Raw genomic sequence first — 54,727 nt, forward strand, 5'->3', positions numbered from 1 at the left:
CTGCCGCTGTGTACAGCCGGAACTGTGCCGTTGCCCGGCAGTGCGATGCCCAGCGCTTCGCATAGACAGTTCATGCTGTTTGCCGTATACATACCGGAGCAGGAACCGCAGCCCGGACAGGTATTCTGTTCAAATTCCAGCAGCCCTTCATCATCGATGATATCCGCTTTGCGAGCGCCGACTGCCTCAAACATCTTGGAAAGAGATGTCTCTACACCGCCTACAAGTCCGCTCATCATAGGACCTCCGGAGCAAACCACAGCTGGAATGTTCAGACGCAGTGCGCCCATCAGCATGCCTGGTACGATTTTGTCGCAGTTCGGAACCAAAACCAGACCATCAAACTGATGCGCATTTGCCATAGTTTCTACGCTGTCTGCAATCAGTTCCCGGCTTGCCAGAGAATATTTCATACCGATATGCCCCATAGCAATACCATCACAAACACCGATAGCAGGCACCATAATCGGTGTGCCACCTGCCATTCTGACACCAGCTTTTACTGCTTCGGTCACTTTATCTAAATGCATATGTCCGGGAACTATCTCACTGTGTGCAGAAACCACACCGATCAGCGGACGTTCCAGTTCTTCTTTCGTGTAACCCATAGCATAAAAAAGGCTTCGCATCGGAGCCTTTTCTACGCCTTTGGTTACGTTATCACTTCTTCTTGACATAATAACTGTAACCTTTCTTTATTTCTTTAACCAGCTCATCATAGCACGGAGTTCAGCGCCAACCTTGCACAGCAGGTGGGAAGCCTCCATCTTTCTGGTTGCAAGGAATCTCGCTTTTCCACCAGCGTTGAATTCCTGAATAAATTCACTTGCGAAAGTACCGTCCTGAATTTCTCTGAGAACGTTTTTCATTTCTTTTCTGGTTTCGTCTGTAATCAGTCTTCTGCCGGTTCTGTAATCACCGTATTCAGCAGTGTTGGAGATGGAATATCTCATCTTATCGAAACCACCTTCGTTAATCAGGTCAACAATCAGCTTCATTTCGTGGATACATTCAAAGTAAGCCATTTCCGGTTCATATCCTGCTTCTACCAAAGTGTCAAAGCCAGCCTTCATCAGCTCAGTTACACCGCCGCACAGAACTGCCTGTTCACCGAAGAGGTCAGTTTCAGTTTCTTCTTTAAATGTAGTTTCCAAAATACCTGCTCTGCCAGCACCGATACCGCTTGCATAAGCCAGCGCATAATCTTTCGCTTTGCCGGAAGCATCCTGATAAACAGCAATCAGAGAAGGAACGCCCTTGCCTTCTACATACTGACTTCTTACAGTGTGTCCAGGTCCTTTTGGCGCAATCATGATAACATCGATGTCCTTAGCAGGAACGATCTGGTTAAAATGAATATTAAAGCCGTGAGCAAATGCGAGTACATTGCCTTCTTTCATGTGCTTTTCAATCTGTTCTTTATAAATCTTTGCCTGCAATTCGTCCGGTGTCAGCATCATAACGATATCGCCTGCTTCTGCAGCTTCTTCGATGCCCAAAACTTTGATTCCAGCAGCTTCAGCCTTTGCAGCATGAGCGGAACCCGGTCTCAAACCTACTACTACGTTCACACCGCTTTCGGCAAGGTTCATTGCATGTGCATGGCCTTGGCTTCCGAATCCGATAATGGCAACAGTTTTGCCGTCTAACAAACCTAAGTTACAATCCTGGTCATAATACTTCGTAATCATTTTTATCTATCTCCTTTAAAATTAATTATCTTTTTTTGCGGTATTGCCTTCAATGCCGGTAATACCAGTTCTGCAGACTTCCAGCACATTGTATTCAGCAATAACCTTCATAAACCCGTCGATTTTCTCCGGTGTTCCGGTCAACTCGATAATCATACTGTCTCTGGAAAGATCTACAATCTTGCCTCTGTAAATATCTACGATTTCCTTGATTCCAGCACGCTGTGCCGGTGCTGCTTCAACTTTCAGCAGCAGCAGTTCTCTATAAAGGCTGTATTCCTGATCTAAAATATAGATTTCTTTTACTACCTCCAGCTTTTCAGTCTGGGTGATAATCTGCTGCATAGACTGTTCAGTCGCACTGAATACGATGGTAATTCTGGACAGGGTCGGATCATTGGTTGCAGACACTGTCAAAGAATCAATATTAAATCCTCTTCTGCCGAAAAGGCTGACAACTTTCGTCAATACGTTTGCCTGATTCAGGACAAGAACGCTGACGATTTCTCTCTTTAATGGTTTATGCATTGCGTTCCCTCCCTAGTCAATAATCATATCTTCAACGGTTTTACCGTTTGGAATCATCGGAAGCACTCTTTCCTCTCTGGAAATGGTGCAGTCAATCCAAACCGGGCCTTCTTCCTTCAGAGCCTGCTCCATTGCGGCCTTCAGTTCTTCTACAGAATCCGCACGGAATCCCTTTGCGCCAAAGGCTTCTGCCAGTTTTACAAAGTCGGTCTTCCTTTCCGGTGTGGTGTTGGAATAACGCTTATCATAGAATAGAGTCTGCCACTGGTAAACCATACCCAGCACCTTGTTGTTCATGATTATGGTGATAATTGGCAAGTTCTGACTTACTGCAGTACATGCCTCATTCAGGTTCATATGGAAAGAACCGTCGCCTGTAATATGTATCACTCTGTCATTTGGACAAGCCAGCTTTGCACCGATTGCTGCGCCATAGCCAAAGCCCATGGTGCCCAGTCCGCCGCTTGTTAGGAACTTCTTCGCCTTATTATGTCTGATATACTGCGCTGACCACATCTGATGCTGACCTACGTCAGTTACATAAATGGTGTTTTCATCGGTCATATCGCAGAGAGTATCGAAGATATCTTTCGGGTGCAGCTCGCATTCGCCGGATCTGACCACTTTTGCGGTATTTCTCCAAGTGAGAACCTCCTGGTGCCAGGACTCATGTTTCTGTGCCTTTACTTCAGGCAGTGCGCGAATCAAAAATTCCTTTACATCGCCGACACAGCACTTATCAATCATAACGTTCTTGTTGATTTCACTGCGGTCGATGTCAACCTGTACAATCTTTGCTCTGCGGCCGAATTTCTCTGGTGTCAAAGCTACACGGTCAGAGAATCTTGCTCCCAGTGTAATAACCAAATCAGCCTGGTCGATTGCTCTGTTTGCTGCTGCGGTTCCGTGCATACCTACAAGACCAAGATTCAGCTCATGGTCGTAGCCGATTACACCAGCCGCCATCAAGGTGTATGTCGCAGGAATATCTGCTTTCTCCAAAAATTCAACTACTTCCTTCTCTGCGCCTGAAGCAACTACACCGCCGCCAATATATGCAACCGGTCTTTCTGCCTCATTAACCATAGCAACAATTGCATCAATGTCTTCCTTGTCCATCTGCGGCACCGGTTTCAGCTGAAGCGGTGGTTTATTTGTATATTCAATGCTCGCAGCAGTTACGTCCTTCGTAATGTCCACGAGGACAGGACCCTTTCTCCCGCTGTTTGCAATCTTGAAAGCTTCTCGAAGTGCTGGTTCAAGATCTTCTATCCTGTTTACGAAGAAATTGTGCTTCGTAATAGGAAGCGTGACACCGGTAATACTGATTTCCTGGAATGCGTCTCTTCCGATTAAGGAATCGGCAACATTGGCTGTAATGGCAACCATTGGAATACTGTCCATAAATGCTGTCGCTATGCCGGTGACCAGATTGGTTGCCCCCGGTCCGCTAGTGGAAAAAACTACACCAGTTTTGCCTGTGGCTCTGGCATAGCCATCAGCCGCATGGGAAGCACCCTGTTCGTGGGCAGTGAGTACATGCTTAACCCTGTCGCTATACTTATAAAGTTCATCAAAGATATTCAGTGCAGTGCCGCCTGGATATCCAAATACAGTATCAACGCCATGATCGAGCAATACTTCTATCACCACTTGTGATCCTGTCAATTTCATACTCTCTCTCCTTTTCTTTAGAATCTTATGGGCATTCTTTCGCCCTTATATTATTATAGCCGCAAGTATGTAAATGTCAACACTTTTTTTCAATATTTTTTGTTGTAATCCAACAAAAAATATTTTCAATTATTTTGTGAAAACACAAATTTTACTGTTGACAATTATGACTTTATCCTTTATATTATTAAATAGCTGAAATTTACGTCTGCCAAGACGGGAATAAGCTATAATGTTGGTTTTGCAGAGAGCGGCGTTTGGTGAAAGTCCGTAAACCTTTTATAGTGTCTCACCCCCGAGCAGCGTTCAAAGAGTGGGCGCGCACTTTTCTACATTATATATAGAAAAAGCGTGTCAAAAAGAGTGGTACCGCGGAAACAAGGTTCTTACATCAATGTAACAAGTTTTCGTCTCTTTTGCGGTTTGGAAAAATCGTCAAAAGAGACGATTTTTTATGCCCTAACCGCTAAGCTACTTTCCTACACTGATATACAAACGGAGGTATTACAACATGAAAAACTTTGAAAAGTACAGACCCGGCTACTTTACGCCGCCGATGGACATTTCTCAGATGGAATGGCCGAAAAAAGATCACATTGAAAAAGCGCCGATGTGGTGCAGCGTTGACCTACGCGATGGAAACCAGGCGCTGGTCGTTCCCATGAGCCTGGAAGAAAAATTGGATTTTTTCCAGTATTTGGTTTCCCTCGGCTTTAAAGAAATCGAAATTGGCTTCCCTGCCGCGTCCGAAACTGAATATGAATTCACCCGTACTCTGATTGAAAAGAATTTGATTCCCGACGACGTGACCGTACAGGTGCTGACTCAGTCCAGAAAGCACATCATCGACAAAACCTTTGAAGCCCTCCGCGGCGCAAAGAAAGCGATTGTACATTTATATAACTCCACTTCCTTTGCCCAAAGGCAGCAGGTGTTCCGGGCTTCCGAAGAAGAGATTATTCAAATTGCCAAAGATGGTGCAGTGCTGATGAATGAATACGCGACAAAATTCCCAGAGACGAAATTCCAATTCGAGTATTCTCCGGAAAGTTTTACAGGAACGGAAATTGAGTTCGCAGAACGAATCTGCAACGAAGTCATCGACATCTGGCAGCCGACAGCGGATAATAAAGTCATCATCAACCTGCCAGCTACTGTGCAGATGTCTATGCCGCACGTTTATGCGAACCAGATTGAATACATGAGCAAACATTTACATAACAGAGAAAACGTTCTCATCTCCCTGCACCCACACAACGACAGAGGCACCGGCGTTGCCGATGCTGAACTGGGGCTTTTGGCAGGCGGTGACAGAATTGAGGGTACCCTCTTCGGAAACGGTGAACGCACCGGCAATGTAGATATTATCACCATTGCCATGAATATGTTTACCCACGGTATCGATCCTTGTCTGGACTTTTCCAATATGCCAGAAGTTGTAGAGAAGTACGAAGAATATACCGGCATGCACGTTGATCCGCGTCAGCCTTACGGCGGCGAACTGGTCTTCGCGGCGTTCTCCGGCTCTCACCAGGATGCGATTTCCAAGGGCATGAAATGGAGAGAAGAAACAGATCCAAACAGATGGACGGTACCTTATCTGCCAATTGACCCCCATGATGTAGGCAGAGCTTATGACGGTGATGTGATAAGAATCAACAGCCAGTCCGGCAAAGGCGGCGTTGCCTATATTCTGGAACATAACTTTGGTTATGCGATTCCAAAGAATATGATGAGCGAAGTCGGCTACATGATGAAGGATATTTCCGACAAAAGCCACGAAGAACTTTCACCCGAAGAAATCTTTGAAGCGTTCAAGGCAGAATACATCAATGACTTTTCGCCGATCGACATTACAGATGCATCCTTCAGCCACTTCTCCTCTACTAAGGATGACAATGAAGTGTACGGCGTAAGAATGCGTGCTGTGATCGACGGACAAAGCTACAATCTGGAAGCAGAAGGAAACGGTCGTCTGGACGCGGTGAGCAATGCGCTTCGAAAGACCGAATATCACTTTGACTATAAGTTCATCACCTATTCAGAACATGCCATCAGCGCGGATTCCAATTCCAAAGCAGCTGCCTATGTCTGCATCGCTGATGAAAAAGACAACTACTACTGGGGCGTCGGTACCCATGCCGATATCATTCTCGCTTCCGTCAATGCACTGGTCAGCGCACTGAACCGAATGAACAAGCGAATTCATTTCGTGAAGTAATGAACAAGCGATGCAGCTCTTGTAGTTGTGCAGATTTGCGAAATACAAGCCATTTTGCACAACTATGAGGCTTACAAAGTTTCAAAAGTTGTGCATATCCCGCAAAATCAGAGCTATCTGCACAACCCAGACGAATCAAAACCCTCAAAAGTTGTGCATTTCATGCAAATACAAGCCATTTTGCACAACTATAAGGCTTACAAAGTTTCAAAAGTTGTGCATATCCCGCAAAATCAGAGCTATCTGCACAACCCAAACGAATCAAAACGCTCAAAGGTTGTGCATTTCATGCAAATATAAGGCATTTTGCACAACGCAGCAAGAACCTGCACTTCACATCCGAAACCCCAACCCCATCAATTCCACAGGAGGTAATCAGAACAATGGGAATGACAATGACACAGAAAATTTTAGCAGCCCATGCCGGTCTCGACACTGTCGCGGCCGGTCAGCTGATCGAATGTAATCTGGACGTGGTAATGGCAAACGACATTACCGGTCCTATGGCGCTGCCGATCTTCCGGCAAATGGCGGATAAAGTCTTCGACAAGGACAAAGTCGTACTGGTTCCAGACCATTTCACGCCGAACAAAGATATCAAGTCCGCACAGAACGCCAGAGATATTCAGGACTTTTCCAGAGAACAAGGTCTCACCCACCACATGGTTCAGGGAAAATGCGGCGTAGAACACGGTATTCTGCCTGAACAGGGTATCGTTTATGCCGGTCAATGTATTATTGGCGCTGACTCTCACACCTGCACCTACGGCGCGCTAGGCGCATTCGGCACCGGCGTCGGCACCACCGACATCGCAAGAGGTATGGCGACCGGTCAGGCATGGTTCAAAGTGCCTACCGCGATCAAATTCGTACTGAAAAATAAACCATCCCGCTATGTAACAGGCAAAGACATCATCCTGTACATCATCGGAAAAATCGGCGTAGACGGCGCTTTATATCAATCCATGGAATTTGTCGGCGACGGCACCTGCTACTTAACCATGGATGATCGTTTCACCATCTGCAACATGGCAATCGAAGCCGGCGCTAAAAACGGTATTTTCCCTGTTGACGACCAAACTATCGCTTACATGGAAGAACACGCACCGGGAAAAGACTACCAGATTTTCACAGCAGATGACGACGCTGTCTATGAACAAACCATCGAAATCGACCTTGCTGAGATCAGACCAACCGTAGCATTTCCGCATCTGCCGGGCAACGCGCACACCATCGATGAGATTGAAGCCAGCGAAAAAATCATGATTGACCAGGTTGTCATCGGCTCCTGCACCAACGGTCGCATGAGCGATATGCGAAAAGCGGCGGCAATTCTGAAAGGAAAAACCGTGCACCCGGAAGTCCGCGTCATGGTCATCCCTGCTACTCAGAAAATCTTCCTGCAGTGTATGGAAGAAGGACTTGCGAAAATTTTCGTAGAAGCAGGATGCGCCTTCAACACTCCTAGCTGCGGCGCCTGCATGGGCGGTCACATGGGTGTCATGTGCAAAGGCGAAAAATGCGTATCCACATCCAACAGAAACTTTGTGGGTCGTATGGGCGATGTGGAATCCCTGATTTACCTGGCTTCCCCAGAAGTTGCTGCAGCCAGCGCTCTGGCAGGCTATATCGCAAATCCTGAAAAGATTGGAGGAGAAAAATAATGGACGCAAAAGGCAAAGTTTTGAAATATGGTGATAACGTAGACACTGACGTCATCATTCCCGCAAGATACTTAAATTCCTTTGACGCAAAGGAACTGGCAACCCACGCGATGGTCGACATCGATCCAACCTTTGTGGAACGACTGGAACCTGGCGACATCATGGTCGCCGGTAAAAACTTCGGCTGCGGTTCTTCCAGAGAGCACGCCCCACTGGTACTAAAAACGGCGGGCGTCAGCTGCTTAATCGCAGAGAGTTTTGCAAGAATTTTCTATAGAAACGCCATCAATATCGGCTTTCCAATTCTGGAATGTGAAGAAGCCGCCAAAGACATCGCGGAAGGCGACGCCGTGGAAGTAGATTTTCAGACCGGCGTCATCTATAACCGGACCAAAGGCGCTGAGTATCAGTCACAGCCATTCCCGGAATTTTTGCAGAAAATGATTGGCGCAGGTGGTCTGGTTAATTATGTCAATTCCAACAAATAACAAGGAGAAAGATCAATGAATTATAAAATTGCTGTAGTCAAAGGCGACGGCATCGGACCTGAAGTCATCGCCGAGACGATAAAAGTATTAGATAAAATCGGAGAAAAGTTCGGGCACACCTTTGAATACACTTACGTCCTTGCCGGCGGAAACGCCATCGACGAAGCGGGTCAGTGCCTGCCTCCGGAGACCATTGAAATCTGCAAAAAATCTGACGCCGTCCTGCTGGGCGCTGTAGGCGGTCCTAAATGGGATCACCTGCCGGGTGACGAACGCCCGGAGCGGGCGCTTTTGGGACTTCGCAAAGCCCTGGGACTTTTCGCTAACCTGCGCCCTGCCATGGTCTTTGATGAACTGGCTGACGCTTCCCCGCTGAAACCGGAACTTTTAGCAGGCGGTCTTGATATCGCTGTAGTTAGAGAGTTGACCGGCGGCATTTACTTCGGCAAAAAAGGTACCATCGCAGAAACTGACCTGGGTCCTGCCGCCTACGACGTGGAACAGTACGCAGAAGAAGAAGTACGCCGCATCGCGAAAGTCGCTTTTGATATGGCGATGAAGCGGGACAAAAAGGTAACCAGCGTCGACAAAGCCAACGTTCTAGAAAGCTCTCGCCTCTGGAGACGGATTGTAGGTGAAGTCGCAAAAGAATATCCGGAAGTAGAACTGGAAAATTTCTATGTAGACAATGCCGCTATGCAGCTCGTGCGAAATCCGAAGCAGTTTGACGTCATCGTCACCAGCAACATCTTCGGCGATATTCTCTCCGACGAGGCAAGCCAGATCACCGGCTCCATCGGTATGCTGCCGTCGGCAAGTCTGGCGGAAGGCAATTTCGGCATGTACGAACCAGTCCACGGCTCTGCACCTGACATCGCAGGACAGAATCTGGCAAACCCGATTGCCACGATTCTCTCTGCCGCCATGATGCTGCGTTATACCTTCGGACTGACTGCCGAATCAGACACCATTGAAAACGCTGTCAAAAAATTCTTAGCCAAAGGATACAGAACACCGGACATTGCGGCAGGCGGTTCTTCTATCGGCACAAAAGAAGCCGGGGATTTGATTGCGCAACTGCTCTAGTTCACCCTTTTCGAAACTATCTATTTCTAAAAAGTCTCCTGGTGCAAGTCCCGCACTGCGGGACTTTTTTTTTCGTTTCACCAGGCTTAAGAATTATTAAGAAAAAATCCAACAAATTCCTATTGATTTTCCCTCCGGTTTTGCTATCATTATATATACATCTAATAATAAGGGGACTACACATCATGACAAAAGAAAAGAAAACAAATAGCAAAAAATTTTTGATTTTTATCATAGTCTTACTCCTTTTGGTAAGCCTATTTTTTATGCAATATTTTAAAAGCAACGAAAACGCTGCATACAGCGAAAAGAAAATCAGGACAAATATCTCTACCATTGCAACCTTTGATTATTCCAAGGTTACGACCATCGAGGCACAGATTAAAAATCTGGAAATTACAGAAGCCCACGGTACTTTTGATGTAACGGAAACACTTTCCAAAGACCAGTATAGAAAAATCTTCTCCACAAGCGCCATTCTCGGCGATTCTATCACTGAGGGGCTTGCTGACTACGGCTGGCTAGGAAATGAGCAGGTTTTCTGTAAAATCGGCGCGTCCATTATCAGCGGCGACGACCTATTCACGTCTGCCGCAAATACTTATCCAGGATTTGCATTCTGCTCTTTCGGCATGAATGACATGGGAAATTATAACGGCAATGCGGATGCATTTATTGAGAAATATACCACTCTGATTCAGGAATTTAAAAAAATCTCTCCAAATACAATCATTCTGGTTAATGGGATTACACCGCCGACCAAAAACGCAATTGCCTCTAATCCAATCCTGGGCAATTACAAGAAATTTAACAACGCTCTGAAACAGATGTGCAAGGATTTAAAATTAACCTATATTGACAATACTTATATCATAGAAGAACATCCTGAGTTTTATGCCGGCGACGGTATCCATGTCACAGCCGATTACTACCCGCTCTGGATGAACAATATGATTCTGAAGGCAGGCATATAATGATTAAAAAAGCAGTTTTCGTCCTAATTTTGATTTTATTTCTTGCCGGTGTCTATGAGAGCGCCGGTGCAAACGATATTCCCATGGAGGATATTGAAACACAACTGACCACAGCATGCGATATGACCCACATGACAAAGTGTGATAACCGAAATCTGATGCAGTTTTTTGGTCTGGATTATGAACAGTACGATTCTCACCTCTACTATAAAGGAAAAGAGGCGCTCAGCGTCGATGAAGTACTGATTGTAAAAGCCCATGAAAAATCTGATTTAGATGGGGTCAAAGATGCCGTCGAAAAACGCATCGCATCGCAAACCGCAACCTTTGATGGATACGGTCCTGCGCAGGTTGCGCTGCTTTCAGATGCCGTGATTATCACAAAAGGAAATTATTTATTTTACTGCACTGATCAACATGCAGAAAAATTTGGGGAGGTGTTCTGCGATGCTGTTCAGTAGTATCCTGTTTTTATTTTACTTTCTGCCGGTGACGTTGTTCATCTACACCATCGTCCCCCGCAGACTAAAAAATCCGGTTCTGCTCATTGCCAGCATTTTCTTCTATAGCTGGGGAGAGCCGATTTATGTGATCCTGATGCTGTTCAGCGCTGTCTTCAATTATCTTATGGCAATCGATATCAGGCGTGAACAGATTCATAACAAAACCGGAAAAAGCACACTGATTTTTACAGTTATCGTCAATCTGTTTATCCTGTGCTTTTTTAAATACTACGGCTTCCTCATGGACACCATAAACGACCTGCTTGGTACTGAAATCAAATATACAGCGCTAGCACTGCCCATCGGTATTTCTTTTTATACCTTTCAGGCACTTTCCTATATTTTCGATGTATACAGAGGCAACGTGCACGTACAGCGAAACCTGCTGCATTTTGCACTCTATCTTGCCCTCTTCCCGCAGCTGATTGCAGGTCCTATTGTCAAATACAAAGACATCGCACTACAGCTCAAGGAAAGAACCCTCACATTGGAAAAATTTGGAGAAGGTACACGCCGCTTTCTGATCGGACTTGGCAAAAAAGTCATTCTCGCCAATAATCTGGGGGCAATTCACGCTGCTGTGACTGCACTGCCCGACCAGCAAGTTTCTGTACTCACCTATTGGATCGGCATCATCTGTTATACTCTGCAGATTTACTTCGATTTCAGCGGCTATTCCGATATGGCAATCGGTCTTGGCAAAATGTTCGGATTTGAATTCTTAGAAAACTTCAATTACCCGTATATTTCCAAAACCGTTACCGAATTCTGGCGCAGATGGCATATGTCCCTATCGACCTGGTTCAGAGAGTATGTCTATATCCCGCTGGGCGGCAATCGTGTTTCCACAAAGCGGCATATTCTCAACTTGCTGATTGTATGGTCATTGACTGGACTCTGGCACGGCGCCAGCTGGAATTTCGTTGCATGGGGTCTTTACTATGGCATCCTGCTGATTCTTGAGAAATATTTCCTGGGAAATCATTTAGAAAAATGTCCCGCCTCTGTCCAGCATATCTATACGATGCTCATCGTCGCCATCGGCTGGGTCTTCTTCAGCAGTGAAACCTTAACCGGCGCACTGCAGTATCTGCAAGTGCTCTTCTGCGCAGGCGGCGTTCCCCTTGCAGATACTATGACGCTATACCTGCTGCGCACCAACTGGGTATTCCTGCTGCTTGGAATTCTCATTGCAACCCCAGAACCAATGAAGCAGTTTGAAATCCTGCGCAAACGAAATGGACTGCTCAGTACCCTGCTATTACTGGGACTCCTTGCCCTGTGCACTGCTTACCTAGTATTCAGCAGCTATAACCCGTTTCTGTATTTTAGGTTCTAATGGTTCCGTCCCAAGAGGACGAGCAATGGCGAAGTTCGATTGGTCTGACGGACCTTATGCTTTAAATCCCCAAGAAAGCAAGCCCACGGCGAAGCTTGATTGGCAGGATTTAGTCGTATAATGGTTCCGTCCCAAGAGGACGAGCAAACTGCCAAACGGTAATATAAATTGCAAAAAAAAAGGATTATCAATTATGAACAAAAAATTAACCGATACAATATTAGGGCTTTGTTTCATCGCTGTTCTTGCGGGGGTCTTCCTCTGCAATCTGTTCAGCAGTGATCAAAGTTTTTCAGAAGAAGAAAACAGAGTACTACAGGATAAACCGACATTCACCTTTTCTTCTTATGTGGAAGGTCGCTATGAAAAAAAACTGGAATCCTATGTCAACGACCAATTTCCTGCCAGAAATACGTTCATAAAAATCAAAACAGCATCTGACGTGACCTGCGGCAAGCTGGAATCAGGCGGCGTCTACCGCTGCAAAGATAACTACCTGATGGAATCTATCACGGAACCTTCAGAGCACTGGATGAAATCCACCCTCTCCAGTCTGACTCAGTTCAAACGCCAGTACAAAAAACTGAACATGTACTTTATGCTGGCGCCAAATGCCGCCAATATTCTGTGCGACAAATTGCCTGCAACCGTAATCACTGCAGATCAAAACCAATCCATTAATCAGTTTTATAAAGGAGTCGAAGAGTGCGGCATCAAGCCTATTGATGTGCGTTCCATCTTAACCAAAAACGCAAAGCAAAATACACAGCTCTACTATAGAACCGACCATCACTGGACCACCGACGGTGCGTTTCTCGCATATAAAGAAGCTGTTTCCATTATGAAACTGACCGATAATGTAAGCTATAAACGCTATGTCGTAAAAAACGATTTTCGCGGCACCCTGGCTTCCAAAAGCGGTTTCACCAACGGTCAAAATGACCCGCTAACCATTTACTTGCCAAATAAAGACAAAGATTACCATAATTCCGTCATTTACTATGCGGATACCAAAACGAAGACAACGGAGTTTTACCAGCTTGACAATCTGGATACCAAAGACGCTTATACCGTATTCGGCGGCAGCAACCATCCGATGTACACCATCAAAACCCCTACTGCCTCCGAAAAAAAATTACTGCTGGTCAAGGATTCTTACGCTAACAGCATGATTCCGTTCCTTGCACAGAATTTCCGCGAAATCGTCGTCGTCGATCCTCGCTATTTCTTTGATGATATCAACGATATCATTAAATCAGAAGGCATCACGGATGTACTATTCCTCTACAATGCCAATACCTTCTTTGCAGACAACTCGCTGGAAATGATGCTGACAGCGTAAATACGATAAATAAAAAGAACGCCCTGCATGTATGAACCACAGGGCGTTCTTTTTGTTTATGATATAGCGCGATAAGTCACCTTCCCGCCTGTCATGGTTAGAACAACTTTTGCTCCGGAAATTTCCTCTACAGGAATTTCAAACAGATTTCTGTCAAGCACGGTCAAATCCGCATATTTGCCGACAGAAATCGTACCCCGTACATCCTCACTAAACCCTGCATACGCCCCTTCATAAGTAAACGCCTGCAGCGCTTCTTCTAAGGTCAACCCGTACTGGGGATACCAGGTCTTGCCGGAAACCGGGTCTTTACGGGTTACCGCATACTGCAGATTGGGCAGGATATCAAATTTTTCTACCGGGCAGTCGGAGCCTGCACACTGATGCACGCCCAGCTCAGCAAACCTTCGCCAGTTATAGCTGGTAGCCTCCAGTTCCTCTCCTACGCAGTCTTCTACGATATGCATATCATAGCGGACAAAAATCGGCTGAATATATGCCAGCAGATTCAGTTTCTGAAACCAGTCCTGCTGCTTTTCGCTCATAATCTGGCAATGGACGATCCCGTGGCGAAGATTCGCCTTTGGATTCTCATAATGCGCCCTGCGCAGCGCATTCAGCGTCTGTTCCAGTGCACCGTCGCCGATACAATGAATCGCCATCTGCATTCCGTACTCCTGCGCCAAGGATATCATCTCCTGCAGTTTCTCATCGGTATAATTCAGCACGCCACAGGTTTCCGGCGCGTTGCAATACGGCGCAAGCATAGCCGCCGTATGGGCGCCGAGAGATCCGTCTGTAATAATCTTCAGCGGTCCGATTCTGAAAAAACCGTAATCATCGCCGGTTCTGTGCCCTGCTGCAAGAAATTGTTTCAGCTCCGGCAGGGTTTCCAGATTGCACTGTTCATAAATCCGCACATCCAGCTTTCCTGCTTCGGAAAGCTCTCTGTACGCCTGTAAAATCAGCTTCCCGCAGGTGCCCGGCAGCACCGTAAAATCATCGGTATGAACTTCCGTAATACCGGCTCTTGCGGCAGCGCGCGCTGCATCCTGAATCAGTTCCTTCAGTTCATCTAAATCCGGCAGCGGCTCCGCCTCGGAAATGGCGTTTTGCATCTGTTCTCTGACAATGCCGTCCGGACAGCTTTCCAAAAGTCCCGAAAGCGCAAGTGCTTTTGTATTGCAAACGGAAATATGCAGGCAAGCTCTCTGCAATACCACCGGCACCTCTTCTGAAATCGCATCTAGATCCGTCCTGGTAGGCATGGTTTTTTCTATCCAGTCGTCCTGGTTGAAACCGCCTGCCAGGAGCCATCCACCCTTCTCGCTGATTTCAGAAACTCTGCCGCGGCAAAGCTCCATCGCTTCTGACAGTGACTTAGTCTCTGACAGATCGATGGTTCTCCGAACCATGGCGTCGTAAATAAAATGCAGGTGACTGTCGATAAATCCCGGCACCACGAATCTTCCGGCAAGGTCAATCCGCTCCGTCCTGCTGCTTGCCAGCGCCAGCATCTCCTGGTCACTACCCAGCGCTGCAATCACGCCGTTTTTCACTGCTATAGCGCTGCATGCAGGATATGCCTGATCCTGCGTATAAATTGTTCCGTTGTAGAAAATGGTATCCATAAATGCAATCTCCTTCTGTGATAATACATTTATTATATCAGCTTCCTTTTCCCACTGTAAACAATAAATTCCAGCAAAATCAGCACAATTTATTTACCACTTCTTCGACGGAAAGTCCGGTTTCCGTTTCTCATAGAAGGCTGCCAATCCTTCTTTTGCGTCTTCACTGGTAAAGGCTTTATACCCCAGCAGCGCCTCCGTCTCAAAAGCCTGTTCCGCCGGCATTTCTCTCAGCTTCAGCACAGATTCCTTTGCCGTCTGCACTGCCCTCGTGCTGCAGGCGCAGAGCTTCTTTGCCATCTCCATGGCTTTTTCCATCACCTGTTCAGGCGGTACCACCGCATTTAAAAGTCCATAGTCTAACGCCTTTTGCGCCTCGATCCTCTCGCCGCTTAAAATCAGTTCCATTGCTCTGACATAAGGAATCTGTCTTGCCAATCTTACCAGCGTGCCGCCGGCAGGCACGATTCCCAGAGAAACTTCCGGAAGGGCAAATACTGCCTGACTGGAAGCCACTCTGATGTCCGACGCCAGCATAATTTCAAAACCGCCGCCCATGCAAAGTCCATTAACTGCGCAAATAAGCGGTTTAAATAGCCTGCTGTGCTTTAAATGTGCTGCGTCCCACTCGTCGATATAATGTCCTTGTCCTAAATATGGAATAGACTCCGTCAAATCCGCCCCGACACAGAATGCCTTCTCACCTGTTCCTGTCAAAATACAAACTGCTACATGGTCATCCTTCTGCGCTTTTTCAAAAGCCTCTCCTAAATCCTGATACATCTGCAGCGTCAGGGTATTCAGCTTTTCCGGTCTGTTAAAGCGAATCACTGCAATCCCATCTTTCACCTCATAAGAAATATGCCCCATTACAAAACTCCTTCCTCTGAAAGCACACGGATTTCTTCTTCCGAATATCCCAAAAACTCTTGATAAATTCGGGCGTTGCCTTCTCCGATCTCCGGCGCGCGGCCCGAAGTATCACACGGCGTTTCACTCAATTTAATCGGTGTTCCGAACAGCTTGCCGTGAGCATTTCCGTAAGCATAGTCGATAAACATGTCCCTGTGATTCAGCTGCGGATCTAAAAGCACCTGATCTATCGTATGAATGGCTGTCAGTGGCAATTTTTCCGCCAGCGCGTCCTGCAGCTCCTGACAGGTATACGCAGAAAACCACTGATTGATTTTCGGCAAAATTCTCCTATTGTAAACTTCTTCGTCAAAGCGCTTTGCCATGGTATCAATTTCAGGATCCTGCAAAAGCTCCGGTTCGCCAAAGAACTCGCAGGTCGTCTTCCAAAAACGATCTGTATAGCCGCCGAAAAAGACTTCGCCATCCTTTGCTCTGAATTTACCATAAGGTCTGCAAAGGGGATGATCATTTCCAAGAGGCTGCTGCACCTGGTCTCCCACCGTATAATTGGAAACGGCATTTTCTGTCAGCGCCAGAGAGGCGTCCAGCTGCGCCACGTCCACCAGCTGTCCCTGTCCCGTTTTCTGCGCGTGAATGTACGCAGAAAGAGTTCCAATCGCGCCGAAAAAAGTTGCCGCCAAATCCCCGATAATCGTACCGATTCTGGTCGGTTCACCGGGCATACCGTTCATGGACCAAAGCCCGCTGAGCGCCTGCCCGCTGTTATCATATGCAGGCCATGTCGAATACGGTCCCGTCTGTCCAAATCCCGAAATTGCCGTATAAACCAGCTTCGGATTGTACGTTTTCAAATTTTCATAACCAACACCCAGCTTATCCATTACGCCGGCGCGATAATTTTCCACAACAATATCCGCTTTTTGAACCATCTGCCGGAAAATATCCTTTGCCCGCGGCTCTTTCAAGTTCAACGTGATTGCCTCTTTATTCCTGTTATACTGGGCGAAGAAAGCGCTCTGCCGCTTATCTCCATCTACAAGATATGGCTCAAAATCCCGTGTATAGTCCGGATCACCGGGATTTTCAATCTTAATCACTCTAGCGCCAAGATCGGCTAATATCATCGTTGCATAAGGTCCTGCAACAACTCTTGTTAAATCCAGTATCGTTACACCTTCAAGTGGTTTCATTTTCTTTTTCCTCCAAAAACTCATACCGGAAAGCCTGACTTTTCAGTGACTTTCCGGTATGGATCCAAAACAAGACAGGTCTTTATTTTACAGAATTCATTTCACTTGTGTTATAATCGTTATTTCGTTTCTTTCTTGGCTCTCTTTGCTTCCATATCAGCAAGATAATATTTACCCGGTGTATGGAAGAATTCATCCTGCAGTTTTACAACCTGTGGTACAAGCCAGATAATCGCGATCATATTTGGTATGATGAACAAAGCATTGACAAAATCGTTGAGCTGATATACAACCGTCAGTTCCATACCGAAGGTTACGATGATCATGGTCGCAATGGCGATAAATCTCCATGCAACGCCCGCCTTCGGCGTTTTAAACAGGAACTCCGCCTGTCTTTCATCGTAGAAAATCACTACGGTAATCGTCGTAATGACAAACAGCAGTACGCAGATTGCCACAAAGTAATCTCCTGCCGCGCCAAATACTGTATGGAACGCCGCCTGCCCCAACGCGCCGGCATCTACACCCGGCTGCTTCCATACACCGGTTGTCAGTACAGAAAGCGCCGTCGCCGTGCAGACTAAAATCGTATCTACGCCTACTTCAAAGACACCCCACATCGCTTGCCGAATCGGATGGTCAACATCAGCTGCCGCATGGGCTGACGGTGCAGAACCAAAGCCTGCTTCGTTGGAATATACACCTCTTGCGGAACCCCAGCGCAGCGCCAGCGCAACGGTAGAACCGGCAAAGCCGCCAACTGCGGCGTGCGGTGTAAACGCATAGACAAAGATACTGCCCAGGGAAGGAAGAATCTCACCAGCGTTGCACACTAAAATGATGATAACGCCCAGCAAATAGATCGCTGCCATGATTGGCACTGCCTTTTCCATAACACTGGCAATTCTCTTAATACCGCCGAAGACAATCAGCGCAACAATCGCCGCAACAATGATACCGAATACCGTACCATTAATGCCAAATACCGCAACCTGTGCGCTGGCGGACAGCGTCTGTGAAGCCACCGACGGAATTCCCGCGATCATGGTAAAAAACGCACAGAAAATCGCAATGGCGCGTCCTGCCTTTTTCCCGCCGAACAGTTCCTTGACATAGCTGAAAGCGCCGCCGACCCATTCGCCGTTTTCATTTTTCGTTCTGTATTTCATACAAAGAGCAATTTCAACATACTTGGTACAGCAGCCAACAATGGCGATAATCCACATCCAGAAGATTGCCCCCGGTCCGCCCAGCGCAATGGCTACCGGAACGCCCACGATATTGGACGCGCCGATGGAAGATCCCAGTGCAGAGCATGTTGCTGCAAAAGGAGAAATTTTCCCAGCTTCCGCTTTCACAAACATCTTGCCAAAGGTCTGGGAACAGATGTAACGGAGCTTCGTAATCTGTGGAAAGCCTAGTCTAAGGCTCATATATAATCCGCCGCCAACGATTAAAATCAGAATGGGAAGTCCCCAAAACCAGTTGGCGCACGCAATACAAAAATTCATAATAGCTAGCATCGTTTTTTCCTTTCTATGTTTCTATGTTTGGAAAAGATATTCTGTAAGGATAAAAATCAGATCTGTACTTTACTGATCCTTTGTCCTGTCATACACACATTCGCCGTCCATATAGGTTTGCTCTACCCGAATTTCAGGAAAGCGTTCTGGCGGTACATGCAGAATATCCTCTGACAATACCGCAAAATTAGCCCGAAAGCCTTCTGCCAGCTGACCGATATCAGAAAATCCCGCAATTTCAGCGCCCTCTTTCGTATAGAGTCTGATCGCTGTTTCGATATCGATGCTGCCTTTCTCACCGCAGTCCGTTCCATCGTACGCCGTTCTTGATACCGCGCACTTGAGATTTGGAAACGGATCGGACGGATGCGCCCAGGAGGTTGCCGGAGCGTCCGTTGACAGCGCCACTTTCACGCCGCAGTCCAGCATATGGGAAATGGGATAGGTCTCCTTAATCCAGTCCATACCCAAATTGTTTCGATAACTCTCAATTTCAGCATACAGGAAAATCATCTGCGTTGCAAAGGCAATTTTTCCTGCTGCCGCCTTTTCAATGGCATTCTGGGACGGGTCTGTAATATGCTCCATGCGAACAGACGGCATATCACAAAGCCACGGTCCGGTCTGATATGCAAGATCCACAATCCGGTCGATTGCCCGTTTTCCCATAGTGTGTACAGCCAGCTGGCACTGATGTTTCTGACAAAATTCCATGGCGCTTTCGATTTCCTCGTCGCTGCACACAGAAATGCCACATTCGTCACAGGACCCCAAATAGGGTCTGTCCATCCATGCCGTTCTGCCGCCGATACTGCCGTCTGCAATCAGCTTAATTCCATTTCTGTGAATCTGCCTGGATTTGTCTGCTCTCTCAGCGTCCCACCGGAAATCAGGATTTTTACGAATCAAATCCCAAATATAGTACATGCCTACATCCTGCCGGAATCCTTTTTCTGCCGCTTCCTGATAATAATCGAAATAATCCACTGCATCCAGGTTTCCCATATCCGTCACCGCTACAATCCCCTGAGAAAGCAGCAGCTTTCCCAGATCCACTAGACCATCCACGATAACCTCTCTGGATTTGTCCGGCAAAACCGCGCCGACCAGATGGCGGGCATTTTCTTTGAGAATCCCCGTCGGCACGCCTTCCGCATCCCGTTCAATTTCTCCGCCCGGCGGATCAGGGGTATCCTTCGTAATCCCTGCAAGTTCCAGCGCTTTGCTGTTGACACTCCGAATATGAGAGCAGGAACGAAGCAGTTCGATAGGATGATCTGCTGACGCCTTGTCCAGATCGTACCGGTTTGGCGCGCGGTGTTCCGCAAACTTTTCTTCATCATAGCCCCAGCCGCAAATCCATTCTCCCGGTTCTTTCTCTAACGCTACGAGGTGAATTTCCTCCTGCAGTTCCTCGATGGAGTGAACCACCGGTGGCAGGCAGGATATCTTCGCCGCGCAGTCTGCCAAAATGACCGGGTGCATATGGGTATCCACAAAGCCGGGAATGACGCGCTTTCCTTTCAAATCCACAGTTTCACAGTCATATTCCGGCAAATCGTTTCTGTCTCCAATAAAAGTAATTCTTCCGTCCTCCACTACAAAGCACTCCACATAGGCTTGCTTCGGATTTGAGGTGAATATCTTACCATTGATAAATACTTTCTGTTTCAATTCAGCCTTCATCTCCTTGCTTTTTATACTGTTCGAAAAGCGCAGCCGCATATTCTATGCGTACGTTTTTCTCTGCCACCATCTGTTTCACGATTTTCTCCAGCATTTCACCCTTTGCACCTACAGTGCTGGCCAAATTTCTCGCATGCAGAGACATATGCCCCCGCTGGATGCCCTCTGTCGCAAGCGCTTTCATCGCCGCCAGATTGTTTGCAAGACCGGCAGACGCGATGATCTGTCCCAGCTCCGCAGCAGTTTTTACATCTAAAATTTTCACGGCTGTTTGTGCCGCCGGATGGATTTTGGTAGCGCCGCCCACAAGTCCGACCGCCATAGGCATCTCAATACAGCCGACTAAATCTCCCTCTGCATTCTTTTCCCATGTGGTCAGCGATGTATATCTTCCGTTTCTTGCCGCATAAGCATGGGCGCCGGACTCAATGGCTCTGGTATCATTTCCCGTTGCCAGCACCACCGGAATAATTCCGTTCATAATCCCTTTGTTGTGAGTTGCTGCCCGATAAGGGTCTGCCGCCGCAAAGGCATAAGCGCTGAGAATTTTTTCCACCACCTCGACGCCGCCGACTGCTTCCTTTTTCCAGGTTGCTCTTGCCCGCACCACACGCCTGTCCGCCAGATTGGACAAAATCCGCAGCTCCGCAATGCCGCCGGTCAGCTCCTCTATGTAAGGGGAAACCGTTTCTGCCATGGTGTTTACCGCATTTGCGCCCATGGCGTCCAGGGTATCCACCAGAAGATGCACAATCACCATAGGGCCTTCCGCCGAATCTATGATTCTGACCTCCACATCCTTTGCACCTCCGCCAAAGCTGACCAAAACTGGATCTTTTTCGTTACAGATTCGCAAAATTTCCTCTTTTTTCTCTAAAATCATACTCTTTGCTGCAAAAGGCGCAGGTACGCGCAGCATCTGAATCTGCGCAATCATGATATTGCCGGAGGTACTTGCTGTAAAGCCGCCTGCCGCTCTTGCCATCTTTGCCGCATTGCTGCATGCCGCAATGACAGACGGTTCTTCTGTCACCATGGGAATTACCACGTCTTTACCGTTTATGATAAAGTTAATGGCAACACCCATCGGCAGCGCGAATCTGCCGATTACATTTTCTACCATGTGATCCGCCTTGTCCATGTCCAAAGAATCCGCGCTTCTGAGAACTTCCTGTTCTGCGATAGAAAGTCCCGCGAATTCGGCAACCTCCCGCATTCTTGCCTCTGTATCCAGCTTGAAAAAGCCGGAATAGCTACTTGTTTTCATCTTATCATCTCCTCTGTTATTTGATTGCTGCTGTAAAGGAATGCAGCGTGCGTCCTAAAATTCGTTCCATCATCTGCGTAATAACGCCGCATTTTTTCTCATCGATTCCGGTATCAATCCCCATGGCATTTACCATGGAGACAAAGTCGCAGGTTTCCACCAGCCCGGTTCTCTCCGTATCAAAGTAATATGCGCCGATCCCCTTGACAGGTACGCTGTCGACAATATTCGCAACTTGTCCGCCAATGCCGCCCAGGCTGCAGTCAAAGGTTCTGACACCTGCCTCCATCGCTGCACAGTAAGATGCCATCCCCATGCCGCGTATATCATGGACATGGAAGGAATGCATCGATGCATCTGGATACTTCTGTAGGACATGCGAAAAATAGCGGTATACGGTTTCCGGATCTGCGATGCCGTCAGGATCAGAATGTTCAATCTCGTCAAATCCAATGTCAAAAGCCCGATCTACAAATTCGTAAGCCTTTTCGATTGGTATTTCTCCCTGGATCGGACATCCGAAAATCGTTCCAATATTGCCGAAAACCTTCTTGATGCCCAGACTGTGAAGAAATTTTATATTTTTTTCTGCTTCATTAAAAAGTTCTTCATGGGTTCTGTTCATATTCTTGCGGGCATACGCCTCGCTGGTTGCTAGCTGTCCGCACAGTACGCGGTCAATCTGAATGCCTTCTTCAAGGGCTGCAGCCACACGTTCGCAGGCTTTCGTGTTGAGCGCAAGGACGGTATACTCTACGTCCTCTCTTTTCGGAAGTCCTTTCAATACCTCCAGGATATCCTTAAACTGGGGTACATATTTGATATGACTGAACGTGCCGACCTCAATGCGCCGAAATCCTGCTTCCATCAGCCGCTCTGCAATCCAGAGCTTCGCCTCTGTGGGCACGAACATTTCCTCGTGCTGAAATCCATCCCGCAGGGTCACGTCGATGATGTCCACTTTGCCCGGTAATGGTCTTTTCAAATTCTTTCACTCCCTCCTTCAGTCTTTGCACTATACTATCGCAAAGGGCGTGCCAATCCGTTCATTTGAAAAAGGGCAACAAAAAAACGCCTGAATTTCAAGCGTTTTCAGTATTAGATTAAAATTGCAGCCGCACTTTTTTCGATGAAAAATTCTTTATTTATAAAAATATTTTTATTTATTCAAAATTTTTTATTAGTGATCCCCAGCTTCTTCAGTCTGTACTGCAGCTTCTGCGGAGAGATGGAAAGCCTCCTGGCAACATCAATTAACTTGGTTTCCTGCTCCATCACAGTCTGAATCACCTGACGCTCATAGGCTGCCAGCATCTGTTCCAAATCAATATGCATTCCCGGCTCTATCTCTGCTGCTTCAGAAAGTAAATCTGCCCGCTGTGATACATTCCGTTCTTCTCTGCTGACCGTCTTTACAAGCTGTGTTCTTCGGAACAGCGCGTCCACACTTTCCAAGCTAATATATTCCTTCTTTTCTATATTAAACGCGCTTTCGATGATATTGCGAAGTTCCCTCACATTGCCGGGCCAGTCCCACTTTACAAAGACCTGCTCCGTCAAAGGGCTGATCCCCTTGATATTTCGCTGCATGCGTTCATTATAATAGCGAATGAAGTGTTCCGTCAAAAGCAGAATGTCGTCGACACGTTCTCGAAGCGGTGGAATTTCGATCTGTAAAACACAAATTCTATAGTACAAATCCTCCCGAATTCGCTTTTCGGAAAGCAGCTTTTCAAGGGGTTCGTTGGTCGCGCAAATCAGACGTACATCAAAATGAATATCCTGATTACCGCCGATTCGGCGTATTTTCTGTTCTTCAATTGCCTTCAGAAGCTTCGCCTGCATCCCTAAATCCATCGAATTGATTTCATCCAGAAAGAGGGTGCCTCCATTAGCCATTTCAAAAAGACCCTCTCTGGATTCCGCACCGGTAAAGCCTCCCTTTTCTGTACCAAAAAACATGCTTTCAAGAAGATGGGATGGAATTGCTGCACAGTTCTGTGTAATAAAATTTCCGGTACGCCGCTTTCCCTCTGCATGAATTGATTCCGCAACCAGCTCTTTCCCTGTTCCTGTTTCGCCATAAATCAGCACCGGCGAATCACTGTTGCTGACCTCCAGTATCATCGCTTTCATTTCCAGCATTTTCCTGTTCTGCGTGATGATATCATCTGTGACATAAAGCTTCTGTTTCAGATATTCTGAGGTCTTCAAATTCTGTAGATACAAGAGCTGCGCAACATTGGCCGCGCCCAAAATCACCCCACTCTCCACAATGGGATACGTGATGCCGCGCAGTACCATCTGATAGTTTTTCCAGGTCAGCTTCTGCGGTTCGTCGATGGACATCTTTCCTGTCTTTAGTGTTTGAAAAACAGTACTGTTTTCCTCTGACAGATCCTCATAAAAATTCGTCAGATGCTCTCCGACAATCGATCTGGTCCAGTCCGGAATGACTGCATTAGACATTCTGCCAAACCACGTGCTGTACTCCACAATGCCATGTTTATTTACAATCAGTACACCATCATATTTGGTATTGTCGATTTGCATAATCTGGTTCAGTTTATCAATCAATCCACTCATTGCACAAAGGTTCCTCCTGCAGAACTAAAGCATGCTTTGTTCTGCCGCTTCCACGACATGTTTCATCAAAAGACTGGTTGTCACACTGCCCACACCGCCCGGTACCGGGGTCAGCCACACCTGGGCGTCCTCACAGACCGACACATCGCCGATCATTTTTCCTTCCTCATTAAAGTTGATGCCCACATCCACAATCACCTGACCTGGACTAATCATCTCATCTGTCAAAGTCCCTGCAGCGCCGGCGGCTGCTACAATCACATCCGCCTCTTTGCAAAGATTCCGTAAATCCTCCGGTCTGGTCTTTGTGTGGCAGACGGTTACCGTCGCGTTTTCCTTCAGAAGCATCAGACTGACGGGCTTTCCGATGACCATGCTCCTGCCGATGACCACCGCCCGCTTTCCGCGTAAATCTACATCGTAATGTTTCAAAATTTCAATGCAACTTTCCGCTGTGCACGGCGCGAAAGCGCTGTCCCCAGTAAAAAATCTGCCCAGCGCGCCATCCGAAACGCAGTCCATATCCTTTTCCGACGCGATGGCATTTCGTACCTTCTCGCTGTCGATGTGCCTTGGCAAAGGCTGCAGCAGCAGCACACCATGAATTTCCGGATTCTGATTGATGGATTCTATGACCGCAATGAGATCCGCTTCCTCTATCTTCCCATCACAGATGAATTTTTCTGTCTGTACGCCGATCTTCTTTGCCTTTTTCACAGCGCCGTTTTCATAGGCGATATCGCTGCCGTTTTCCCCCACACGAACGATTGCAAGGGTCGGCACCACGCCTTTCTCATAAAATACGGGCATCTTTGCAATCAACCCTTCGTCAATGGCGTCCGCCACTGGCTTTCCTTTTAGTAATTTTTCCATCTTGTCCCCCTATTTCTTTAGCTGACTGTACACTTTCGCGTACACCTCATCGGCGGCTACTGTATATTCCATCAGCATCTTCTCAGCTTTCTCATTGAGCGTTTCGGCGTATGCTCTGTCCTGCATCGAGCCTGTATTAATAAAGACGTTCAGTGACGCGCCCTGCAGGGCTGCTTTGGCAAAAATTACGCCGACACCGGCATCACTGACTGCAAGAACGCTGCCCTTTTCCGCAAATTCCCTGTGCAGATCAATCGCCTGGCAACATTTTTCCATAATTTCCAGAGGTACGCTGCATGCATCCTTCAGCACAAGCTCCATGACTCGCGCCTTCTCCGCCTTTTCTTCCTTCGTTTCTTTCGGCATGCCATAAGCCGCCGCAAGGGGCGCGAAAACCTCCGCGTCCTTTTCCACAAGGGCAAGCAGCTCTGCCTGCAGAACTTCCGCCTGTTTCATCAGACCTTTGATATCTTCCTCTACGGCTGCATACTTTTTCTTGCCTACGGTCAGCGATCCGACCATACTTCCCAGTGCTGTTCCCAGTGCGCCCACCAGCGCCGACGCGCCGCCGCCGCCCGGCACAGGCGCTTTGCTCGCCAGCACTTCTGTAAATGCTCTCAAGCTTTGATCAATCCATTGCATAGGTTGTACCTCTCTTTTCTTTTTAAACTGGTATTAGTATAGCACGGGTGCCGCTATTTTTGCAAGCCGCACCCTTTTCTTTCGCGCGGCAAACGCGTGAAAAAGCGATACCCTTTTACACTGCTGACAAAACTGACAATTTCTCAGATTTTTGTCAGTCTTGTCGGTGTTTTATGTAAAAATCCTGACAAAACAGACAGAATCGAAAAAAATTGTCAGTTTTGTCAGAATTTCAGGGGCATACGATGTGATTTCGACACGATTTACTGACAAAATCTTTCAAAATCCAGAATTTTGTCAGTACTATCGTCGAAGACTCCTTTCATGGGTTTGCCATGTTTTCTTTCACTCTCACCTTTTCTTTGATTTACCAGAACACGCAGCCTTTTATTCTTTTGTGCCGCGCGCTTTGAAACAGCCTTCTTCATGAGAATCAATGACGCCAACCGCCTGCAAGTACGAATAAATAATCACCGTTCCGACAAACTTCATTCCTCGTTTTTGCAAATCCTTTGAGATTTGATCGGAAAGTGGAGAACTTACCACATCTGTTTCGTGCAAAACAGTTTCGCAGGTCCAATGCCAGAGATAGTTGGAAAAACTTCCGTATTCCTTTTGGATTTCGCGAAAAATCCGCGCATTATTTACTGCCGCTCGAATTTTCAATTTGTTGCGGATGATGCCTGGATTTTCGCGAAGTGCTGCCATTTTTTCCTCGTCATAATCACAGACTTTGGCAAGATCAAACCCATCAAAAGCAGCTCGAAAGGCTTCTCTCTTATTGAGCACGCACTCCCAGGACAAACCCGCCTGAAAGCTTTCCAAAATCAGCATTTCGAAAAGCTGATGATCGTCATGCACCGGCACACCCCATTCTTCGTCATGATAACGCAGATAGATTTCATTCTTGGGATTCACCCACCTGCACCGTTTTTTTCCATCTTTCCATTCCATTCCGTTTCTCCTTTTCAAACATAAAACGGCAAAAGCGTGCACATTTCTATACGCACGCATTTCGTCTCTCACAATTTCTTATTGTGTGCATAGGAGCTTTAGCTCCGTCATGCACACTTTTTTTACTGAAACGCCTCGATCTTTTCAATTCGGTCAAAAGCCTCCTTCAGGGTATCCACATTGACAGTACAAGCGATACGCACATAGCCTTCTCCGCAGGCTCCAAAGGCATCACCCTGCAGCATCAGCACATGTGCCTCCTTTAGGATCAGTTCCGCCGCCTCAGCACTGGTCAGCCCACTTTCCTTAATGTTCATAAACAGATAGAAGCTGCCCTTAGGCGGATCAATCACAGAAAGCTTTGGAATCTTGTTAATTCTCTCCGCTGCATAGAACATTCTCTTCCTGTATTCGGAAATCATCGGCGGCTGAATCTCCGCTCTGTGGCGAAGTGCATAGATTGCAGCACGCTGAGATACTGACGGCGCAGTAAAGACCACATTTTCGTTAATCTGCTGAATCACCTTAATGATGTAGTCTGGTGCGATAATGTTACCCACTCTCCATCCCGTCATGGTAAAGTTCTTGGAGAATGAATTGAGAATAATCGTTCTTTCTTTCATACCCGGAAGTGTCGCAAACGGCACAAACGGATTCTGGTAACTGAACGAGGTATAAATATCATCAGAAATTACAATTAAATCATACTTTACAGCGATTTCTGCGATTTTTTCCATAGTCTCTACAGTCAGGCAGTTTCCGGTCGGATTGCTCGGCGAGTTGATGACCAGCGCCTTTGTACGCTCTGTAATCAGAGATTCCAGACGTTCAATGTTAATCTGAAAATCTTCTTCTTCGTAAGTCGGCAGTTCCACAGGAATCCCTCTTGCCAGCTCCACCTGCTGTGGATACGGGGTAAAGTACGGCGCCTGTAAAATAACTTCATCTCCATCGTCTACGATGGCTTCCAGAGCCAGATACATGCCCAGGCATGCAGATGCACAGACAAAAACTTCTTCATCAGCCACATCCATCTGATACTCTTCCTTGTAGTACTTGCAGATTTCCGTTCTAAGCTCCGGATCTCCTCTGAAGTCCGTGTACTTGGTATGTCCGGCTTTTGCATCTGCAAAGGCATTGTCGATAATAATATCATGAGTGATTAAATCCGGGTCCCCCAAACTCAGGTTAATCACGTCATTGAAAGACTTTGCCATTACATCGGACTGTCCCATAGCGGTACTCTGGTCTTTCCAGTACCGCTTTGCAATAAACTTGTGCTTCATTTTTTCTACCTCTCTATACATTAAGTTCTTTTAATCTGCGATACAACGTAGCTTTGCTGATGCCCAGCACCTCCGCTGCTTTCAGCTTGCCTGAAAGTGTATCGCCATAAATTCTGATGGCCTCTAAAATATATTCATCTTCCACATCTCTAAGCGGTTTCAAACAAATTCCGCTTTCAGAAGGTGGTTCCGTGGCGTTGCCCAAAATTCTTTGCGGCAAATCTTCAACCGTAATATAGGAACCAGAAGAAATATTGACTGCATACTCGATGGCATTCTGCAGCTGTCTGATGTTGCCCGGCCACGCATACTCGTACAGCCTGTCCATGGCCGCCTTGTCTATGCCAAAAATATCTTTGTGCAGCGCCTTTGCATAAATCCTGAGAAAATGCTCTGCCAATTCTCCAATATCACTTCGTCGCTGTCTTAGCGGCGGTAATGTAATAGGGATGACACTGAGGCGATAATACAAATCCTCCCGAAACTGTCCGTTGCGCGAAAGCTCCTCTAAATCCTGATTGGTGGCTGCGATAATCCGTACCGACACCTCTATCTCCTTGCTGCCGCCTACTCGCTGAATTTTTTTCTCCTGAAGGGCTCGCAAAAGTTTCGCCTGCAGATGGATTGGAAATTCACCGATTTCATCGAGAAACAAAGTACCGTGATTGGCAAGCTCAAACTTTCCCAGCTTTCCGCCCTTCAACGCACCGGTAAATGCCCCCTCCTCATAGCCGAACAGCTCGCTTTCGATTAAGTTCTCCGGTAGCGCCGCACAGTTAATGGCAACAAAAGGACCATCCGCATTTCTGCTGGCGGTATGAATGGCTCTAGCAAAAACCTCCTTGCCAGTTCCACTTTCTCCTTGGATCAGAATCCCTGAATTCCCCTGTGCAAAACGCCTCGCCTCTTCTTTTACCTTCCGAAACGCGGGACTGCTTCCTACAATGTCTTCAAAAGGCAAATTGCAACTGTTATTTTTCAACTGCTTGACAGTTTCTTTTAATTTCTTCGTTTCAGAAGTCTCTTTTAGTTTCATCACCAAAAGTTCTGACATTCTGTGAATAAACTCCAGAAAATCCTTGTTCTTTTCCATCAGTCTCTTTACATCTTCTTTTCCATGGGCATAAAGACCAATGGCGCCGTAAATATCCTCTCCATCGATAATTGGAATGGAAATCATTGCGTTAACGTCGCACGCATTCTTCTCCGGACAATTTTTGCATCCTGCAAAATCCTTCTTGCTGTCTTCGATCACCATCATTTTTCGTAGGCGAACGGTCTCCACCAGCATGGAATTACCGGTCAACTTATTCAGCGCCCGCTGATTGGTGATGCCGTCTTTGCTGTCCCCAATAATCTGAAACTGCATATCACAGACCAACACCTGCATGTCCGCTACTGTGCTGATAATTTCTGTGGTCTTCTGTGCATATTCTCTGATACTACCTAAATTCATAATTACCTCTGGGAACGAATCACAGCGCAAAGGCTGCCAGTGGCAGCCTCTACTTCACGTATATTTTCATTTTAACAGAAGATTGCACTTATGTCAATACTTTCATTTTCTGTGTCTATTTATCATAGGTTCTGAAAGCAAATACCGGCAGGCTGTCGTCTTCTGCAAAATAATCTTTGTACAGCTGTCCCGCTGTGCCAATGTCGGTGGAACCCATACCGATAATACTTGCACAGATGATTTCATCATCGTTTTCTCTTCCGCTCTTACGCCCCACTACGATATCCGGCATTTCAGCATGGATGTTTTCTTCTGTGATTCTTCCGTCATGAACCAGTTTCAAAAGTTCACCCCTGTGGGCGTTCTGTGCCCAGCTGTCGACAATCAGCTTGTCACAGTGAAGCGGAATGTTTTCATCCAATTCCTGGAAGGAACCCAGAGACATCACAGTACAGCCCTTTTTCAGCCACGCACCCATTACCAGCGGCTCATTGGCGATGGTTACCGTAATGATCAGGTCAGAGCCTTCACAGCATTCCTGATTGGTCTTTACCGGCGTCACCTTTACCGCAAGTTCCTGATTGAGTTCTTCTGCACATTTTACCGCTGCTTCCCAGTATAAGTCAGAAATCTTGATTTCTTCCAGATTTTCACAGGATTCTGCGATGGCTCTTGCATTCATTCTGCCCTGCACACCTGCGCCGATGATGCCGGCAACCTTGGCATCTTTGCGAACCAGATACTTAGAAGCAACGCCAGCAGAAGCGCCGGTTCTGATGTCCGTAATAAAGCTGCCATCCATGATAGCAAGGATTTCACCAGTTCTGGCTTCGTTTAAAATAATTACGCCGCCGATGTATGGAATACCCTTCTTTGCATTATCATTGAATCCCCATACCCATTTGATACCGGAGATATCCACGTCTTGTCCGATATATGCAGGCATTGCATTGTAGGAGCCGCCATATGGCGGCCAGTCGTTGCTTTCGCCGGTATCCAGCGTAATTTTTGCCGGCATATTCACTTCGTTGTGTCCATGGGCTTCATATACCTTTTCAACAAGTTCGATGGATTTTTTCATGTCCAGCACTTTCTGTACATCTGCCTTTGAGATCATCTTTACATTATTCATTTTCATTTCCTCCTATTTTTAGGTTCCTTAAAATGGACCGTAATTTGTCAAAACTGCTGCCGCAAGGATAATGCAAACCCATGCGGACCATTTCATTACCAGTGAGAATGCAAACTTAAACCACTGCTTAAAAGATACGCCTGCAAGTCCCAGTGACGCCATCAGAATCGGATGTACCGGCGTAATCATATTCCAGAATCCATCGCCGCTTTGAAATGCTAATACTGCGGTCTGTCGAGTAATACCAAGCACGTCAGCTAGTGAACTCATAATCGGCATCACCACAACCGCTTGTCCCGAAGACGACGGAATCAGGAAGTTGACAACCCCCTGTGACAAGTACATGCCCCATGCTGCTACCACGCTTGGAAGTTTCGCAAGCGGTACAGAAGTCGCATAGACGATGGTATCCAAAATATTTCCGTCCTGCAAAACAATCAAAATCGCTCTGCCAAGACATACCAGAATGACCGCTGTCGCAATATCTCTGCAGCCAATCATAAACTCGTTGATCGTGTCGTTAAAGCTGCCCTTAAAGTGAATCAGTCCTACGATGATTCCCATAAGGAAAAACAGCGCAGCCATTTCGCCCAGGTACCAGTCAAATTTGATAATGCCGTATACCAGTACCGCAACAGTCAGAACCAGAACCAGCAAAATCACCTTGTCTCTGCCGTTAAATTCGCGTTCCTCTACAGTCTGCAGGTTTTCCGGCAGTTCGTTTAAGTTCACCACCTGACCGCTGTCCTTGAACTTCTTTCCGTGGCGAATGGTGTGATGAATCGCAATGAGAAGTGCACCTACGCCCAGCGCAATGCGAAGTCCTATACCGGAAAACATCGGCAGGTCGCAGATGCCCTGTGCCACGCCGGTGTTAAAGGGATTCAGCGCACCTGCTGAATATCCGCTGTAAAGTCCCACAATTGCCATAGATACGCCTACAATCGGGTCAAATCCCATCTTAATTGCAATTGGCACTAAAATTGCTACCAGTGGAATGACCTCTTCGCCCATGCCATAGGACATGCCGCCAAGGAAAAATGCGCTCATGATGATAATCACCAGCAGACTTTCCTTTCCTTCATATTTGCGAATCAATTTGTTCAGTCCTGCCGCAATAGCGCCCGACTTGGTTACAATGCCAAAGGCGCCACCTATGACAAAGATAAACCAGGCAATATCAGAAGCGTCCACCATACCGTTATAAATAGACATGATAAGCTGCATAAAGGTCGTCGGATTGGACTCTGCGCTGGCATAGGTACCCGCTACTACCAATGTTCTTCCTGTCGCCTCATCCAGCTGCCGCTCAAAGAGTCCTGCGGGAACGATATACGTTAAAATTGCAGATAAAACCACTAAAATAATCAAAAGAGTTCCCGTATCCGGAAAGCGCAGTTTGAACTTCTTTTCTTCTAATTTCGGTTCCATGATATTTCCTCCTATATTTTTTCTGCTGTTATATAAAGCATAAAACGTGCCAACTTAATTTCCATTGAAATTTAAACAATTTCTTGATTCAATGCAATGAAGCTTCTCAAAATGAGAACCTTCGACTGCTATTTGTTCTCATTTTGAGATTTTCTCTTTGATTGCCTCCGCTGACAGACCACCAAGTCCCATCTTTTTAAGCGTTCGTCCGCTCTCAAAATAGTTATCTTCATTATATGCCGATGCTAGCGTTATGCAAGCAAGAATAATCGGCGTATCAACACCGCAAAGTTTTGCCAGTTCATAGCACGGCACCAACACATAAGGCACATCTTCACTGATATATCTGGCTTTCGAGCTATCTGGTGCACCGTTGATTTTTCCGTGTGAAACAGATTTTCTGTTAAAGTCATAAACGCTTTCTTCCTCCATACCATACAGCGCATTCATCGCCTCAAGTTCCGTCCGTAGTGAAAAGCCCAAAGCACTGCCCACCGCCAGCCGCTCTAAGTCCATCTTAGCGGCCGCTCTTGCTGTTGCCGGACTGCAGCAGTCCTTATAGTAATTAAACGCCCCGTTAAAATTCTCCAAAAGTCCTATGTTAATGGTTGTCATCAGTGGATGTCCGCCAAAGTTGATATTCTCAAGGCCTGCAACCAGCGGATTATTCAGAATCTCCACCGGAATCGGTAGCAAATCTCTCACCGCATCCTCTACCTTGCCGCTTTCATCTGACGGATAGATGGACAGCGGCAGGAACTTCTTAATTCCCATGATTCCAGTTACACCCGGCGATAGCAGTCTGCATGCCCAAGGAATGCTGATTGTATCTGCAAAATGTACATCAAGGTCAATTTTTCCCGCATTTTTCAGCATTTCAGTAAATACAAGACTTGCGTAATTTGCCGGCATAGTCACTATAATACTGCCATCCTTTAAATGCGGTATCATCTGTGCAAAGAAAATCTCCTGTGCAAAGGACGGACATAGAATCACATACAGCTGACAGAACTCCATCGCTTCCTTGATATCGCAGGTGGCAAGCTCTATCGGCTCAAATCCTTCCAGGATCATAGAGCAGCCGTGTGTCTCTCCCGCCGCACTGATTCCTCCGCGTTCTGCAATATTTTCTATCTGCGTAGGAAACTGCGAAAAATCGCAGATGCAAACCTGATATCCTGCTCTTGCAAAGTGATAAGCTGCAGTAACACCACCGTTTCCTGCACCAAATACAGTAACTCTTTTCATAAAATTAACCTCCTTTGGTATCTTTTTCTTGCCTGTATAAATCGCATAAATCATGCCAACGTAGAAACACTGCAATTGCAAGGATACAAAAACAGCATTTCTCAAATTGAGAAATGCTGTGCCTTATGTTAAGGTTCTTCTTATGCATCGAATTTTGGTTAGTCGCTACATAGGCAAATGGCTGGGTGGTCGCAACGGAAAATAGCAGCAGTCATTCTAAAAACATAAAGAAAAACCAGGACCCACACGCCCTGGCTTTTCTTCACGGTAAATACCATAAATTTAACTTCTTGTTTTCTGTCGGGCATTATACAATCTCCAGCATCGATTGTCAATGTCAATCTTAGAATAGTCCTGTAATCTTTCCTGTGTTATCTACATCTATTCTTTCTGCTGCAGGTACTTTCGGCAATCCCGGCATCGTCATAATATTGCCGGTCTTTGCAACGATAAAGCCTGCGCCCGCATCGATTTTCAAATCTGTTACTGTAATGTTGAACCCTCTCGGTGCGCCAAGGAGCGCCGGATTATCAGAGAAGCTGAACTGAGTTTTCGCCATACACACAGGCACATCATTAAAGCCCAGTGATTCCAACTGCGCCATCTGCTTCTTAGCGTTGCCCTCAAAGATAACGCCGTCAGCTCTGTAAATCTTCTTTGCAATCATTTCAATTTTTTCCGCAATGGAAACATTCAGCGGATATACAAACTGGAAGTGATTTTCCTGTTCGCACAGACGCAAAACTTCGTCAGCCAGCGCCAGACCGCCTTCACCGCCCTTTGCCCATACCTGAGAAAGCACTACGTTTACGCCCAGCTCTTTGCACTTATCCTCTACCATTTTCAGCTCAGCAGCAGTATCTGTCGGAAATTCGTTGATAGCAACTACAGCTGGAAGACCGAAGTTCTTTGTTACGTTTTCTACATGCTGTAAAAGGTTTGGAAGACCTTTTTCCAGTGCTTTTAGATTTTCAGCAGCAAGGTCTGCTTTTGCAACGCCGCCGTGGTATTTTAGAGCCTTTACGGTTGCTACGATAACACATGCAGACGGAGTTAATCCAGCCTTTCGGCACTTGATATCTACAAACTTCTCTGCACCCAGGTCAGCCGCAAAACCAGCTTCGGTTACGACATAATCGGCAAGCTTCAGCGCCATCTTAGTTGCCATAATGGAGTTGCAGCCGTGAGCAATATTTGCAAATGGTCCGCAGTGTACAAATGCCGGCGTCTTTTCCAGCGTCTGTACCAGGTTTGGCTTCAGAGCATCCTTCAGAAGGGCTGCAGCAGCGCCCTGTGCCTTGATATCTCTAACGGTAACCGGTTTGTCATCATAGGTGTAGCCTACGATAATGCTTGCCAGTTTTTCTTTCAGGTCGTCGATATCCTTTGCCAGACACATGATCGCCATAACCTCGCTGGCTACAGTGATTTCAAAGCCGTCTTCTCTTGGCACGCCGTTGACCTTGCCGCCCATACCATCTAAGATATAGCGCAGCTGTCTGTCGTTCATATCTACAGCTCTCTTCCAGGTAATTCTTCTAGGATCAATTCCCAGCGCATTACCCTGCTGAATGTGATTATCAAGCATAGCGGCGATCAGATTGTTTGCTGCGCCGATTGCATGGAAATCGCCTGTGAAGTGAAGGTTGATATCTTCCATCGGTACAACCTGCGCATAGCCGCCGCCGGCAGCACCGCCTTTTACGCCGAAAACAGGTCCAAGAGATGGTTCTCTCAACGCTGCCATAACGTTAACGCCTTTTTTGTGCAGCGCATCGGCAAGACCTACAGAAGTAGTAGTCTTACCTTCTCCTGCCGGGGTCGGTGAAATTGCAGTTACTAAAATCAATTTACCATCCGGCGTATCCTGCTTTTCCTGTAAAAGATTATAATCAATCTTTGCCTTGTAGTTTCCATACTGCTCAACATACTTTTCATCAATTCCAGCGGATTTAGCAATCTCTTTTATATTTGCCATTTCCACTTCCTGTGCAATCTGAATATCACTTTTGATTTCCATAGGTCCTTCTCCTTTTCATACGCTTTATATAAAATTCTTTAAAAAACTTTTTCTGTGTATCGGTGTCATACCGCATCGGGTAAGGCCTTCGTAGTGGGCTTTAGTGCCGTAGCCTTTGTTTTTCTCAAAAGCATAATCCGGATATGTCTTGCTCCATTCCGCCATCTGCCTGTCACGGGTTACTTTTGCTATAATCGAAGCCGCCGCAATAGACACACTCTTTGCATCACCTTTAATCAGGGACATCTGGGGCTTTTCCACAGCGTCGATTTTCATAGCGTCAAAGATCACGTAATCAATGTCCGCACCGAAGCGCTCTCTGAGCATGATCTCCGCATTTTCGATGGCCTGCGCCATAGCAAGTTTGGTTGCCTCCAAAATATTGATTTCATCTATAACCTGATTGTCTCTGCTGCCGATTCCCACCGCCAGCGCCTTCTCCAAAATCACCTCATAAAGCTGCTCCCGCTTTTTTTCTGATAGCTTTTTAGAGTCGTCTACGCCAATGACGTCAAAGTCTTCAGGCAACACCACCGCTGCAGCAACTACAGGTCCCGCAAGAGGCCCTCTTCCCACTTCGTCAACGCCTGCAATATATCTGTAACCTTCCCCGTAAAGCTGCCGCTCGTAGCTCAGCATTTCCTCCAGCCTGGCTTTCAGATATGCTTCTCGTTCTGCTTTTTTCATATTTGCTCCAATGTAATATTTCCAATTTTTCCGCTTCTAAATTCATCTAACACGGTCCTTGCGCACCGCTCATAGTCGATTCGCTTGCCAGGCAGGATAAAGCCCCGCTTTCTTGCGATTTCTTCCATGGTTTCAAGAGGCATGTCGCACACCGCATCCAACTTATAACGCTCTGCCAATAAGTCCGGATAGGCGTCCTGCAGCACAGTAATCAATTCCAGTGCAAGGTCTGCCACATCCAAAATTTCATCTTTGATAGAGCCGCAAAACGCCAGATTCAAACCTGCCTTGGGATCCTCAAACTTAGGCCACAAAATTCCTGGCGTATCCAAAAGCTGCATGCCATTTTTTAATGAAAGCCACTGTTTGCCTCGGGTTACCCCCGGTCTGTCACCGGTCTGAGCGCTTTTGCGTCCTGTCATTCTGTTAATTAGAGAGGATTTGCCTACGTTAGGCACACCTACAATCATCATGCGGAGAGGCTTGTTTCGCATCTGCCCTGCGTTCTTTGCCGCCTGTTCCTTGTCCAGCATTTTAAAAAGCTGGTTTACACCGCCGCCGCTCATGCAGTTCATAGCAAGGGTCAAATTGCCCTCTGCCGCAAAATGCGCTGCCCACTTGTCGTTCTCCCTTCGATCTGAAAGATCACTCTTGTTCAAAACGATAATCCGCTTCTTGTCCTTTACCAACTCATCGATAATGGGATTTCGGCTAGATATAGGAATCCTAGCATCAATGACTTCTATAACCAGATCCACAAGCTTCAGATTTTCCTGAATCAGTTCTCTGGTCTTCTTCATATGTCCGGGATACCAGTTTATATTTTCAATCATGTTTTACCTCATCTGTGTGTATTTACGCATATACAAATAGTATATCATTTCTTAGCCGTCCCGTCCACACTTTCATTTGCTAAAGAAAAAAAGGGAACCTAACGGTTCCCTTAGAAAGTTTATCTTTCTTTGCTCTTGATTTTAGCAGCTTTACCGGTTCTACCACGCATGTAGTGCAGTCTGGCTCTTCTAACATCACCTTTTCTAATCACTTCGATTTTTTCAACCCATGGTGAATGTACAGGGAATGTCTTCTCAACGCCAACGCCGGAAGCAATTCTTCTAACGGTAAAAGTCTCAGCAATTCCGCCGTTCTGTCTCTTCAGTACAAAACCTTCGAAAATCTGGATTCTTTCTCTGTTACCTTCTTTAATTTTAACGTGAACCTTTACAGTATCTCCCACGTTAAATGCAGGGACTTCTTTCTTTAAGTAATCCTGTGCAACTGAATCTAAAATATTCATTGTATAGTATCCTCCTTCCCTCCAAGACGTTCTTGTCGCTCATTTTCCTTGCGTACAGAGGACCGCCCGTAATTACAACATGAGCATTATACCATATGGGACATGGAATTGCAAGCAATTTTTGTCTATTATTAATCCACAATTCTAAAAAACACATCAAGACCATTATCCGGGTGATATGACCAGCTCACCTCAATATCTCCATAAGTTTTCGTCTGTCTCCCCATCAGCGCCGTTGTAGAACACATTTCCGTAAATAATGTATCTGGAAGTTCAAGTTCAGTGATAATAGATAAAATATCTACAGCGGCATCAACATCATATTGATCTTTTGAATCTACATTGATACTTGTCCCATCAGAAGACAATACAGCTTTTCCTGATATACATGCTGTATCTGCGGCTTTAAAGCGAAGTTTTAATTCTTTCAATTCTTTTAAGTGTTCATATTTTTCTATCCTCTCAACAGAATCCTTATATCCATCCAGCTCAGTCAAAATATCTATAGCCTCCTCATAATTTTCCTCTGACGCCAAATCAATTGCTTGATTATACTTTTGATTCGGCTGAATGACAGTAATAAACACTATCACTAAGGCTATTATTGCTACCGCAATAATGCCGCCGATAATCATTTTTTTAGAATTCCCCTTTTTAGGTTCCTGCAGTACCGTGCCGCCTGCTGCCTTTCCGCAATTTGGGCAAAACTTTTCGCCATGCAGTTCATATCCGCAACCTCCGCAAAATGACTGTGAATTAGGTACTAATTCTATTTCGCCTGCGAAATCTAGCGGTTCTTCTTCATTTGGAACTTGCTCCTCCAAACTTTGTGCCTCATTATCTTCCATAGTGGTTGGCTCAGTTTCACTTGAAACTTCTGCATCTGTTCCTGTAATTGTATCTTTTTCTAATTCCTCTTTCATTTCAAATATCCTTTCTTAAATATATTGTGAATTTATTTATTATATCATTTTCATTTAATAAAGCCCATATAGCACTTCGATTTTTACGCCCTCGGGTGGGTTTTGTCATACACATCTTTAATCCGATTCTTCGTCACCGACAGATAAATTCTAGTCGCCATGATATCCTCATGACCCATCAGTTCCTGCAGGGATTTCAGATCTGCACCGTTTTGCACCATATGTACTGCAAAAGAAGTTCTTAGAATATGTGGTGTCAGCCTGTCCTCAAGACCTACCTGCCTGCCGTACTGTTTCATCAGTTTCCAAAACCCTTGTCTGGAAAAAGCTTCACCTAAATAGTTGACAAAGAGAACGCTTTCCGGATCATCGGGCGTACCGTCTTTCATCAGAGCCGGACGACTGCTCAAAATGTAATGATCCAACGCTCTTCTTGCCATCGAACCCATAGGTACAATTCTGGCTCTGCCATGTGCACCGTTTAAAGTCAAAAAACCCATGCGCAGGTTAATATCCTTTAACCTAAGCTCAATGATTTCGCTGACTCTGATTCCAGTCGCATAAAGCACCTCCAAAATCGCCCGGTCGCGTATGCCTTTAATCGATTCGTCCGGCGCGAGCAGCAAAGTCTCCACTTCCTCAATAGTCAGATAATCAAGTTCCCTGCGCTCTATTCTCGGCGACTTAATGTCCTCGGTCGGATTTTCCTTCATCATCCCCTTTTTAATCAAGAACTTATAGTACGTTCTGATGGAAGAAAGCTTTCGATTGATGGTCGCCTTGGACTTTCCAGAATTCTTCAGTTCCATCATGTAAGCGGCCACGTCATTGCTTCCTGCTTTTTCAAGGGCTACGATACCTCTCCTCTGTAAAAATTCCCCAAAGGCCTTGATATCGCGCATATAAGCCTCACAGGTATTGTCAGAACTCTTTTTTTCTTCTTTCAGGTATATAATAAAGCCATAAAGTTCCATATATCTTTCTCCATCTTTCTATCTCATTTTCTTATCATACTTCTTCACATGCAGCATAAATTGAATTATAAAGGAGGCTCGTCTATGCAAAAGAAAATGTTTATCATTCCGCTGATGATACTGATAATCAGTTTTTCTGCCGGGATTTTTACCCAGATTGTCATTCCCATAGAGGGAACTTCTCTCACCCAGGATCTGCCCTCGGTAGGTACCGGTATTCTGGATTATCTAAAAAACGATATGATTACCGTCTGCGCTGCACTGCTTTTTTCCTGCAGTGTGTTTCTTTTGCCGCTGGTACCCTGCATTGTCGTTGGAAAAACATTTTCCCTCGGCTTTTCTGCGGCCTATCTTCTTGCGTCCTCTGCAAAAAACGCTTTCGTTCTGACCTCCTGCGTGCTGCTGCCCAGAGGTCTGTTTAAAATACCTGTCTACGTTGCACTTACAGTTATTTCAATAGAAACAGCTGTCTTTGTAAAAAAGAACTATCAGAATCCATCTGCCTTAAAGCACGGCATGCCCAGATTCCTGCTTCAGTTTCTATGCTGTCTCATCTGTCTCATCTGCTCTAGCGTACTGGAAGCCGTCCTTCTTCTAGGAGTCCTTTCACCATAAGAATGGCAACCTGCGACTTGCCGTCCTCGATTTTTCCTTCCATCACCATGCGGTATAGTGTGTCAATGGAATATTCCTCGATGTCGATAGCCTCATTCTCGTCAAAATCTGGTTCTCCCGCCGTAAGGCCTGTGCAAAGATAGATATATAAAGTTTCCTCGGAATAACCAACCGAAGGGTACATTCTGGTCAGAAGGCGAATGGACGAGGCTCTATAGCCAGTCTCTTCCCGAAGTTCCCGCAGAGCAGTTTTTTCTGGGTTCATCTCGCCTTCATCAATTTTACCTGCAGGCACTTCCAGCATAACCCGCTCCGCCGGCTTTCTGAACTGCTTTACCATAACCATATTGCCATCATCTTTTACAGCGGCGATCACTGCACCGCCTCTGTGCTCCACTATCTCTCGAAAAGATTCCCCCTCCATAACAGTCACCTTGTCTCTTCGCAAATTTAGAATTGCACCCTCGTAAATTCGCTCTGTGCTGATGGTCTCTTCTTCAAAAATCATAGCGCGTCCCCCCTTCGAATTGTTGATATATTTAAGTATACCATTTATTTTTCCGAATTAAAATAGGGAACTTGAAAAAATCAAGTTCCCTTTATGTTTTACGGCTGCATGCTGCCGCTTATCTCGGCTCTACAATCAGCTTGATTGCCGTTCTTTCCTCTCCTTCAATCTGAATATCAGTAAATGCTGGCACGCAAACCAGATCAATTCCGCTTGGTGCAACAAAACCTCTTGCTATGGCTGTGGCTTTAATGGCTTGATTCAGCGCCCCTGCGCCAATTGCCTGCACTTCTGCACCACCTTTCTCTCTTAAAACACCTGCTAACGCCCCTGCTACCGAATTTGGATTCGACTTAGCTGAAACCTTTAATATTTCCATATTGTTTTCCTCCTAATAAAATTATCATTTTCTCTATTATACTGGTCAATATACACAAAAAGGGGCTAATTCGTTCGACAAAAAACTTTCTTTTTTCACTTTTTTTATATTTATGCTTGCATTTTTCTTCAAACTCAGTTATAATTCAATTGTGGTTATCCCCCTGATAACCTCATTAATCTCTAATCCCAATACCCCTTTTGAACAAAGTAGACTGCACCCCTGCGGTCTATTTTGTTTTTATCACATGTATAATTGAAAGAGGCACTTCATGAAAATGATTACAGATACTCTAACATTGAATCCATATACAGCAAAGCTGTTCGATACCTACTTCGGAGAGCGCAGCTTTGCGGTCTTTGATATAGAGACTACTGGACTGTCCCCCACAAAATGCAAGGTCATTCTCACAGGAATCCTTCTTCGCAAAGGCGAAAGCTGTCAGGTCATTCAGTATTTCGCAAATGAAACTGACGACGAGAAAGAAATCATTGAAAAAACGCTGAAAATCCTGAATTCCGTGGACTACATCATTACCTACAACGGAAAGCACTTTGACATGCCCTTTATGGAAACTCGCGCAAAAAAATACGGACTTTCCTTTCAGCCGTCCGTTTATAACCTGGATTTGTTCCTTGTCATCCAGGGGCATTCCAATTTGCGTCAGACTCTGCCTAATCTGAAGCAAAAGACTGTAGAAATTTTCATGGGACTGGCAGGCAGCAGAGACGATGAAATCTCCGGCGGAGAAAGCGTTGCACTCTACGAACAGTACATGCAGACCCATGCTTTTGCGTTGGAAAAGACCATCCTTCTCCACAATCACGACGATTTGATTCAGCTTTACAAACTGCTCCCAGTCATTGCAATGACTGACTTTCACAGAGCTATGTACAAGCTGGGCTTTCTCGCAGGCAATGTGCTGATACAGAAAATTTCCTTTCAGGGACGCAGTCTTTGCGTTTGCGGCTGGCAGCGCAGCACCCCAAAGGACTATATTGCCTTTCCCACTGCTGAAAAACCTTATTCCCTGACCATGGACAGCCATAGCGGCGATTTCGAGCTGAACATTCCATGCACTGCAGAAGCCGGCGCATTATTCTTCGACGCACAGGCGATTCTTGAAGGAAATACGGAACCAATTAAAAAGTACCCGTCTGTTGTAGACGGATACCTCATTGCAGAAGATCGCGGCACCATCAATTATATGGAAATCAACGCATTCCTTCTGACTTTTTTTGAAACTTTGTCCATAAAAGATTAATAAATCAGCTTTGTCTTCACCTCGTCAAAAGCCTCTATGGGCACATTCTTTGCCACCTTGTTGGCAGCAGCAAGAGGTGCCAGATAGCTGACTGTCACGCTGGCAACACCTTTTCTTTCTTTCCATCTGCTTGCTTTTGCCGTAACACTTTCCACATGGGTTGCTTTTACAAAAATAGTTATCTTTCTAAATCCGCCATAACTCAGAGAAATGTTTTCGAAATTTCCATAGATGGCGGCATTTTTATACTCAAGTACTCTTCCTGTTACACTGTAGAACAAAATCAACGCGCCTAAAATCCAGACCTGCTGACAGTAGTCCACATACATCGTACAGTAGATAGATACACCTGCAGCAATTAGCGCCAGTATAAAGCCCAGACCATAGAAAAAGTAGTGCAGCGATCCCTTTTTCGGCTTGTGATATACAGACTCCTCCAACATCTGAGGCAGAATCTCTGCCATAGCTTGGCGCACCTTATCTGCCTTCAGAAGGGGAAACACCATCGGTTCCTCGCTACTCTCATTATCACCGACGCCGTAGCCGATTGCAAAAAGATTCAGGCTTCCCACACCGAGCAACCGCATAAAGAACGACTGATCGTAAAAAAAACCGCTTATCCTATTTTTCTGTATCGTATATTTTTTCTTTGTCAAAAGGCCATACTGAATCTTTATCGCCTCGCCGTTATCCAGAATTTCAAATCCATAATAACGAATCAGGCTGCCAATCATGCCGCAGATGAAAGAAATTACAAAAGTGATAAGAAGCAGTATCGCAGCCGTCATACCGATTCCCATGGTGTAAATCGTGTCAGCCACGGATTCAGCCAACAGATTGCTCAGCGACACGCTGAACAACGCCAATGCAGAAGTTACTACAGTAAACATCTGCAGAAAAAAAAGTCCTTTGGATTTCAAAAGCCCGAGCAGCATTAAATCACCTGCAGATACTTTAATTCTTTTTCCCTCGGTGCCGGCAAGGGCTGCTCCTTCTTCACCAAGATTAAAGCCATCGAGCCCTTTTCTGCCAGAAATCAGCAAATCCCTGACAACAAAGGCATCCTCCTTTGCAAAAGTCATACGCACCTTCGTATTCGTGTTGGAAATATTGCTAGCATTGTCCACATTGAGCCGGCATACGCCAAAAACCTGATGAAGCACATTCTGCGAAAAATCCACAGTAGTTATGGTGGATAGCGGAAGTTCCAGCTGGTTTTTCTTAAAAAGTCCGCTTTTTACAGTTAATTTTTCACTGTCAACTGTATAATATGTTGTAAAATACTGGACAATTCTCTGAATCGGTCCGAGAAGTACCACCACAAGCACTCCGATATTTTCATAGAGCACTCGCATGTCACCCTGAATCAGCCCAATTACGACAGCAATCAAAAGCAGAGAAAAGTCTTTGAAAAAGTTCTCAACGATAAAAATCGGATGTCCCCTCTTTGGTCCAAACTCCATTATAGAACCCCTTTCTCAGAAATGCGTCGGTACAGCTTTGCTTTCAGGTTCTCGCTGATTGCATCAGCCGTTTCCTTATCCAAGCCTTCAATGGAAAAGCTGCCGCTGGCCAGAGCCATCTCCACCTCAAAAAGCCCCAGCTTTCTGTTGATTGGTCCTTGAGAGACCGTAATATTCTGTATTCTGATGATGGGGATAATGGTTTTTTTGATGAAGAAAATACCATGGCGAATAACCACCTTGTCCTCTTCAACGTTATATCCCCACTGCTTGTATTCAATGATAGGAAAAACGACCAGCCCAACTGCCAGATAACAGACGAAAAGCCCTATCACTGCCATAATGAGTACTTTCCAGATTGATTCCCATGCCAAAAATCCCAGCGCAATCTCGCCCGGAACTGCCATCGCCAAAACAATCAGAAAGAAAATTCCCCTGCCGATGCGCCAACTCTTAATTGCCTTGGGATCCACCTTGCTGTATTCCATGCTAGATTCCATATTCCTTCCTCCACTTCAAATAACGCACTTCCTTTTCCGGTCTGTCAAAAGGCATTCCATACTGATAACAATCGATAACATCAGCGTCCTTTACGATTTCCTCGATTGTGGTTCCGGCCTCTGTCTTTCTGCTGTGGTTTTTTACCGCACAGGCGATATCCTCAATCTCCTCTGCCGAAAACAGACCGGTCGCTTTCAGAAATGCTTTCACAGGCGCGTAGCCCGCTTCTGCATGTCCTGCCTGTTTTCCGGTCAGAATCCTTCCAAAATCATGCACACAGGCCGCACAAGCTGAAAGTTCCGGATCCGCGCCCCGCTTTAAGGCAAGAATCCACGCAATTCTCGCTGATGAAGCCATATGCAGACGCTCCCAATCCAACGTCTCGTCACGTTCAGAAAACTTTCCTTCTTGAGCACAAATCACTGCATCAAGCTTTTGTTCCAGTTGATATAATCTGTTCATGCTGTTTTCCCTTTCTTTATACTTAGTCAAATATCTTCAGTTTAACGTTTTTTATTTTACAGAAAATCACAATAAAATGCAACTGTAACCTGTGCAATTTAGTTCATTCCCATTTTTGCAGATTCCCATAAAAAAGTTTTTTACATTGTTTTCCCCATACTCTCCGTGTATAATGAAACTCCATTCACCTTTATCGTAAATATCCCAAATAAAATTTCAGGAGGTATATTTATGAAAAGCAAACTATTTTCTCTAGCAGCAGTATGCCTGCTCTGCATGTCCATGTGTATCACCGTATTTGCATCTACCACAGTGCATGCAAATGCAGCGAGCAGCGTATACTACCAGGTATCACTGCAGCCAGCAAAAGGCGGAAGTCTTTACATGACTTACGATGATAACCTAAAATTTTTTTATCAGGGCAAAGACACCTACCGAGACAGCTGCCGCATTGACAGCAGTGTAAGTCACAAATTCAGCGCTTTAATCGACCGAGGAATCATCGTAAAGCCAAATGCCGGCTGGTATTTTGACGGTTTCTATGACAAAAGCGGCAAAAAACTTTCCATTGGGGCGTATAACGTGGAGGTCATTCGCATCACAATTGATGGCGTCTATTATTATGACCTGATTCCGTCTTATGACAATCCCGCTTATCGCAATCTCACAGAGAAATACTTTAAAAACGAGATAAAGGATTATATTAAATTCCTCTATGGCACCAGCCGCTACAAAGTCATGGAAAAGTTAGTATATTATCGCCTACCGAAAACCACTGCGTCCTACTTTCCTCGATTTTCCAAGATGGAGACGCCTAGCTTTCCCGGCAACTTCTCATTGACAAAGAAGCTCAGTTCCCCGGACTTTTATGCCGCCGGAAAATCCGGCTTTCAGGCTTCCTACTCGTCTTCTGCCAACAAAGTCATCAAAGTAGATAAAAAGACAGGCCTTTCTAAAATTACCGGTCCCGGCACGGCAACCATCACCATAAAGGTTCCCGAATCCGGTAAATACTGTTCTGTCATCTATAAGGTCAAGGTAAGCGTCACTCCTGCCGCCTGTACCAATCTGTCGGCCTCCCGCACTTCTGATAAGAAATCAGTCACTGCGAAATGGAAAGGCGACAGCCGCAATTCCGGTTATGAGATTCAAATCAGTGATACCAAGAGCTTTAGCAAAATTGTTGCAAAGAAGACAGTCTCTTCCGGCAAAACTGTTGCCGCCAAGATTTCTACTGCAAAGTCTGCCTCTACGCAGTGCAAGTACATCAGAATTAGACCTTTCAAAAAATCCTGCGGACAAAAACTATACAGCGAATATATCACAGCAACCATCAAGTAAAAATCAGCACAAAAGAGCCTTTGGGAAAGAATCCCAAAGGCTCTTTTGCTTTGTAAATATAGTAAGTAAAGGAAATTTTTATTGTTTAGGAAATTTGAATTAAAGAATAAAAAATATGCTTATTTCAATCTTCTAATGCTAACAACTAATGCACTAACACCTGCCAGAATCAGTGCCATGTAAAGCAGAATCCGATTTGTATCCCCAGTCTTTGGACTTTTCCCATCCTTTGGTACAGGATCTTCTGGAAATTCTACACCCACATCGGTTCTTTTTTTCATAGTATTCTTCACAGTAACACGCAGTGCCTCTCCATCCCCCGTGATACAGAATGCGTATTCCCTCTCATCTAGGAGATATCCGGAAGGTGCTTTTGTTTCCCGATAGTAATAAATCCCCGGCTTCAGCTGTTCAATCACTAGAAGACCATCTCTTGCCGTCGTTTTTTTATAAAGAATTTCTCCCTCTTCATTTGAGATGGCAAATTCCGCTCCAGCAAGAACATCTCCCGTCTCACTATCCACTTTCGTCAATCTTAGGCTTCCGTACTTTGGTTCTTCCGGCTTTTCTGGAATCTGCGGCTTTTCCGGTTTTTCCGGCAGCCGGTCATTCTTTACCCCAGTAATCTCGATGGACAACACCTTGGTATCACTGTGATTTCGTTCGTAGGTTTTTGCTTGCGTATTTTTCACCTGAACAGACTTTGGCAGTTTTTCATTCCCGTCTGCAGTAACTCTGCAAACATCCGTTTCTTCATTTAGCTCACTGCTGCCTTCGCCGCTTGCGCTTAAATAAAGATTTCCCGATAGGTCCATCTCTGCAGCGAAAGTTATGCCGTCTGCAAAATTCCAAAGAATCGACTGTTCTTTCTCTAAGGTAAGGGCTTGCGCCTGAGCAACTTGCTTTCCATCAACCATTATGCCTGTCAACCTTCCCTGCGCAATCAATAAAACTGCACCGTTATCCTTCGATTCATCGGTCGTCACTAAGATGCTGGAACTTCCTTTCTGCGAAGTTACTTCCAGCTGCGTTGGCAAATTCTCCTGATTTTCTCTAAACCAAGTCACTTCTGTAATCCAATTATTCCGAATTACCTTCGGTGTATAGGAAATGGTTGTCGTACCTTGATCAGCAGTAACGTCGAAGTTTTCACTTGCCTCTCCTATCTGATACACAGGCATAGGACCTTCCAGTTTCACCTTATAGCAAAGTCCATCTGCTTTTACCTGCATCACTGCGTCATTTTCCAAACGGAGCACCGCAGTTTTTCCATTTTTTATATGTACCTGCGTATTGGTTCTGCCACCCCGTACAGAGATTTTTACAGTTTCGTTCTCTGCATCTTCATCGAGTCTATAGTCCTTACCATCAATATTTACCACCGCCGACTCATAGCGGTAGAGAGTATCAAAGTCAATGACTGTTCCTAATTTTCCATTTTGGGTAACCGTACCTGAAACACCCATCTGCTGATAGTCAAAATGAAATCGGTCCGCCGAAAAAATGTCTGCCACGTCAAAATAGTACTTGGTATGATTTACTTTATATCCTTCAGGCGCTGAGGTTTCTTTAATATAATATTTGCCCAAAGGAAGTTTTATCGCTGCCGACGCTTGACCGTCCGTCACTACCATCTTTCCGACTAAGGTATCAGGCGCAATACCCATATGTTCCGCTGTATAAATACCAAAAACAGCGCCGCTTCCCTTTTGATAGGTACCGCTTTGATAGCTGGTCTCAAAAAGTTTTTCCAAATCAATTTGCACAGTTACCGCCTCATTCTCATAAGTTGCTGTGTCCCAAACCAATGGCGTATACTGATTTTCATAGTTTACCTGCATTTGAGTCCACTGCCCCTGATTCACAAAACCTTCTGTCGTAGAAATTTCTCGAACCCAGTAAGTTCCTAGCGGCAGCAGTCCCGATTGTGCAATTCCATTCTCCCCGCTTCGAATCACTTCCACAGGCTTTCCCGCCGGATAAATCATTGTGCCGTCGCAGGAAGAAAAACGTAAAATCCCGCTACTGCCATTCTCTCCTGTTAAAGCTGTGGCCTCAGTCGTATCGGGATACGTAATATGAAAGCATTCCTCTTCGACTGCTGCATTTGAAACCATCTCTATGGTATAGTAACCGCTCTTGTTTTCTGACCCTGGCGCATGTCTCTTAGCTCTAACATAAGTATTTTCATCAAAGAGACATTCATAGAAACGCTTATTATCCCGCAGCCCTTCATACCACGGTACCACTTTCCCTTTATAGGAAATTTCTGGTAATACTCTTTCAAACTGTGAAACCTGAGATTCTGTTAAAGTTATCTTTGTATGAGTCTGCTTTCCGGAAAGAAACATCTCTGTTCTGATTCCGTCATAGTTCAGAAAATATATCGGTGCCATTTCTATGGGTGCTGCTGTAAGTACCACTTTATCCTTCTGCCGCTTACTGCTCCAGCCCTTTGAAGTTACAATTTTAGGACTGTTTTTCTCACTGCAAAAAATCTCGGTTACAGCAGTCTCCATCTGATGATTTGCAAAAGTTTTCATACCGATTTCTTCATCCCAATTTAAAGTAAACCCATTATCACTTTGATAATGCTGCGCCAACGTAAAAGAGTACTCCTGTGTGAAGGATTTATAGAATCTCCCCTCCTTATCACAAGGAATCCATCGTTCCAAAAGTCCTTCTTTTACAAGAATTTGGTAATTTTCTTTTCCATCGGTTGCCAAGTAAACATCATCTCTGTCAACCTGACTCCAGCCCGCCGGCAGCACCACTGCCGCTGCAAACTTCTTGTCACTGCTCTCTCCGCCATACGCATTTACCGGTTTTGCGGCGATATCATCTATGCCGTATGCGCCAAAAATACCGGTAATTTCTTCTTCATCTAAACCCTTTTCGCCCTCAAGTGCATTGACGCGCACTCGATTACCGTCTTCATAATGCATTGTCACAATGCCGACACTCTGGTTTCCGCTTTTCAATACCGGCTCTGTCATCGGAATTTCCGGCAGATAGTCATCCGAAATCGAATCCTTCCAAAGGTGTACATCGGTATAGCAAAATCCGCCTTTGGCATAATTCATCTTATACTCGACTCGATAACGATAGGTCATCTTTTTCTTTTCATCACGTGCAGTAAAACTATCAGTAAAGCTCGCTCCATCTGCTGTTTTTACCTGATATTCTGTCACTGTCCTGTTGGCGCGTCCAAAATCCTGTAAAGTGCCTTTGTCGCTGACTCGCAAAACACTACCGCCCTCCTTCAACGCAAGCTTCCACCTTTCCTTTGCATTATCAACTTCTCCGTGGTCTCGATAAGTCTTTTCAAAGGATAGCTCATGACCCGTTTCAGCGTCGTACACTTTTACAGGCGCAACACCATCTGACTGCAAGATATCTTCCGCCGCATAGATTTCAAAGACTGCGTCTTTCAGCGCTGCCTTCTCGAAGACTGCCTGCCAAAGGCCGCCGTTCTCTTTCCAGCCGGTCAGTCGTTCTCCCTCTTTTGTAAGGCTGATTTTTCCCATAACTGGATTATTCGCAATCTCCAAAATAGCATAGTACTTGATGTAATTCTTTCCGTCTTCATGCGGCGACTGTTCCAGCACAGAAAAAGTATAGGAATTATAGGTAGTTTCACTGTCTCCAGAAAAATTGGTGACTGGCTCTCCCTCCTTATCGGCCACTTTTACCGTTTCAAGAAAAGATTTAGGCGGCTTCACTGACATTCCTCTGTGATCGATGATTTCAACTTTTCCCATATCCGCTACAGTTCCAATTCCTTTTTCATCAAAAGCGCCCACATAGTATCCCTCAGGAACAACCAGTTCCCGCAGCTCATAAATACCATATTCCAGTTCGTAAGGAAGTACAATTTCTCCATTCTCATTGGCATAAAATGTATAGTTCTGACTTTCATCAGTATAACCGATTCCATTTGGAAGCCATCTGCCATAGTTTGGCGATATTGTAGGATCCGACAAATCAGGATTACCCAGATATCGAATCTGAAAAGCTGTCCGTGCTGCGTCCCATCTTACTGTTTTACCGGTCAATTGATTGGTCTTTACCACCTTTATCTTATTCTTTTTCGCCTGATTATTTACAGCGATTGACTCAGCTTGCCCATCCTCCGAAATAATAATGCGAAAGGATTCCAGCACATAGCCTTCACTGTCAGCTGCAATTTCTTCTACCACGTAGGTTCCGTAAGGAAGCCCTTTTACATAAAGCTGCCCGTCCTTAGACAAGGTCAGAGGATGGCTTGAATCAGCAGGTACCCCACTTCCGTCTTTTGCTACCTGATAGGTATGGGTATATTTCTGATAAGAATCCTGCGTCACGCCTTTATCAAGTACTCTAACATAAGGACAGTTCTCAGCCCCCTCTGATTCCAATCGAATGGTCCATTTTGAACTGGTGCTGTAGTCTTTTTTTCCATTATCACCATTTCCTCTATCCGTAAAAGGGTCCAGGTCATCTTTCGTCTTTACCAGCTGCAAATCACCTCTGTAGACATCGTTAGAATAAGCAAAACTGCCTATTTCATCACGCATTTGTTGTGGATTTTCCAAATCGATATCCGCAGAATCTGTCAGTACTGCTCCTTTTCCGTCTTCACCCTCATAAGTAATTCTATACTCAATTTTCCCGTAATCTCGCCGGTGCGCAAAATAGGTAATCACGCCATGGCTACGCGCGCCATTGCCGCCCGTTGCATTTTCTCCATGTCTACCCACAGGAATCCCAGTTTCTCTCGTCATGACCGATTTCTCACCGCGCCAGTAATAGTCCGTATACTGCAAAACACCATCCTCATTGCGAGTCTTCTTTTCCTCAAAATCCAGTTCGCTTACGTCCTCCCAAGGTGTAAACACAAAAGGATTATTTTCTGTAGAACCAAAAACAGTCAGCTGCCTGCTGTCTATCAGCGCATCGTCCAGATACAGCGAAATCTCACTATCCAGTGCAGCATCTCCCATACCGGTGTGTATACCATCGCCATCTTCGTCCCAACCCGGATTATAGTCCTGCTTTTCAGTATCAAAGGTAAAAGCCGGTAAGTTAGGAAGCTCGTCCTCTTCTTTCTCATCATCATCTTCTATTTCCTTCATCTTAAAATAAAAGTCTACTGGATCATCTCCGCCGATAGCAATGGTCTGTAGCGGCTGGTTGCTGGGCGAATTCTGCCAAACCAAAAGTTCATCAGTCACCGATTCAGGAATGTTCTTCTTTCCGTGCAGCACCACGCCGGGCAATGATTTTTCTGTATAGGTAAGCGCATACCCACCTTTCTTCACTGTAAAACGATATGCTTTCTGAATTGAATCTTCGCCGTCTTTCGTCTTTACTACTTTCAACGCCTGCTCGCAGAAATTGCTGTCTTTAAGCAAATAATAATCACTTTTTGTCCTAGCCTCTGCTCTTTCTTCGGCAGTCATCTTCTTTCGATAGGCTGAGTTTATCGCTTTCCATACCACACCACCATCTTTTGTTTCCAACTGCTCCATGTAAATGGTCTTTGCGCGTTCCTTTTCCTTCGCCGTAAAAGATGGAATTACTCTATGCTTTTTCATCGCACGAAGCATTGCAAAATAGATATGTCTGGCAGGTCTGCTGCGAAGAACACTGTAGTGAAAATCATAGCCTTCTCCACCGCTTGGATTCACTGTCCCTAAGACAACTTTTCCATTTTTGGTCTGTCCAAGATTTTCAGGAATGCTTGCAAGACTCTTCCGATAGCCGTCTGTAAATTCCCAAATAATTGTCTGCGTCGCAATCCACCAATCGTCCATATTGCATTCACCCACATGGCTACTGTACTCGCCCAGCAAGTCACTTAAATCCTTCTTAGTCGACTGTGGCTGCTTGCCATAGAGCAAAGCTGTCTTTATCGCCAACTGCACCTGCTCACTGTAATTATTAATTCGCAGTGCCGTATTCCAGGTCTTCGCATAATACTGGGTATTGCCGTTATGTGGATTGTCCATATTTCGCTCTAGGCAATACCCCCTTATAGTCTTTCCTCCATTGATTGGCGCAATACAATAGGCGTATCTATGACCGCTGGTGTGATAGTTATAATATGGCTTACCATCACTACTAACTAGCTCCGATCCATTCTTAAAATACGCTTTATCACCCACCTTCCAACCATTTGCTGCTCCAAAACTCTCTCTCGGAACACAGCTTAACAAAAGAACAAGAATCAGAAAGATTGCAAACCCGCGTCTTCCCTGATAATTTCTTGCTTTTTTTAACATTTTTTAACCTCCTCAAAAATTTTATCTATATAAAAACAGATGTCGCATGACATCTGTTGAATTGTCCCACAAAGAAGGCATACCATCCGATATGCCTTCTCTGCGTAGTGTTTAGTTTTAAGTACAAGTTCCATTTATTGCAAAAGCTCTTCCATCAGATAGCAAAAGCCTCATTCCGTTTGAGCTTCACAGTCTAAAATTGCGATTAAAGCAAAACGCGTTTTCCATAAAAAGGAATAAAATCAATTTAATTACATTTATTTTATGTTATCATACTACCACATATGTGATTCCCTGTCAAGTTCCTTTTTTGTAAATTAATTACTTTTTCACCTTTTAATAGAAGGTATAATAATTTCGTCTTGGTTTATATATAATTCTGCCAAACCTGTTTCTCCTGCTAAAATTCCAAAAAGCGTTTCAGACACCAATGTGATTGCATGGTTTCGCGCAGTGTAGTACTGTTTTTTACTGCAGTGTAAAATCTGATATAAGTCCGTCATCTCCATTTCTGCGTATTCCATCTCCATATATGTGGTTCGTAAAATATTTCCATAGGTCCTGATTTTTTTACGTTCGTCATTATCCATCGACGTTACAACTCTCTCAATCAAACTAGTCAGCACCGCCGTAAGATGAAGTTTGTTGGACTTCACATAATCCTTACACCGTCTTGAAGCAACAGACTCTTGCTCTGCCTCAAACAGCAGATAATAAATATCAGCTTGTGTTCCAATCATGGGTTCCTTTTTTCGCTGAACAGGAATATACTGAAATTGTCGCTCCTGTTCAGTGTATAGATTTTTGTCCTCTCTATCATCCTCATCATAATCAGAAAAGTCATTAAAACGAAAATGATTATTTTTTTTAATAAACTTATAGTCCAGATACTTCTGTAAACACTTCTGTACAATATAATATCCATCTCCGCCAGGTTGGTGAAAACGCTGTGAAGCACTCTCGTATGTTCTAAGACTCGAGAAAAAATCACACACTGCCGCCTCTTTCTCTTCCGAAGAATTGTCCTGCAAGTTCTGCATCAGATTCTCGTTGACATAATTCTGCACTGGTACATAGCCTTTTTCAACCAGATGCAAATGTTCCTTTTTGTCCATAAATACCTCTCCTAACTTTATCCATATAAATATCCTAGAAATATGATTATTATATGGATGTTTGCGGTTATATTCAACCCCTATGTCGAAATTTGACACTTTTTTGTAGGATTTTGATACTTTTTTGTAAAAACCAAAATTTCACAGTGTTATTTTCTCAAAAATTACTCATGAATCAATGTGAAATTATTCCAATTTTTTTATAGTATGTTATAATTAAATTGAATTTATTATTTACACTAACATAAGGAGAAAGAATAAATGAAGAAAAAAATACTATCTGTAACTTTAGTAATTGTCATGATGCTCTCCTCAACAATTTCCGGATTCGCAGAGTATCGCCTAGCACGTCCTGTAATCGAAGATATTGATATTGGAAAAAACAGTATTAAAATTGACTGGGCTTACGTTCCTCATGCTGACGAATATGATATCTATCGCTCCACCTCTAAAGATGGAAAATACAAATATATCGATTCAAATGATGAAAGCTGGTATAGAGATTACAGCATAAAAAAAGGAACCCGCTATTATTATAAAGTCAGAGCGATATCATATAGCGACTATGATAACAGTTATCTAAGTAAATAGCGTTCTGGCAAAGTAAAGAAACCTGCACCAAAAAAATCGGTGTCAAACACTAACAGTCAAACAGTATATATCACCGACTCTGGTGATAAGTATCATCGTTCATGGTGCGGCTATTTGTGGAATAGTAAACATGCGATTTCATTAAGTAAAGCAAAAAGTCAGGGATACTCACCTTGTTCTCGTTGCTGGTAAGTTGTTTTCTTTAGGCAAGTGACCATGAGATATCTATTCTACCTTATCTCAAATACAATTAAAAAGACCAAACTCAACTATACGGAAGTATGCTATACTTATCAAATTGACGCTGGGACATTGTATCTAAAATGTAAGAAAAGATTAGAGTGTATAGAATTTCAAACACATATCACGCATGGAAAGGAATTCGATAATCCCCTCTATTGATATTATAAAAAGTCGAATATGTATCAGCAAAGCAATTTTAATAAGCCTCAGTTTTGTTTTTCGCTGACATAATTAGCGCGAAAGACAAATTCTCAATGTAATGTGGTTGAATGCCTTATATCGAATAGGGGCTAACTTGTAGCCCTTTCACACCACCCTGCGTGCCGCTCGGCATAGGGTGGTTCAATTCAAATAATAATCTACTTATCCGTCATACAAGAAAATCCCAACGTCATAAACGTTGGGATTTCAACAATTTTTTGGTGCGCGATGAGGGACTTGAACCCCCACGGTCGCCCGCTAGAACCTAAATCTAGTGCGTCTGCCAATTCCGCCAATCGCGCATAAATATTGGAGCGGAAGACGAGATTCGAACTCGCGACCCTCGCCTTGGCAAGGCGATGCTCTACCCCTGAGCCACTTCCGCATATGGATGAAAGTGAAATGCCGCTAACATAGCGGCATACTCTCCCTTGGTGACTCCACCGGGAATCGAACCCGGGTTACCGCCGTGAAAGGGCGGTGTCTTGACCGCTTGACCATGGAGCCATTTTAAAACCGGCAACGACCTACTTTCCCAGGCAGCTTCCCACCAAGTATCATCGGCGCTTGAGAGCTTAACTTCTGTGTT

The 54,727-nt window shown here is 45.2% G+C and carries 45 protein-coding genes, 3 tRNA genes and 1 rRNA gene (1 of these 49 running past the window's edge); 12 read left to right on the top strand and 37 right to left on the bottom strand.

Going from position 1 to position 54,727, the window contains the following annotated elements; genetic code table 11:
• The 4 genes in view from ilvD to ilvB are tightly spaced (at most 21 nt apart) and all read right to left on the bottom strand, a layout consistent with a single transcriptional unit that may run on beyond the window.
• On the bottom strand, positions 1-677 hold the start of the coding sequence (gene ilvD, locus NFR88_RS10435; protein WP_160201116.1) for a dihydroxy-acid dehydratase. It extends 994 nt beyond the left edge of the window; the window shows 677 of its 1,671 coding nt (coding positions 1-677); the start codon lies at positions 675-677; the stop codon falls past the left edge of the window.
• Between the two features lie 18 nt (positions 678-695).
• Positions 696-1,691, bottom strand: coding sequence for a ketol-acid reductoisomerase (gene ilvC / locus NFR88_RS10440; RefSeq protein WP_160201117.1), 996 nt, complete (start codon positions 1,689-1,691; stop codon positions 696-698).
• A gap of 21 nt (positions 1,692-1,712) precedes the next feature.
• Positions 1,713-2,219 (bottom strand): acetolactate synthase small subunit, encoded by a 507-nt coding sequence (gene ilvN, locus NFR88_RS10445; protein ID WP_160201118.1) that lies wholly within the window; start codon positions 2,217-2,219, stop codon positions 1,713-1,715.
• Between the two features lie 12 nt (positions 2,220-2,231).
• Positions 2,232-3,893 carry a biosynthetic-type acetolactate synthase large subunit gene (ilvB, locus tag NFR88_RS10450; RefSeq protein ID WP_251615775.1) on the bottom strand — a complete coding sequence of 554 codons (1,662 nt, stop codon included), beginning with the start codon at positions 3,891-3,893 and terminating at the stop codon, positions 2,232-2,234.
• Between the two features lie 511 nt (positions 3,894-4,404).
• On the opposite strand from ilvB, the gene NFR88_RS10455 reads away from it, so the two are divergent.
• From NFR88_RS10455 to NFR88_RS10490, 8 genes are all read left to right on the top strand, one after another.
• A complete protein-coding gene (locus NFR88_RS10455) occupies positions 4,405-6,114 on the top strand; it encodes a 2-isopropylmalate synthase (protein ID WP_161907873.1) in 1,710 nt (569 codons plus the stop codon).
• Positions 6,115-6,497: 383 nt separating this feature from the next.
• Positions 6,498-7,778: a 3-isopropylmalate dehydratase large subunit gene (gene leuC, locus NFR88_RS10460; RefSeq protein WP_251615778.1), complete on the top strand. Its 1,281-nt coding sequence runs from the start codon at positions 6,498-6,500 to the stop codon at positions 7,776-7,778.
• Positions 7,778-8,266 (top strand): 3-isopropylmalate dehydratase small subunit, encoded by a 489-nt coding sequence (gene leuD / locus NFR88_RS10465; RefSeq protein ID WP_160201122.1) that lies wholly within the window; start codon positions 7,778-7,780, stop codon positions 8,264-8,266. Before leuC ends, leuD begins: the two co-directional genes overlap by 1 nt.
• Positions 8,267-8,281: 15 nt before the next feature.
• On the top strand, positions 8,282-9,352 hold the full coding sequence (gene leuB / locus NFR88_RS10470; RefSeq protein ID WP_251615780.1) for a 3-isopropylmalate dehydrogenase: 1,071 nt from the start codon (positions 8,282-8,284) through the stop codon (positions 9,350-9,352).
• Positions 9,353-9,618: 266 nt separating this feature from the next.
• A complete protein-coding gene (locus NFR88_RS10475; protein ID WP_160201124.1) occupies positions 9,619-10,326 on the top strand; it encodes a GDSL-type esterase/lipase family protein in 708 nt (235 codons plus the stop codon).
• Complete coding sequence (locus NFR88_RS10480; RefSeq protein ID WP_160201125.1) at positions 10,326-10,787, top strand: DUF4358 domain-containing protein; 462 nt, start codon at positions 10,326-10,328, stop codon at positions 10,785-10,787. The genes NFR88_RS10475 and NFR88_RS10480 overlap by 1 nt, the downstream gene beginning before the upstream one ends.
• Positions 10,774-12,168, top strand: a complete 1,395-nt coding sequence (locus NFR88_RS10485) for an MBOAT family O-acyltransferase (protein ID WP_251615782.1) — start codon at positions 10,774-10,776, stop codon at positions 12,166-12,168. Before NFR88_RS10480 ends, NFR88_RS10485 begins: the two co-directional genes overlap by 14 nt.
• A 193-nt stretch (positions 12,169-12,361) precedes the next feature.
• On the top strand, positions 12,362-13,510 hold the full coding sequence (locus tag NFR88_RS10490; RefSeq protein WP_160201127.1) for a DHHW family protein: 1,149 nt from the start codon (positions 12,362-12,364) through the stop codon (positions 13,508-13,510).
• Positions 13,511-13,566: 56 nt separating this feature from the next.
• Here NFR88_RS10490 and NFR88_RS10495 read toward each other — a convergent pair whose 3' ends face one another.
• The 22 genes from NFR88_RS10495 to NFR88_RS10600 form a co-directional block, all read right to left on the bottom strand.
• Positions 13,567-15,141, bottom strand: a complete 1,575-nt coding sequence (locus NFR88_RS10495) for an amidohydrolase (protein ID WP_160201128.1) — start codon at positions 15,139-15,141, stop codon at positions 13,567-13,569.
• Positions 15,142-15,234: 93 nt separating this feature from the next.
• Positions 15,235-16,011: an enoyl-CoA hydratase/isomerase family protein gene (locus NFR88_RS10500; RefSeq protein ID WP_251615784.1), complete on the bottom strand. Its 777-nt coding sequence runs from the start codon at positions 16,009-16,011 to the stop codon at positions 15,235-15,237.
• Positions 16,011-17,207: a CaiB/BaiF CoA transferase family protein gene (locus tag NFR88_RS10505; protein ID WP_251615786.1), complete on the bottom strand. Its 1,197-nt coding sequence runs from the start codon at positions 17,205-17,207 to the stop codon at positions 16,011-16,013. The genes NFR88_RS10500 and NFR88_RS10505 overlap by 1 nt, the downstream gene beginning before the upstream one ends.
• Before the next feature lie 119 nt (positions 17,208-17,326).
• Positions 17,327-18,718, bottom strand: a complete 1,392-nt coding sequence (locus NFR88_RS10510; RefSeq protein ID WP_465250586.1) for an alanine/glycine:cation symporter family protein — start codon at positions 18,716-18,718, stop codon at positions 17,327-17,329.
• Between the two features lie 81 nt (positions 18,719-18,799).
• The gene (locus NFR88_RS10515) at positions 18,800-20,404 is read right to left on the bottom strand and encodes an amidohydrolase (RefSeq protein ID WP_251615790.1); all 1,605 of its coding nucleotides are present in this window, start codon (positions 20,402-20,404) and stop codon (positions 18,800-18,802) included.
• Position 20,405: 1 nt separating this feature from the next.
• Positions 20,406-21,683 (bottom strand): hydroxymethylglutaryl-CoA reductase, degradative, encoded by a 1,278-nt coding sequence (locus NFR88_RS10520; protein ID WP_251615792.1) that lies wholly within the window; start codon positions 21,681-21,683, stop codon positions 20,406-20,408.
• Between the two features lie 16 nt (positions 21,684-21,699).
• A complete protein-coding gene (locus NFR88_RS10525; RefSeq protein ID WP_251615794.1) occupies positions 21,700-22,668 on the bottom strand; it encodes a beta/alpha barrel domain-containing protein in 969 nt (322 codons plus the stop codon).
• Between the two features lie 182 nt (positions 22,669-22,850).
• Entirely contained in the window at positions 22,851-24,269 is a 1,419-nt protein-coding gene (locus tag NFR88_RS10530) for a sigma-54 interaction domain-containing protein (RefSeq protein WP_160201135.1), read from the bottom strand.
• A 24-nt stretch (positions 24,270-24,293) separates the two neighbouring features.
• Positions 24,294-25,142 carry a bifunctional 5,10-methylenetetrahydrofolate dehydrogenase/5,10-methenyltetrahydrofolate cyclohydrolase gene (locus NFR88_RS10535; protein ID WP_251615795.1) on the bottom strand — a complete coding sequence of 283 codons (849 nt, stop codon included), beginning with the start codon at positions 25,140-25,142 and terminating at the stop codon, positions 24,294-24,296.
• Positions 25,143-25,151: 9 nt separating this feature from the next.
• Complete coding sequence (locus tag NFR88_RS10540) at positions 25,152-25,784, bottom strand: cyclodeaminase/cyclohydrolase family protein (protein ID WP_251615797.1); 633 nt, start codon at positions 25,782-25,784, stop codon at positions 25,152-25,154.
• Between the two features lie 387 nt (positions 25,785-26,171).
• Positions 26,172-26,738: a DNA-3-methyladenine glycosylase I gene (locus tag NFR88_RS10545; RefSeq protein ID WP_160201138.1), complete on the bottom strand. Its 567-nt coding sequence runs from the start codon at positions 26,736-26,738 to the stop codon at positions 26,172-26,174.
• Between the two features lie 122 nt (positions 26,739-26,860).
• The gene (locus tag NFR88_RS10550; protein WP_251615800.1) at positions 26,861-28,024 is read right to left on the bottom strand and encodes a pyridoxal phosphate-dependent aminotransferase; all 1,164 of its coding nucleotides are present in this window, start codon (positions 28,022-28,024) and stop codon (positions 26,861-26,863) included.
• Positions 28,025-28,037: 13 nt separating this feature from the next.
• Positions 28,038-29,480 (bottom strand): sigma-54 interaction domain-containing protein, encoded by a 1,443-nt coding sequence (locus tag NFR88_RS10555; RefSeq protein ID WP_160201140.1) that lies wholly within the window; start codon positions 29,478-29,480, stop codon positions 28,038-28,040.
• A 115-nt stretch (positions 29,481-29,595) separates the two neighbouring features.
• Complete coding sequence (locus NFR88_RS10560) at positions 29,596-30,612, bottom strand: ornithine cyclodeaminase family protein (protein ID WP_161907888.1); 1,017 nt, start codon at positions 30,610-30,612, stop codon at positions 29,596-29,598.
• Positions 30,613-30,639: 27 nt separating this feature from the next.
• A complete protein-coding gene (locus NFR88_RS10565; protein WP_161907889.1) occupies positions 30,640-32,043 on the bottom strand; it encodes a YfcC family protein in 1,404 nt (467 codons plus the stop codon).
• Between the two features lie 138 nt (positions 32,044-32,181).
• Positions 32,182-33,291, bottom strand: a complete 1,110-nt coding sequence (locus NFR88_RS10570) for an NAD/NADP octopine/nopaline dehydrogenase family protein (RefSeq protein ID WP_161907890.1) — start codon at positions 33,289-33,291, stop codon at positions 32,182-32,184.
• A gap of 343 nt (positions 33,292-33,634) precedes the next feature.
• The gene (locus NFR88_RS10575; RefSeq protein ID WP_202620372.1) at positions 33,635-35,311 is read right to left on the bottom strand and encodes a formate--tetrahydrofolate ligase; all 1,677 of its coding nucleotides are present in this window, start codon (positions 35,309-35,311) and stop codon (positions 33,635-33,637) included.
• Between the two features lie 24 nt (positions 35,312-35,335).
• Positions 35,336-35,998: a ribonuclease HII gene (locus tag NFR88_RS10580; protein WP_161907891.1), complete on the bottom strand. Its 663-nt coding sequence runs from the start codon at positions 35,996-35,998 to the stop codon at positions 35,336-35,338.
• Positions 35,995-36,831, bottom strand: a complete 837-nt coding sequence (gene ylqF, locus NFR88_RS10585) for a ribosome biogenesis GTPase YlqF (RefSeq protein WP_160201145.1) — start codon at positions 36,829-36,831, stop codon at positions 35,995-35,997. The genes NFR88_RS10580 and ylqF overlap by 4 nt, the downstream gene beginning before the upstream one ends.
• Positions 36,832-36,950: 119 nt before the next feature.
• The gene (gene rplS / locus NFR88_RS10590) at positions 36,951-37,295 is read right to left on the bottom strand and encodes a 50S ribosomal protein L19 (protein ID WP_160201146.1); all 345 of its coding nucleotides are present in this window, start codon (positions 37,293-37,295) and stop codon (positions 36,951-36,953) included.
• A gap of 131 nt (positions 37,296-37,426) precedes the next feature.
• On the bottom strand, positions 37,427-38,218 hold the full coding sequence (locus tag NFR88_RS10595; RefSeq protein WP_161907972.1) for a zinc ribbon domain-containing protein: 792 nt from the start codon (positions 38,216-38,218) through the stop codon (positions 37,427-37,429).
• An 83-nt stretch (positions 38,219-38,301) separates the two neighbouring features.
• Complete coding sequence (locus NFR88_RS10600; protein ID WP_161907973.1) at positions 38,302-39,192, bottom strand: tyrosine recombinase; 891 nt, start codon at positions 39,190-39,192, stop codon at positions 38,302-38,304.
• Between the two features lie 84 nt (positions 39,193-39,276).
• On the opposite strand from NFR88_RS10600, the gene NFR88_RS10605 reads away from it, so the two are divergent.
• Positions 39,277-39,807, top strand: coding sequence for a stage II sporulation protein M (locus tag NFR88_RS10605; protein WP_251615802.1), 531 nt, complete (start codon positions 39,277-39,279; stop codon positions 39,805-39,807).
• Here the strand turns inward: NFR88_RS10605 and NFR88_RS10610 are convergent.
• Together NFR88_RS10610 and NFR88_RS10615 are read right to left on the bottom strand one after the other, a co-directional pair.
• Positions 39,761-40,315 (bottom strand): NUDIX hydrolase, encoded by a 555-nt coding sequence (locus NFR88_RS10610; protein ID WP_161907975.1) that lies wholly within the window; start codon positions 40,313-40,315, stop codon positions 39,761-39,763. The two genes, NFR88_RS10605 and NFR88_RS10610, sit on opposite strands and share 47 nt — an antisense overlap.
• 118 nt (positions 40,316-40,433) lie before the next feature.
• The gene (locus NFR88_RS10615; protein WP_160203255.1) at positions 40,434-40,694 is read right to left on the bottom strand and encodes a stage V sporulation protein S; all 261 of its coding nucleotides are present in this window, start codon (positions 40,692-40,694) and stop codon (positions 40,434-40,436) included.
• Between the two features lie 271 nt (positions 40,695-40,965).
• On the opposite strand from NFR88_RS10615, the gene NFR88_RS10620 reads away from it, so the two are divergent.
• Entirely contained in the window at positions 40,966-41,958 is a 993-nt protein-coding gene (locus tag NFR88_RS10620; RefSeq protein ID WP_251615835.1) for a ribonuclease H-like domain-containing protein, read from the top strand.
• On the opposite strand, the gene NFR88_RS10625 is transcribed toward NFR88_RS10620, so the two are convergent.
• From NFR88_RS10625 to NFR88_RS10635, 3 genes are read right to left on the bottom strand one after another with little or no spacing between them, the layout of a single operon-like run.
• Positions 41,955-43,421, bottom strand: coding sequence for a PH domain-containing protein (locus NFR88_RS10625; protein WP_251615836.1), 1,467 nt, complete (start codon positions 43,419-43,421; stop codon positions 41,955-41,957). The genes NFR88_RS10620 and NFR88_RS10625 overlap by 4 nt on opposite strands.
• Positions 43,421-43,921: a PH domain-containing protein gene (locus NFR88_RS10630; protein ID WP_160203258.1), complete on the bottom strand. Its 501-nt coding sequence runs from the start codon at positions 43,919-43,921 to the stop codon at positions 43,421-43,423. The genes NFR88_RS10625 and NFR88_RS10630 overlap by 1 nt, the downstream gene beginning before the upstream one ends.
• Complete coding sequence (locus tag NFR88_RS10635) at positions 43,911-44,384, bottom strand: HD domain-containing protein (RefSeq protein ID WP_251615838.1); 474 nt, start codon at positions 44,382-44,384, stop codon at positions 43,911-43,913. The genes NFR88_RS10630 and NFR88_RS10635 overlap by 11 nt, the downstream gene beginning before the upstream one ends.
• Before the next feature lie 231 nt (positions 44,385-44,615).
• On the opposite strand from NFR88_RS10635, the gene NFR88_RS10640 reads away from it, so the two are divergent.
• Entirely contained in the window at positions 44,616-45,725 is a 1,110-nt protein-coding gene (locus tag NFR88_RS10640) for a hypothetical protein (RefSeq protein ID WP_160203260.1), read from the top strand.
• A gap of 119 nt (positions 45,726-45,844) precedes the next feature.
• On the opposite strand, the gene NFR88_RS10645 is transcribed toward NFR88_RS10640, so the two are convergent.
• Both NFR88_RS10645 and NFR88_RS10650 read right to left on the bottom strand, forming a co-directional pair.
• A complete protein-coding gene (locus NFR88_RS10645) occupies positions 45,845-51,988 on the bottom strand; it encodes a SpaA isopeptide-forming pilin-related protein (protein WP_251615846.1) in 6,144 nt (2,047 codons plus the stop codon).
• A gap of 329 nt (positions 51,989-52,317) precedes the next feature.
• Positions 52,318-53,103, bottom strand: a complete 786-nt coding sequence (locus NFR88_RS10650; RefSeq protein ID WP_160203262.1) for a hypothetical protein — start codon at positions 53,101-53,103, stop codon at positions 52,318-52,320.
• Between the two features lie 261 nt (positions 53,104-53,364).
• On the opposite strand from NFR88_RS10650, the gene NFR88_RS10655 reads away from it, so the two are divergent.
• Positions 53,365-53,694, top strand: coding sequence for a hypothetical protein (locus tag NFR88_RS10655; protein WP_160203263.1), 330 nt, complete (start codon positions 53,365-53,367; stop codon positions 53,692-53,694).
• A 663-nt stretch (positions 53,695-54,357) separates the two neighbouring features.
• Here NFR88_RS10655 and NFR88_RS10660 read toward each other — a convergent pair.
• The 4 genes from NFR88_RS10660 to rrf all read right to left on the bottom strand — a co-directional run.
• Positions 54,358-54,440: transfer RNA gene (locus NFR88_RS10660), tRNA-Leu, on the bottom strand.
• A gap of 8 nt (positions 54,441-54,448) precedes the next feature.
• Positions 54,449-54,523, bottom strand: a tRNA-Gly gene (locus tag NFR88_RS10665).
• 47 nt (positions 54,524-54,570) lie between these two features.
• Positions 54,571-54,645: transfer RNA gene (locus NFR88_RS10670), tRNA-Glu, on the bottom strand.
• Positions 54,646-54,652: 7 nt separating this feature from the next.
• Positions 54,653-54,727: ribosomal RNA gene (gene rrf, locus NFR88_RS10675) — 5S ribosomal RNA — on the bottom strand; the annotation flags it as partial.

The organism is Senimuribacter intestinalis (assembly GCF_943192965.1).
GTDB lineage: Bacteria > Bacillota > Clostridia > Peptostreptococcales > Anaerovoracaceae > Senimuribacter > Senimuribacter intestinalis.

Coding starts and splice junctions, on each gene's coding strand:
- ilvC (WP_160201117.1), bottom strand. CDS start 1,691: ATGATTACGAAGTATTATGACCAGGATTGTAACTTAGGTTTGTTAGAC.
- ilvN (WP_160201118.1), bottom strand. CDS start 2,219: ATGCATAAACCATTAAAGAGAGAAATCGTCAGCGTTCTTGTCCTGAAT.
- ilvB (WP_251615775.1), bottom strand. CDS start 3,893: ATGAAATTGACAGGATCACAAGTGGTGATAGAAGTATTGCTCGATCAT.
- NFR88_RS10455 (WP_161907873.1), top strand. CDS start 4,405: ATGAAAAACTTTGAAAAGTACAGACCCGGCTACTTTACGCCGCCGATG.
- leuC (WP_251615778.1), top strand. CDS start 6,498: ATGGGAATGACAATGACACAGAAAATTTTAGCAGCCCATGCCGGTCTC.
- leuD (WP_160201122.1), top strand. CDS start 7,778: ATGGACGCAAAAGGCAAAGTTTTGAAATATGGTGATAACGTAGACACT.
- leuB (WP_251615780.1), top strand. CDS start 8,282: ATGAATTATAAAATTGCTGTAGTCAAAGGCGACGGCATCGGACCTGAA.
- NFR88_RS10475 (WP_160201124.1), top strand. CDS start 9,619: ATGCAATATTTTAAAAGCAACGAAAACGCTGCATACAGCGAAAAGAAA.
- NFR88_RS10480 (WP_160201125.1), top strand. CDS start 10,326: ATGATTAAAAAAGCAGTTTTCGTCCTAATTTTGATTTTATTTCTTGCC.
- NFR88_RS10485 (WP_251615782.1), top strand. CDS start 10,774: ATGCTGTTCAGTAGTATCCTGTTTTTATTTTACTTTCTGCCGGTGACG.
- NFR88_RS10490 (WP_160201127.1), top strand. CDS start 12,362: ATGAACAAAAAATTAACCGATACAATATTAGGGCTTTGTTTCATCGCT.
- NFR88_RS10495 (WP_160201128.1), bottom strand. CDS start 15,141: ATGGATACCATTTTCTACAACGGAACAATTTATACGCAGGATCAGGCA.
- NFR88_RS10500 (WP_251615784.1), bottom strand. CDS start 16,011: ATGGGGCATATTTCTTATGAGGTGAAAGATGGGATTGCAGTGATTCGC.
- NFR88_RS10505 (WP_251615786.1), bottom strand. CDS start 17,207: ATGAAACCACTTGAAGGTGTAACGATACTGGATTTAACAAGAGTTGTT.
- NFR88_RS10510 (WP_465250586.1), bottom strand. CDS start 18,718: ATGAATTTTTGTATTGCGTGCGCCAACTGGTTTTGGGGACTTCCCATT.
- NFR88_RS10520 (WP_251615792.1), bottom strand. CDS start 21,683: ATGAAAACAAGTAGCTATTCCGGCTTTTTCAAGCTGGATACAGAGGCA.
- NFR88_RS10530 (WP_160201135.1), bottom strand. CDS start 24,269: ATGAGTGGATTGATTGATAAACTGAACCAGATTATGCAAATCGACAAT.
- NFR88_RS10535 (WP_251615795.1), bottom strand. CDS start 25,142: ATGGAAAAATTACTAAAAGGAAAGCCAGTGGCGGACGCCATTGACGAA.
- NFR88_RS10540 (WP_251615797.1), bottom strand. CDS start 25,784: ATGCAATGGATTGATCAAAGCTTGAGAGCATTTACAGAAGTGCTGGCG.
- NFR88_RS10545 (WP_160201138.1), bottom strand. CDS start 26,738: ATGGAATGGAAAGATGGAAAAAAACGGTGCAGGTGGGTGAATCCCAAG.
- NFR88_RS10550 (WP_251615800.1), bottom strand. CDS start 28,024: ATGAAGCACAAGTTTATTGCAAAGCGGTACTGGAAAGACCAGAGTACC.
- NFR88_RS10555 (WP_160201140.1), bottom strand. CDS start 29,480: ATGAATTTAGGTAGTATCAGAGAATATGCACAGAAGACCACAGAAATT.
- NFR88_RS10560 (WP_161907888.1), bottom strand. CDS start 30,612: ATGAATAATGTAAAGATGATCTCAAAGGCAGATGTACAGAAAGTGCTG.
- NFR88_RS10565 (WP_161907889.1), bottom strand. CDS start 32,043: ATGGAACCGAAATTAGAAGAAAAGAAGTTCAAACTGCGCTTTCCGGAT.
- NFR88_RS10570 (WP_161907890.1), bottom strand. CDS start 33,291: ATGAAAAGAGTTACTGTATTTGGTGCAGGAAACGGTGGTGTTACTGCA.
- NFR88_RS10575 (WP_202620372.1), bottom strand. CDS start 35,311: ATGGAAATCAAAAGTGATATTCAGATTGCACAGGAAGTGGAAATGGCA.
- NFR88_RS10580 (WP_161907891.1), bottom strand. CDS start 35,998: ATGAAAAAAGCAGAACGAGAAGCATATCTGAAAGCCAGGCTGGAGGAA.
- ylqF (WP_160201145.1), bottom strand. CDS start 36,831: ATGATTGAAAATATAAACTGGTATCCCGGACATATGAAGAAGACCAGA.
- rplS (WP_160201146.1), bottom strand. CDS start 37,295: ATGAATATTTTAGATTCAGTTGCACAGGATTACTTAAAGAAAGAAGTC.
- NFR88_RS10595 (WP_161907972.1), bottom strand. CDS start 38,218: ATGAAAGAGGAATTAGAAAAAGATACAATTACAGGAACAGATGCAGAA.
- NFR88_RS10600 (WP_161907973.1), bottom strand. CDS start 39,192: ATGGAACTTTATGGCTTTATTATATACCTGAAAGAAGAAAAAAAGAGT.
- NFR88_RS10605 (WP_251615802.1), top strand. CDS start 39,277: ATGCAAAAGAAAATGTTTATCATTCCGCTGATGATACTGATAATCAGT.
- NFR88_RS10610 (WP_161907975.1), bottom strand. CDS start 40,315: ATGATTTTTGAAGAAGAGACCATCAGCACAGAGCGAATTTACGAGGGT.
- NFR88_RS10615 (WP_160203255.1), bottom strand. CDS start 40,694: ATGGAAATATTAAAGGTTTCAGCTAAGTCGAATCCAAATTCGGTAGCA.
- NFR88_RS10620 (WP_251615835.1), top strand. CDS start 40,966: ATGAAAATGATTACAGATACTCTAACATTGAATCCATATACAGCAAAG.
- NFR88_RS10625 (WP_251615836.1), bottom strand. CDS start 43,421: ATGGAGTTTGGACCAAAGAGGGGACATCCGATTTTTATCGTTGAGAAC.
- NFR88_RS10630 (WP_160203258.1), bottom strand. CDS start 43,921: ATGGAATCTAGCATGGAATACAGCAAGGTGGATCCCAAGGCAATTAAG.
- NFR88_RS10635 (WP_251615838.1), bottom strand. CDS start 44,384: ATGAACAGATTATATCAACTGGAACAAAAGCTTGATGCAGTGATTTGT.
- NFR88_RS10640 (WP_160203260.1), top strand. CDS start 44,616: ATGAAAAGCAAACTATTTTCTCTAGCAGCAGTATGCCTGCTCTGCATG.
- NFR88_RS10645 (WP_251615846.1), bottom strand. CDS start 51,988: ATGTTAAAAAAAGCAAGAAATTATCAGGGAAGACGCGGGTTTGCAATC.
- NFR88_RS10650 (WP_160203262.1), bottom strand. CDS start 53,103: ATGGACAAAAAGGAACATTTGCATCTGGTTGAAAAAGGCTATGTACCA.
- NFR88_RS10655 (WP_160203263.1), top strand. CDS start 53,365: ATGAAGAAAAAAATACTATCTGTAACTTTAGTAATTGTCATGATGCTC.